This is a genomic window from Lottiidibacillus patelloidae (assembly GCF_002262935.1).
In the GTDB taxonomy this organism is placed as follows: Bacteria; Bacillota; Bacilli; order Bacillales; family SA5d-4; genus Lottiidibacillus; species Lottiidibacillus patelloidae.
This window is the reverse complement of the sequence record NZ_NPIA01000005.1, coordinates 173,014-230,684: the sequence shown is the minus strand read 5'-3', so window position 1 is coordinate 230,684 and position 57,671 is coordinate 173,014. Positions and strand designations below refer to the sequence as shown.

Annotated in this window: 51 protein-coding genes (2 of these 51 only partly in view); 23 read left to right on the top strand and 28 right to left on the bottom strand. The window is 35.9% G+C overall.

Features of this window, described 5'->3' with window-relative positions:
- Both CIB95_RS11045 and CIB95_RS11040 read right to left on the bottom strand, forming a co-directional pair.
- Positions 1-461 carry the start of an acetyl-CoA C-acetyltransferase gene (locus CIB95_RS11045; protein ID WP_094925122.1) on the bottom strand. Its footprint begins 718 nt before the window's first position, so only the first 461 of its 1,179 coding nucleotides appear in the window; the start codon lies at positions 459-461; its stop codon lies beyond the left edge, outside the window.
- A 109-nt stretch (positions 462-570) separates the two neighbouring features.
- Complete coding sequence (locus CIB95_RS11040; protein ID WP_094925120.1) at positions 571-2,691, bottom strand: heterodisulfide reductase-related iron-sulfur binding cluster; 2,121 nt, start codon at positions 2,689-2,691, stop codon at positions 571-573.
- 202 nt (positions 2,692-2,893) lie between these two features.
- Between CIB95_RS11040 and cls the strand changes: the two genes are divergently transcribed.
- The gene (gene cls, locus CIB95_RS11035; RefSeq protein ID WP_233144120.1) at positions 2,894-4,087 is read left to right on the top strand and encodes a cardiolipin synthase; all 1,194 of its coding nucleotides are present in this window, start codon (positions 2,894-2,896) and stop codon (positions 4,085-4,087) included.
- A gap of 24 nt (positions 4,088-4,111) precedes the next feature.
- Positions 4,112-5,065 (top strand): UV DNA damage repair endonuclease UvsE, encoded by a 954-nt coding sequence (uvsE, locus tag CIB95_RS11030; protein WP_094925119.1) that lies wholly within the window; start codon positions 4,112-4,114, stop codon positions 5,063-5,065.
- A gap of 42 nt (positions 5,066-5,107) precedes the next feature.
- On the opposite strand, the gene CIB95_RS11025 is transcribed toward uvsE, so the two are convergent.
- From CIB95_RS11025 to speE, 11 genes are all read right to left on the bottom strand, one after another.
- Positions 5,108-5,269 (bottom strand): XapX domain-containing protein, encoded by a 162-nt coding sequence (locus tag CIB95_RS11025; protein ID WP_094925117.1) that lies wholly within the window; start codon positions 5,267-5,269, stop codon positions 5,108-5,110.
- A gap of 37 nt (positions 5,270-5,306) precedes the next feature.
- Positions 5,307-6,977, bottom strand: a complete 1,671-nt coding sequence (gene argS, locus CIB95_RS11020; RefSeq protein WP_094925116.1) for an arginine--tRNA ligase — start codon at positions 6,975-6,977, stop codon at positions 5,307-5,309.
- 2 nt (positions 6,978-6,979) lie between these two features.
- Positions 6,980-7,417, bottom strand: coding sequence for a DUF1934 domain-containing protein (locus CIB95_RS11015; protein WP_094925114.1), 438 nt, complete (start codon positions 7,415-7,417; stop codon positions 6,980-6,982).
- A gap of 357 nt (positions 7,418-7,774) precedes the next feature.
- Complete coding sequence (locus tag CIB95_RS11010; protein WP_094925113.1) at positions 7,775-8,797, bottom strand: ABC transporter permease; 1,023 nt, start codon at positions 8,795-8,797, stop codon at positions 7,775-7,777.
- Entirely contained in the window at positions 8,794-9,693 is a 900-nt protein-coding gene (locus tag CIB95_RS11005; RefSeq protein WP_094925111.1) for an ABC transporter permease subunit, read from the bottom strand. The genes CIB95_RS11010 and CIB95_RS11005 overlap by 4 nt, the downstream gene beginning before the upstream one ends.
- 20 nt (positions 9,694-9,713) lie before the next feature.
- Entirely contained in the window at positions 9,714-10,382 is a 669-nt protein-coding gene (locus tag CIB95_RS11000; RefSeq protein WP_094925109.1) for a hypothetical protein, read from the bottom strand.
- The gene (locus CIB95_RS10995) at positions 10,375-10,929 is read right to left on the bottom strand and encodes a sigma-70 family RNA polymerase sigma factor (protein WP_158217610.1); all 555 of its coding nucleotides are present in this window, start codon (positions 10,927-10,929) and stop codon (positions 10,375-10,377) included. Before CIB95_RS10995 ends, CIB95_RS11000 begins: the two co-directional genes overlap by 8 nt.
- Before the next feature lie 154 nt (positions 10,930-11,083).
- Positions 11,084-12,118 (bottom strand): ABC transporter permease, encoded by a 1,035-nt coding sequence (locus CIB95_RS10990; protein WP_094925105.1) that lies wholly within the window; start codon positions 12,116-12,118, stop codon positions 11,084-11,086.
- A complete protein-coding gene (locus CIB95_RS10985; RefSeq protein ID WP_094925103.1) occupies positions 12,115-12,963 on the bottom strand; it encodes an ABC transporter permease subunit in 849 nt (282 codons plus the stop codon). Before CIB95_RS10985 ends, CIB95_RS10990 begins: the two co-directional genes overlap by 4 nt.
- 161 nt (positions 12,964-13,124) lie before the next feature.
- Positions 13,125-13,997 (bottom strand): agmatinase, encoded by an 873-nt coding sequence (speB, locus tag CIB95_RS10980; protein WP_094925100.1) that lies wholly within the window; start codon positions 13,995-13,997, stop codon positions 13,125-13,127.
- Positions 13,998-14,009: 12 nt separating this feature from the next.
- On the bottom strand, positions 14,010-14,840 hold the full coding sequence (speE, locus tag CIB95_RS10975; protein ID WP_094925098.1) for a polyamine aminopropyltransferase: 831 nt from the start codon (positions 14,838-14,840) through the stop codon (positions 14,010-14,012).
- A 202-nt stretch (positions 14,841-15,042) separates the two neighbouring features.
- Between speE and CIB95_RS10970 the strand changes: the two genes are divergently transcribed.
- Positions 15,043-17,112, top strand: coding sequence for a transglycosylase domain-containing protein (locus CIB95_RS10970; RefSeq protein WP_094925096.1), 2,070 nt, complete (start codon positions 15,043-15,045; stop codon positions 17,110-17,112).
- A 967-nt stretch (positions 17,113-18,079) separates the two neighbouring features.
- On the opposite strand, the gene CIB95_RS10965 is transcribed toward CIB95_RS10970, so the two are convergent.
- Entirely contained in the window at positions 18,080-18,619 is a 540-nt protein-coding gene (locus CIB95_RS10965; protein WP_094925094.1) for a YwhD family protein, read from the bottom strand.
- A gap of 181 nt (positions 18,620-18,800) precedes the next feature.
- Between CIB95_RS10965 and CIB95_RS10960 the strand changes: the two genes are divergently transcribed.
- Positions 18,801-20,099, top strand: a complete 1,299-nt coding sequence (locus tag CIB95_RS10960) for an NCS2 family permease (RefSeq protein WP_094925246.1) — start codon at positions 18,801-18,803, stop codon at positions 20,097-20,099.
- 58 nt (positions 20,100-20,157) lie between these two features.
- On the opposite strand, the gene CIB95_RS10955 is transcribed toward CIB95_RS10960, so the two are convergent.
- Together CIB95_RS10955 and CIB95_RS10950 are read right to left on the bottom strand one after the other, a co-directional pair.
- Positions 20,158-20,937 (bottom strand): CPBP family glutamic-type intramembrane protease, encoded by a 780-nt coding sequence (locus CIB95_RS10955; protein WP_094925092.1) that lies wholly within the window; start codon positions 20,935-20,937, stop codon positions 20,158-20,160.
- Positions 20,938-21,032: 95 nt separating this feature from the next.
- Positions 21,033-21,320: a hypothetical protein gene (locus CIB95_RS10950; protein WP_142296499.1), complete on the bottom strand. Its 288-nt coding sequence runs from the start codon at positions 21,318-21,320 to the stop codon at positions 21,033-21,035.
- Between the two features lie 161 nt (positions 21,321-21,481).
- On the opposite strand from CIB95_RS10950, the gene CIB95_RS10945 reads away from it, so the two are divergent.
- Positions 21,482-22,078: a hypothetical protein gene (locus tag CIB95_RS10945; protein WP_094925088.1), complete on the top strand. Its 597-nt coding sequence runs from the start codon at positions 21,482-21,484 to the stop codon at positions 22,076-22,078.
- A 47-nt stretch (positions 22,079-22,125) separates the two neighbouring features.
- Here CIB95_RS10945 and CIB95_RS10940 read toward each other — a convergent pair whose 3' ends face one another.
- Positions 22,126-22,641: a YwgA family protein gene (locus CIB95_RS10940; protein ID WP_094925086.1), complete on the bottom strand. Its 516-nt coding sequence runs from the start codon at positions 22,639-22,641 to the stop codon at positions 22,126-22,128.
- 14 nt (positions 22,642-22,655) lie between these two features.
- On the bottom strand, positions 22,656-23,960 hold the full coding sequence (locus CIB95_RS10935; RefSeq protein WP_094925084.1) for an HD domain-containing protein: 1,305 nt from the start codon (positions 23,958-23,960) through the stop codon (positions 22,656-22,658).
- A 126-nt stretch (positions 23,961-24,086) separates the two neighbouring features.
- Here CIB95_RS10935 and CIB95_RS10930 point away from each other — a divergent pair, with 126 nt between their 5' ends.
- Positions 24,087-24,926, top strand: a complete 840-nt coding sequence (locus tag CIB95_RS10930) for a lipoate--protein ligase family protein (RefSeq protein ID WP_094925082.1) — start codon at positions 24,087-24,089, stop codon at positions 24,924-24,926.
- Between the two features lie 25 nt (positions 24,927-24,951).
- Positions 24,952-25,200, top strand: coding sequence for a cytoplasmic protein (locus tag CIB95_RS10925; protein ID WP_094925080.1), 249 nt, complete (start codon positions 24,952-24,954; stop codon positions 25,198-25,200).
- A gap of 233 nt (positions 25,201-25,433) precedes the next feature.
- Here the strand turns inward: CIB95_RS10925 and pta are convergent, their stop codons facing one another.
- Positions 25,434-26,396, bottom strand: a complete 963-nt coding sequence (pta, locus tag CIB95_RS10920) for a phosphate acetyltransferase (protein WP_094925078.1) — start codon at positions 26,394-26,396, stop codon at positions 25,434-25,436.
- 203 nt (positions 26,397-26,599) lie between these two features.
- Between pta and hemQ the strand changes: the two genes are divergently transcribed.
- Complete coding sequence (hemQ, locus tag CIB95_RS10915) at positions 26,600-27,343, top strand: hydrogen peroxide-dependent heme synthase (RefSeq protein WP_094925076.1); 744 nt, start codon at positions 26,600-26,602, stop codon at positions 27,341-27,343.
- 238 nt (positions 27,344-27,581) lie between these two features.
- On the top strand, positions 27,582-28,004 hold the full coding sequence (gene gerQ / locus CIB95_RS10910; RefSeq protein ID WP_094925074.1) for a spore coat protein GerQ: 423 nt from the start codon (positions 27,582-27,584) through the stop codon (positions 28,002-28,004).
- Positions 28,005-28,104: 100 nt separating this feature from the next.
- On the opposite strand, the gene CIB95_RS10905 is transcribed toward gerQ, so the two are convergent.
- The gene (locus tag CIB95_RS10905) at positions 28,105-28,476 is read right to left on the bottom strand and encodes a DUF423 domain-containing protein (RefSeq protein ID WP_094925072.1); all 372 of its coding nucleotides are present in this window, start codon (positions 28,474-28,476) and stop codon (positions 28,105-28,107) included.
- A gap of 123 nt (positions 28,477-28,599) precedes the next feature.
- Between CIB95_RS10905 and CIB95_RS10900 the strand changes: the two genes are divergently transcribed.
- Together CIB95_RS10900 and CIB95_RS10895 are read left to right on the top strand one after the other, a co-directional pair.
- Positions 28,600-29,217: a flavin reductase family protein gene (locus CIB95_RS10900; protein ID WP_094925070.1), complete on the top strand. Its 618-nt coding sequence runs from the start codon at positions 28,600-28,602 to the stop codon at positions 29,215-29,217.
- Positions 29,218-29,277: 60 nt separating this feature from the next.
- Positions 29,278-30,081 (top strand): hypothetical protein, encoded by an 804-nt coding sequence (locus tag CIB95_RS10895; RefSeq protein ID WP_094925068.1) that lies wholly within the window; start codon positions 29,278-29,280, stop codon positions 30,079-30,081.
- 38 nt (positions 30,082-30,119) lie between these two features.
- Here CIB95_RS10895 and CIB95_RS10890 read toward each other — a convergent pair whose 3' ends face one another.
- Positions 30,120-30,383, bottom strand: a complete 264-nt coding sequence (locus tag CIB95_RS10890) for a YwdI family protein (RefSeq protein ID WP_094925066.1) — start codon at positions 30,381-30,383, stop codon at positions 30,120-30,122.
- A 144-nt stretch (positions 30,384-30,527) separates the two neighbouring features.
- Between CIB95_RS10890 and CIB95_RS10885 the strand changes: the two genes are divergently transcribed.
- The 7 genes from CIB95_RS10885 (at position 30,528) to CIB95_RS10855 (ending at position 36,767) form a co-directional block, all read left to right on the top strand.
- Positions 30,528-31,514: a M23 family metallopeptidase gene (locus tag CIB95_RS10885; protein WP_094925064.1), complete on the top strand. Its 987-nt coding sequence runs from the start codon at positions 30,528-30,530 to the stop codon at positions 31,512-31,514.
- Between the two features lie 28 nt (positions 31,515-31,542).
- On the top strand, positions 31,543-31,959 hold the full coding sequence (locus tag CIB95_RS10880; RefSeq protein ID WP_094925063.1) for a bactofilin family protein: 417 nt from the start codon (positions 31,543-31,545) through the stop codon (positions 31,957-31,959).
- A 70-nt stretch (positions 31,960-32,029) separates the two neighbouring features.
- A complete protein-coding gene (locus CIB95_RS10875; protein WP_233144119.1) occupies positions 32,030-32,956 on the top strand; it encodes an HD-GYP domain-containing protein in 927 nt (308 codons plus the stop codon).
- Between the two features lie 19 nt (positions 32,957-32,975).
- Positions 32,976-33,269, top strand: a complete 294-nt coding sequence (locus tag CIB95_RS10870; RefSeq protein ID WP_094925059.1) for a hypothetical protein — start codon at positions 32,976-32,978, stop codon at positions 33,267-33,269.
- A 544-nt stretch (positions 33,270-33,813) separates the two neighbouring features.
- The gene (locus CIB95_RS10865) at positions 33,814-34,992 is read left to right on the top strand and encodes a quaternary amine ABC transporter ATP-binding protein (RefSeq protein ID WP_094925057.1); all 1,179 of its coding nucleotides are present in this window, start codon (positions 33,814-33,816) and stop codon (positions 34,990-34,992) included.
- A gap of 58 nt (positions 34,993-35,050) precedes the next feature.
- Positions 35,051-35,884, top strand: a complete 834-nt coding sequence (locus CIB95_RS10860; RefSeq protein ID WP_094925245.1) for an ABC transporter permease — start codon at positions 35,051-35,053, stop codon at positions 35,882-35,884.
- A 22-nt stretch (positions 35,885-35,906) separates the two neighbouring features.
- The gene (locus CIB95_RS10855) at positions 35,907-36,767 is read left to right on the top strand and encodes a glycine betaine ABC transporter substrate-binding protein (RefSeq protein WP_094925055.1); all 861 of its coding nucleotides are present in this window, start codon (positions 35,907-35,909) and stop codon (positions 36,765-36,767) included.
- Between the two features lie 112 nt (positions 36,768-36,879).
- On the opposite strand, the gene CIB95_RS10850 is transcribed toward CIB95_RS10855, so the two are convergent.
- The 6 genes from CIB95_RS10850 to CIB95_RS10825 all read right to left on the bottom strand — a co-directional run bounded on the left by CIB95_RS10850 (position 36,880) and on the right by CIB95_RS10825 (position 43,148).
- Positions 36,880-37,659 (bottom strand): amino acid ABC transporter ATP-binding protein, encoded by a 780-nt coding sequence (locus tag CIB95_RS10850; RefSeq protein ID WP_094925053.1) that lies wholly within the window; start codon positions 37,657-37,659, stop codon positions 36,880-36,882.
- A 21-nt stretch (positions 37,660-37,680) separates the two neighbouring features.
- Complete coding sequence (locus CIB95_RS10845) at positions 37,681-38,892, bottom strand: amino acid ABC transporter permease (RefSeq protein ID WP_094925051.1); 1,212 nt, start codon at positions 38,890-38,892, stop codon at positions 37,681-37,683.
- A 6-nt stretch (positions 38,893-38,898) separates the two neighbouring features.
- A complete protein-coding gene (locus CIB95_RS10840; protein ID WP_094925049.1) occupies positions 38,899-40,083 on the bottom strand; it encodes an amino acid ABC transporter permease in 1,185 nt (394 codons plus the stop codon).
- A 101-nt stretch (positions 40,084-40,184) separates the two neighbouring features.
- On the bottom strand, positions 40,185-41,228 hold the full coding sequence (locus CIB95_RS10835) for an amino acid ABC transporter substrate-binding protein (protein WP_094925047.1): 1,044 nt from the start codon (positions 41,226-41,228) through the stop codon (positions 40,185-40,187).
- Between the two features lie 141 nt (positions 41,229-41,369).
- Positions 41,370-42,311, bottom strand: a complete 942-nt coding sequence (locus CIB95_RS10830; RefSeq protein WP_094925045.1) for an alpha/beta hydrolase — start codon at positions 42,309-42,311, stop codon at positions 41,370-41,372.
- A gap of 27 nt (positions 42,312-42,338) precedes the next feature.
- Positions 42,339-43,148, bottom strand: a complete 810-nt coding sequence (locus CIB95_RS10825) for a restriction endonuclease (protein WP_094925043.1) — start codon at positions 43,146-43,148, stop codon at positions 42,339-42,341.
- Positions 43,149-43,319: 171 nt separating this feature from the next.
- On the opposite strand from CIB95_RS10825, the gene trhA reads away from it, so the two are divergent.
- The 5 genes from trhA (at position 43,320) to CIB95_RS10800 (ending at position 55,157) form a co-directional block, all read left to right on the top strand.
- On the top strand, positions 43,320-43,964 hold the full coding sequence (gene trhA, locus CIB95_RS10820) for a PAQR family membrane homeostasis protein TrhA (RefSeq protein WP_094925041.1): 645 nt from the start codon (positions 43,320-43,322) through the stop codon (positions 43,962-43,964).
- A gap of 72 nt (positions 43,965-44,036) precedes the next feature.
- The gene (locus CIB95_RS10815; protein WP_094925039.1) at positions 44,037-45,269 is read left to right on the top strand and encodes an aminopeptidase; all 1,233 of its coding nucleotides are present in this window, start codon (positions 44,037-44,039) and stop codon (positions 45,267-45,269) included.
- A 127-nt stretch (positions 45,270-45,396) separates the two neighbouring features.
- Positions 45,397-48,561: an Ig-like domain-containing protein gene (locus CIB95_RS10810; RefSeq protein ID WP_094925037.1), complete on the top strand. Its 3,165-nt coding sequence runs from the start codon at positions 45,397-45,399 to the stop codon at positions 48,559-48,561.
- 135 nt (positions 48,562-48,696) lie between these two features.
- Complete coding sequence (locus CIB95_RS10805) at positions 48,697-53,805, top strand: Ig-like domain-containing protein (RefSeq protein ID WP_094925035.1); 5,109 nt, start codon at positions 48,697-48,699, stop codon at positions 53,803-53,805.
- A 119-nt stretch (positions 53,806-53,924) separates the two neighbouring features.
- Complete coding sequence (locus CIB95_RS10800) at positions 53,925-55,157, top strand: aminopeptidase (RefSeq protein ID WP_094925033.1); 1,233 nt, start codon at positions 53,925-53,927, stop codon at positions 55,155-55,157.
- A gap of 78 nt (positions 55,158-55,235) precedes the next feature.
- Here CIB95_RS10800 and CIB95_RS10795 read toward each other — a convergent pair whose 3' ends face one another.
- Positions 55,236-57,671: the 3' portion of a M36 family metallopeptidase gene (locus tag CIB95_RS10795; protein WP_233144118.1), read on the bottom strand. 849 nt of this gene lie beyond the right edge of the window; the window shows 2,436 of its 3,285 coding nt (coding positions 850-3,285); its start codon lies beyond the right edge, outside the window — the gene reads right to left on this strand; it ends in the stop codon at positions 55,236-55,238.

Here is a 57,671-nt window from a genome sequence, read left to right as displayed (position 1 = left end):
TCATTGAAGGCACACGTTAAGCCATCATGAACCATCATATCTACTGCACCTTTATCTCCCATACGCATGCCCCAGCGAGCATCAGGTAAGAAATATGGCGCATTACTCATTGATTCCATACCACCTGCAACTATAACTTCTTCTTCACCTGAGCGAATTAACACATCTCCTAGCGTTACTGCACGCATGCCAGAGGCACACACTTTATTAATTGTTTCTGTCTTAACATTCCAAGGTAATCCTGCATTGCGAGACGCTTGGCGTGAAGGTAATTGTCCTTGCCCACCTTGTAAGACTGTGCCCATGATAACTTCACCTACATCTTCACCGCTTACTCCAGCACGATTAACCGCTTCTTTAATTGCAATTCCACCTAGTTCTGCTGCTTTAAACGAACTTAATGCTCCTCCAAATTTTCCGAAAGGTGTACGTACTCCACTTAAAATAACTGTTTTACTCATAATAAAAAATCCCCCTATTAGTTGATAAAAACGTTTTCTTTGACTGAACGCTCAGTCACGGTTGATACAGAAAGGAGTTGTGCACATAGTTGTACACAACATCCCTTTATTAATGAACAACTTCTTCTGTTTTATCTCCGATGACGGACTTCTCTAAAATTTCGACGATATCTAAAGTTTGTACTTTATCTTCTACTTCTTTTGCTTTTGTACCATCACTGATCATTGTTAAGCAATATGGACAACCTGAACCAATCATTGTTGGTGCAACTTCTAATGCTTGTTCTGTTCGAGCAACATTAATACGAGTTCCAACTGTTTCTTCCGTCCACATTAAGCCACCACCAGCACCACAGCACATTCCTTTTTCACGGTTACGCTCCATCTCGACAACGTTAACTCCTGGAATAGCTTTTAAAATGTCACGAGGCGGTTCATATACTTCGTTATAGCGTCCTAAGTAACATGAATCATGGTACGTAATTGTTTCATTAACTTCCTCTGTTGGTTTAATACGGCCTTCTTTTATCCACTGCGCTAAAAGTTCGGTATGATGATAAACTTCCGCATTTAGACCAAATTCAGGGTACTCATTTTTAAATGTGTTGTACGCGTGTGGATCAATCGTAATAATTTTCTTAACATCGTACTTTTCAAAAGTAGAGATGTTTTTCGTTGCGATTTCTTGGAATAAAAATTCATTTCCAAGGCGGCGTGCTGTATCACCTGAGTTTTTCTCGTTATTTCCTAAAATCGCAAACTTAATTCCAGCATGGTTCATAATACGAGCTAAACTTGCAGCAATCTTTTGACTACGATTATCGTAAGATCCCATTGAACTTACCCAAAACAGGTATTCAAAATCTTCATCTGCTTTTTTCAGTTCTTTTGTTGTCGGAATTACAGCATCTTCGAATTGGTCTCTCCAGTTTTCACGCTCTTTTTTACTAATCCCCCAAGGGTTACCTTGACGTTCAATGTTTACCATAGCGCGTTGTGCATCTGTATCCATTTTCCCTTCATTTAGAACAAGGAAACGACGCATATCAATAATTTTATCAACGTGCTCATTCATTACTGGACATTGATCTTCACAGTTACGACAAGTCGTACAAGCCCAAATTTCCTCTTCTGTAATTACTTCTCCAATTAAGCTAACATCATAAGCAAGGCTTGCTGCAGATTCTTCATTCCCTTTACCTTGTGCTTGCAATGCTAATTGGTTACCAGTAGTGTTTGAAAAAGCAAATGTCGGTACCCAAGGCTGACGAGAAGTAATCGCCGCACCTTTTTCCGTTAAATGATCACGCAGACGGACAATTAAGTCCATTGGTGAAAGCATTTTTCCTGTACCTGTCGCCGGACAAACATTCGTACAACGACCACACTCAACACAAGCATATAAGTCAACAAGTTGTTTATGATTAAAGTCTTCAATTTTGCCAACACCATAAGACTCTTGCGTTTCATCTTCAAAGTCAATCGTTGAAAGCTTACCAACCTTGTCTGTACGTCCTAAGTAAACATTTAAAGGAGCTGCAATTAAATGGGCATGTTTCGATTGCGGAACGTAAACCATAAATGTTAATAAAATTAATAAATGTATCCACCAGAACACAAAGAATAAGGTAACGACAGCAGCCTTTGGTAAACCTGCAAATAGTACCGCAAATCCTGATGCAATTGGTTCTGACCAAGACCAAGCAACTTCTTGGCCGTTCCATAAAATATCCATTGCATTTCCAAGTAGTACAGTTAACATCAATCCACCGATGAATAGAAGGACAAGTCCAGCTTTAAAACCCCTCTTTAAGCGAACTAACTTCTCAACATAACGACGGTAAAATGCTGCAAATACTGCAACTAAAATTAAGAACGTTATAATTTCTTGGAAAAATGTAAAACCGTGGTACATCGGACCTAGTGGCAAATGACTTCCAGGTGCTAAACCTTTCCAAACGAAGTCGATCGCTCCGAATTGCACGAGTATAAATCCATAAAAGAAAATAACGTGAATAATTCCACTCTTTTTATCTTTCAAAAGTTTCTTTTGACCGAAGACATTAATAAGTACTGCTTTAATACGCTCTTTCATTGTGTTGTTAAACTCAACTTTTTTTCCGAGCTTAATGTACTCATAACGAGTCTTAATTACATACCCGAATAAGAAGAACGCGTAAGCGGTTACAAAAATGAATGCAAGCCAGTTAATAAGTTGTAAAGCTTCCATGTTTTTTGCCCCTTTCTCTTATTGCTAGAACATAGTTTGTATTTTGTTTCTCAATTCAGAAACGGTTTAATTTTCTGACTTTATTATAACACGGTGAGCGAGTGCTCAGTCAACTCTTGTTTTTCCACTTTCACCTGTTGAACAACGATAAGTTGGACATACTAAAAAACAGCGCACTTCACTTTGGAGGGAGGGTATTTCCTTGATAAACATAAGTATTTTAGCTATCGTTCTGTTCATTTTTCTCATTTGGTTGGATTTTGCTCTTGGAAAACGAACACATCAAAGGACAACTATAAAAAAAAGCTTCCCTCAAAGACAAAGTGATTGTGAACTTTTTAATACGGGGGAACGGTTATTTTCTGCCCTATTTAATGATATTAAAGAAGCCTCTCATCATATTCATATTCTTTTTTATATCGTTCGCGAAGACGATATAAGCAAACGCTTATTTCACCTTTTGAAAGAAAAGGCAAACCAAGGAGTAACTGTCCGATTATTAGTGGATAGAATCGGAAGCATGAATATTTCAAAAGCAACAAGGAAAGATCTGAAAGATCATGGCATTCACTTTAGCTTCGCAAAAACACCGACATTCCCTTATTTTTTATATAAATTAAACCGAAGAAATCATCGCAAAATATGTGTCATCGATGGCAAAATTGGCTTTTTAGGTGGCTTCAATGTTGGAAATGAATATTTAGGGCTTGATCCAAAACTTGGACATTGGCGCGATTTTCATTTAAAAATTACTGGAGAAGGCGTATGTGATTTACAGCAACAATTTCTTGAAGATTGGCACGACGCTACAAAAGTAAAGGTGAACGCTCCCTCATACTACCCAAAATTAGTGAGTGGGAAAATTCCAATTAAGCTACAACCAACAGATGGCGCGCATGTCGAAGAAATCTTTTTAGAGTTATTTGATAAGGCGAAATACTCGATAACGATTGGAACACCGTATTTTATTCCTGGAAAAAGAGTGCAACAAGCATTAATAAGCAAGGCGAAGGAAGGAGTTAAAGTAACCTTGCTTCTTCCCCAAAAATCTGACCACTTATTTGTGAAACAAGCAGCAATGCCTTATATAAAAGGACTTTTACATGCAGGTTGTTCTATCTATCAATTTACAGAAGGTTTTTATCACGCAAAGGTAGTCATTATTGATGATGAACTATGTGATATTGGGACAGCAAATTTCGATAGGCGCAGTTTTTACTTAAATCAGGAAATGAATTGTTTTATTTATGACAAAGTCTTTGTCGGCAAAGTACAACAAGCATTTTCCAATGATATTCAATTATCAGCGAAAGTAACGATGGAAACTGTCAACAATCGCTCTTTAAAAGAAAGAATTGAAGAGAAGTTTGGTACACTTTTTGCTAGGTTTTTATGACAGATAAGAAATGGAGGGAACAGGATGCGTATTCGCTTCGGTTATGTATCTCAGGCTTTATCGTTATGGGATTCGTCTGCTTCTAAAACAATGACCTTTACTAGTTGGGAAAAGCTAGATGAAACAGAACGGAAAGAAAAACTTTTGCGAATTACGAAAATTAATTTTGAAAACACAAAACGAATGGTACATTTCAACATTGCCCACGGTATCCCATTGTATCGGATGTCTTCTTCTGTAGTGCCATTAGCAACACACCCTGAGGCTGGTTGGGACTTTGTCAAACCATACAAAAAACTACTCAAAGAGATTGGTACCCTTGTAAAGAAACATGGCATACGGACGAGTTTACACCCGAATCAATTTACACTTTTTACGAGTGATCGCAAGAAAGTAACGGAAAATGCGATTAAAGATATGCAATATCATTACGACATCTTTAAAGCTATGGGATTAGAAGATGAAGCTGTCATTAACATTCATGTTGGCGGTGCTTATGGCGATAAAGAAAAAGCACTAAAACGTTTTGATCAAAATTTCCCGCTTATTCCTGAAGAAATCCGAAAGGTTACAACACTTGAAAATGATGATAAAACGTACACAACGGAGGAAACGTTGCGCGTCTGCCAACAACATAATGTCAAAATGGTCTTTGATTATCATCACCATTTAGCAAATCTATGCGAGACACCTTTAGAGCAATTGTTACCTGAAATATATGAGACATGGTCAGATTCGCCTTTAGTGCCGAAATTGCATATGTCATCACCAAAGTCCGAAAAGATGTATCGTGCACATTCAGATTATATTGATATAGATTACTTTGATCCCTTATTAAAGTTGTTAAAAGAAATTGGAGAAGATGTTGATATAATGATTGAAGCAAAGGCAAAGGATAAAGCCGTATTAAAATTGATGGATGAGCTGGAGAAAAAGCGCGGGATAAAGCGTGTTGCTGGCGGCGTAATTGAGTTATAAAAAAAGGTCTGAAACGCATTTGCGCTTCAGACCTTTTCTATTTTACGCACCGAAGAAGTGCATGAATATTTTATATCCACCGTAAACTCCAACAATACCGATTACACCTGATAGTACGGGTGGCGCTGGAATTGGTAATTTAAATAAAGCAAAAACAAAACCTACAATTCCACCTGTGATTAAAGATAATAATATCTCTCTCATGTTGTCACCTCATTTCTCATGCTGTTGCACTTTTTAATTACATACGTTCTGGAGCAGACACACCGATAAGCTTTAATGTATTTTGCAGTGTAATTTGTACACTTTTTACTAACGCTAAACGAGCTTGGCTCTTCTCTTTATTACTTTCATCTAATACTTTTTCCGCATTGTAGAAACTGTGAAGCGTTGCAGCTAACTCGAACGCATAGTTTGTAATGCGATGTGGCATTAACTTTTCTGCAGCTTCTGAAACAGCCTGAGGAAGCTCCCCAACTTTTTTCAATAATTCCATTTCCTTTTCAGAAGAAATTAACGAAAGGTCTATTTCGCCGTCATAAGATAAGCCCAACTCTTCTCCTTGACGAAGTATACTACAAATACGGGCGTGTGCATACTGCACATAGTAAACTGGATTTTCATTCGACTTTGATACGGCTAAGTCCATATCAAAATCAAGATGTGAATCAGAACTTCTCATTGCAAAGAAATAACGCATTGCATCGACGCCAACTTCTTCCATTAATTCACGAAGTGTAACAGCTTTCCCTGTACGTTTACTCATCTTCACTTTTTCGCCATTTTGGAACAAATTAACCATTTGGATAATTTGAACGTGAAGCTGTTTTTTATCATAGCCTAACGCTTGGATTGCTGCTTTCATACGTGGAATGTAGCCGTGATGGTCCGCTCCCCAAATGTTAATTAACTGTTCAAACCCTCGTTTTAGTTTATCATGGTGGTAAGCAATATCAGGCGTTAAATACGTATATGAACCGTCTGATTTAACGAGTACGCGATCTTTATCATCGCCATATGCCGTTGAACGGAACCAAAGTGCTCCATCTTGTTCATATGTTTCCCCTTTTTCTTGCAATGTTTCTAAAACTTCCTTCACTTTCCCAGTTTCATATAAAGATGTTTCAGAATACCAAACGTCGAAATGAACGCCAAAGTCACCTAAATCTTTTTTCAATTTATCTAACTCACGCTTTAAACCGTAAGCACGGAAAAACTCATAACGTTCTTCATCATCAGCATGAACAAATTTATCGCCGTGATTTTTTGCTAAGTCTTCACCAAAACCAATAATGTCTTGTCCGTGATAGCCGTCTTCTGGCATTTCTTTTTCTAAGCCTAATGATTGAAAATAACGAGCTTCAATTGAAGTAGCTAAATTATGAATTTGATTTCCAGCATCATTAATGTAGTATTCACGAGAGATGTCATAGCCTGCTTTCGCAAGAATATTACACATCGTGTCACCTACAGCCGCTCCACGAGCATGGCCTAAATGCAAACTACCAGTCGGATTCGCTGATACAAACTCATTTTGTACCTTTTTTCCGTTACCTGTGTTTGTTTTTCCGTATTCTTCTCCAGCTGATAACACCGCTGGAATAAGCTCTAGTAAATAGCTGTTATTCATGTGAAAATTAATGAACCCTGGTCCTGCAATTTCAATCTTTTCAATGGAACCACGTTCTTTATTTACATTAGCTACGATTTCATCGGCAATTGCACGTGGCGCTTTTTTTGCAATACGAGCTAACTGCATCGCCATGTTTGTTGCATAATCACCGTGTGCTTTATCTTTCGGTGTTTCTAAGATTACTTCTGGAATTTGCGCTTCTTCTGCTAATCCAGCAGCTAAGACAGCTTGTTTAATTTCTTCCTTTAAAAGAGCCTGCACTTTCTCTACCGTATTCATCTTTAAACCTCCTCAATTAGAAACGTTAATTTATGTCTTCCTACTTGTTCACCTTGCAACGTTAACATATATGATAAAGTCAATTTCCCTGATGCTTTTCGATCATTCCATTCGTATTTAAGCATGTCAGTTTTCGTTTCCATCTCCATTGGTCCGTGGACACTTCGATATGTAGAAGCCGTTACTTCATGCCTGCGAAAAAGTTGCTTCATCGTAACCGCACCTTTTCTAATTACTGTTACACTTTCACCTGACACTTTAACAGTAGTATCAACAGTCGCTTCTTCTGCTAACTTTTCTTCATAACGAAAATATGTAGTATCACCCTTTAAATAACGCATTCCTTTTGAGTTTTGCGTCATTGTCTCTTTTTGTGGACCATTACGCATTTCAGTTACTACTTTTACATTTACAGGTTGCCCAGTTGAAGCTTGTTTCATTTCATGCACGTCCTTAACTATATTAACTTCAATATTATAAAGACAAATTGGCAAAACTGCAAATAAAGAAAAGCTGAAGCAATCGTTTAACGGCGTAAAAGGTGGAACACTCTGATTGAGATAAAGGATACACGAATAGCAATGCTATTCGATGTAGACTTATCGAAATCAAGAGTGTGAAGCTTTCTAGACGTTGATTGCTGAAGCTGGATCAAATAAAGAAAAGCTGAGACGACTGGTTAGCGACGTATGAACTGGAATACTTTGAGTGAGATAAAAGAAAAAACTGAAAAGCAAAAGCCCCTCAGTTTTAAAAAACATTTACCAGTTTATAATGAAAACCGCAAATTATTACTCTTAATGTTTCGAACTACTTAACTCAAACATCTCACTTTGGATAACCACATTCTCGTTTTTGCTAGCTTTCTTTTTCTTTTTCACTTTTGTTAGTAGATAGCTCCTGTCAGTCATCACTCGTTTAAATCCTTCAATCATAAAGTTCATTGCTAATATGGATACGGCAAAAAATATTATTGGCGCAAGGAAAATCCATTTCGCGTTTGTTTGGAAAGACATATGAGAATTACCAAGCATTCCAGACCATTCATAGGTCATTGTTTTCGGTGGATCTCCCATGCAATTGTAACAAATATCAGTGCCTCCTAAAAACAGCGCAAACAAACCTAAATGAGCTAAAACAAGTAGCACTTGAACGACTTGCTGTCCATAAATGATTGCTACTCTGGCAAACAAATGGGGACGAACATGTTTCCATAAAATATGAAACTTTGAACCACCTAACGTTTTTGCTCCTAAAATAAATTCACGCTTTAAAATTTCATTTATTTCATTTCCGATTAGTACAGAAGTAACCGGTACTGCAAGTAATGTTAAAATGAGCGCTTGTAAAATTAACCGTTCAGCAAACGTGTACGTGAATCCCATCGGTGTCTCCCAAAGGATAGGGAAAAGAATAAAGATACTGATTAATGTTAACGGGATATAGTGAAACGCATCGACAAAACCGTCAATGTAGCGTTTATACTTCATAAAGAAAGTACCGTAAAGTATTCCGACACAGAGTGAAAAGAACACTCGCAAAAAACCTACTAAAAATGCAAATATCAATGTATATTTCGCTCCAGATAAAAGCATCATGAATAAATCATATCCATCTCGATCTGTACCTAACCATAAATCTTTTGAAGGTGGTAGAGGCGCTGCATCGAGTAAGTCATTATTTTCATCTAATAACCACATTACTTGTTTAATTTCACTATTAAAGACATGTTGATGAACGAAGCTGCCAACGAGCATTCCACTAATAATAAGAAAACCGAAAAGGAAGTAAGGATTTTTTAACAACCTAAATAAAATCATAAGTTAGTTGCCTCCCTTTTCGTCAACTTTTGAATTAGGAATTCTCCACTCGTATATACAATAAATAACGGAATGAAAATCATAAATAAGCCGACGGTAAAAATTTCTGAAGTAATGTAGTCTAGTAAAAATGCAGTAATTCCATAAAGGTTAAAAAAGTATTCTAAAATAACTAAGTTAGATAGCATGAACCACAGTATTGCTTTTGAATGGTAAAACATGCTGATACCTGCATTGCGAAGAACATGTACTAACAGAATCCAACTTTTCTTCATCCCTTTGCCTTTTGCTAACTCGACATAATGTTCTTCTAATTCTTCTTCAAATATTAATAGCAAGACTTTATAAAACTGGACAGCAGGTAATACAGCTAAACATATTATTGGCAATACATAAATATTCTCTCGATAAACCGCTATACTAAACAGGCGTACACCCGTCTTCTGGAAGATGTAAATAATAATTGCTTGTACACCAACTATGACTAAGATGTCGGGTAATGATTCAAGAACAAATGTGACGAATTTAAAACCAGAAATAATTTTTCTGTGCAAAAGCATTGTTATATATGTTAATACGATGGCTGAGACAATACCAATAAGCAGTGCACCTAGTAATATTTCAGCAGAATAGAGATATGGTTCAAATATTTTAGGGAAGATTGGACGAACGGTCCCATTAGCGTTATATGTTATTTCCGAGACATTCATTAATTTTCCAAATAAATCTTTTATCCCTTCAAAATAGCCTGAGAAATTGAATAATGGACCCGTTGCTGTTTCACCTTCCTCATCAAAAACCCGCTCTACTTCAAATAGTTTCGGTATTGCTCCAATAAAAATGATCCCGATGCATGCCACAATAAATTGCAATAAAACTCTTGTCGGTTTATTCATACATTCACCCCTGCTCCACTCTAATTATCTATTAAAGACCAATCAATCTCTTTACTTTTCTTTTCTTTCGAACCTTTTAAAACAATTTTTTCATTTGTATTTAATAGTTGATTTCCTGAACCGTAATTGACATTCCAGCTTGGGAGAGTTTTCATTTCAATTGTTAAACTATATGATTCCCACACATCGACTACCCCATCAAACACTGCTGCAGACGGTAAGTTTTCATAAATAATCGACCCTCTTTTTAAGAATTGCTCTGCCACTTCCGTAATTTGTTTTGAGCTTAATTCATTTGATACTGTGATGATTAAGTTAATATGGTGGTCAACTTTGTGGTACTCCGCTTTATAAATAATATTTTCACGGACTAGTAATTCTTCTATTCTTTTAATGAGCGCAATGCTCGCTACAGGTTCTTGAAAGCCTTGTAGCTCGATTTTTTCTTCATTTTTCTTAGTAGTTGATTTTTTTTCGATATAAACTAAGCTAAATACCGATACAAACAAGATACATACTGCGGCTATCGAAAGTGCTTGATGTAGACGGTATCTAAACGAACTATTTTTTCGTTCATTCTTCATGTTTATTTTTTGTAGGATATCTTGTTTCTGTTTATCATTGAATCTTTTTCTTTGGTAAACTGCTTCATCCATTACTTTATCTAGATCTTTAAGCATTTTATCCATTGCTGTCACGCTCCTCTGCAACCATTTCCTTCTTTAACATTTCTCTTGCTCGGTGCAGTCTCGTTTTAATTGTTGATTCTTTTTCCTGGAGCATTTGACTCATTTCAGCAATGGATAGTTCCTCTTGGTAGTAAAAAATAATACATTCTCTATATTTAATTGGTAGATTCATAATGTGCGTTGCTAATTGTTCATATTCATTCTTAGTAATCAACTTTAATTCTGGTGAAGTATTTGTCGTAGGTATCCACTTTTCTAAAATCGTACCGAAGATGAGGCGTTTGTACGCACTACTTTTCAAATAGTCTTTGCACCGGTTAATTGTTAATTTAAACAACCAGTTTTTCAATGAGCATTCGCCGCGAAACTGATGTTGTTTTTCATAAAAACTAATAAAGGTATCTTGGACGATATCTTCTGCTTTACCCCAATCCTTTACATATGTGTAAGCAAGTCTCGTTAGTTTTTCTCCATATTCATCAAGGAGCACAGTAAAGCGCTGTTCTTCGTACGCGCGTTCTAAATAAAGGGAATCCCTATTTTTCACTATTTTTCACCACCATTTGTTTTCATACTATTAGTAATGACGATCTACTAAGCAGTTGGTTTCATAAAATTAATACTATTCAGCATTTTGTATATTTTACCATATATTGGAGTCCTAAAGAAAAAACTCCGAAATTAATCGGAGTCTGCCAATGCTACTCTCGTATTGGTTTCTTTAATTCGAACATGTCACTCGAAATTTCAACGTTACTATTTTTTTTGTTATTAAATTTCTTAGCTTCTTTTCGGGCTTTTTTCTTTAAATGTGTTCGATCATTCGTCACACGTTTAAAGCCTTCCAACATAAAGTTCATTGCTAAAATGGAAACAGCGAAGAATAATATTGGGGCATAAAAAATATATTCTGCATCTGAATGGAACCACCTCATTGAACTCCCAATCATTCCAGACCATTCATAAGACAATGTCTTAGGTCTATCTCCCATTATCGTATAATCAACAATCGTTCCACCGAGAAATAATTTTAATAAGCCAAGATGAGCTAAAACTAGAAGCACTTGAACAACTTGTTGTCCATAAATAATTGCCATACGTCCGAGTAAATGGGGGCGAATATGCTTCCACATAATGTGAAATTTTGATCCACCAAGTGTTTTAGCGCTTAAAATAAATTCCTTCTTCAAGACAAGCTCTATTTCATTTGCAATTAAAACGGATGTGATTGGAATAGCTAAAACAATTAGCACGAGTCCTTCTAAAATAATTCTCTCTTGAAATGTAAAGCCAAAGCCCATTGTCGATTGATACAAAATCGGCTCTAAAATGTAATAGGCAATCAATGTTAATGGGATAAAATGAAAAGCATCGACGAAGCGATCAATATACTCTTTAAATTTCAATAAATAAGTACCATATAAAACTCCGAGGGCAATCGAAAATAACACTCGGAAAAACGCGACCGAAAAAGCAAATAACAATGTATATTTCGTTCCGGATATTAACATCATTAACATATCTCTACCGCCACTGTCTGTTCCTAGTGGAAATTCCTTCGAAGGATCAATCGGTGCAGCGTCAATTAAGTCACCATTATCATCTAGCAAAAACATTACTTGTTTAATTTCATTGTCGTACACAAATTTATGGACGAAACTAGCTGTAATTAAGCCAAAAATCACAATAAATCCAATGAGAAAGAGTGGGTTTTTAAACAACCGAAGTATTATCATATTTTTGCAGCCTCTCTTTCTTTCAATCTTAAAATCAATCTTTCTCCAACACTATAAATAATAAATAATGGGAAGAATATCATGAAAACGCCAATCGTAAAGATTGATGGTGTCATATATTCTCTTAAGAACGTTGTTATTCCAAACAGATTGAATAAGTATTCTAAAATTAACAGGTTGGAAAGCATAAACCATAAAATCGACTTCGAATGATAAAACATGCTAATGGCAGCATTACGAAGGACATGATTTAATAATATCCAACTTTTTTTCATTCCTTTTCCACGTGCTAATTCCACGTAAGGCTGCTCGAGTTCTTCTTCGAAGATTAAGATTAAAATTTTATAAAATTGTACTGCGGGTAAAACGGCCAGGCAAATTATAGGTAGAAAATAGATTTTCTCTTTATAGACAGCAATGCTGAACAATAGTGTATCTGTTTTATGATATATAAAAATAATAAATGCTTGGACAAGTAAAATTACAAATATATCTGGGAGAGACTCTAAAATAAATACGACAAACTTTATTCCATTTATTATTTTTCTATGAAGTAACATTGTTATGTACGTTAGGATGACCGCTGAAACAACGCCAATTATTAAAGCGACAAACAAAACCGTCATGGAATAAAGATAAGGTTCTATTATTGCTGGAAAAACTGGCCTAACTGTCCCCTTAACGGTATATGTTAAGTCTCCAAGGTTAAATAAGGTGATTAATATATCTTTTAAATCCTTAAATAACTTTACAATTGCATAAAAAATAACAGGAATTATCCCAATTAAGATGATGCCTAAACAAGCGACAATAAACTGAAAAATGTAGCGCATCGAGCCATTCAAATTGCTTCCCCCTCGATCAAATTAAATGTTATCTCTCTTTTGTGTCAGTTCCACCTGTCGTTATGACGAGGAAGGAGCACTTACGTTTCATAACATTCTTATTTTTCTGTTATTTTACCAGAAAAAAAGTCGCCTATATATGGCGACTTTTGAAAACTGTATTATTTTGTCCAACCTAATAGCATTTCACGAATAAACTTACTTGCAGCAATTGCTGTTTGTTCAGAGTGGTCATATACTGGAGCTACTTCTACTAAGTCAGCACCAATAACGTTTACTTCTGATTTTGCAATTAACATAATTGCTTCTAACAATTCTTTTGATGTAATTCCACCAGCCTCGGCTGTTCCTGTTCCAGGAGCATGAGCTGGGTCTAATACGTCAATATCAATCGTCACATAAACATTACGACCAGCAAGTGTCGGTAAAATTTCTTTTAATGGCTCAGCTACTTCAAATTTGGACATGTGCATTCCTGAAGTTTTTGCAAATTCAAATTCCTCTTGCATACCAGAGCGAATTCCGAATGAATAAACATTTTCAGGCCCTAAAAGTTCACACGCTTTACGTATTGGCGTTGAGTGCGATAATGGCTCACCTTCGTACTCTTCGCGCAAATCAGCATGAGCATCAATATGAATGACTACAAAGTCGTCATACTTCTTCTTGAACGCTTTGAAAATTGGCCATGATACTAAGTGCTCTCCACCAATTCCAAGCGGGAATTTTCCTGCCTCTAGTAATGTACCGACATACTCTTCAATCATGTCTATGCTTCGTTGCGGATTACCAAATGGTAATGGGATATCACCAGCATCAAAGTATTTCACTTGTTCTAAATGACGATCTAAATATGGGCTATACTCTTCAAGCCCTAACGATACTTCACGAATTTTTGCTGGACCGAAACGTGAACCAGGACGGAAACTTACTGTCCAATCCATCGGCATCCCGTAGATGACAACATCGCTTTCATCATAGTTTCCGTGGCTTTTAATAAATACATTTCCAGAATAAGCTTCATCAAAACGCATTTTTTTCTCCCCTTACTTCGTTAAATCTGCTACGAACTTTGGCAGAGCGAACGCTGCATTGTGTAGCTCTTTTGTATAATACTTCGTGTCAATCTCATGGAAACGCTCTTCGCTAATCGCAAGAGGATCGTGTTTTTTAGATCCGATTGTAAACGTCCATAAACCACTAGGATATGTTGGAATATGTGCAGTATAAAGGCGTGTAATTGGGAAAATTTCGCTAACATCTTTAAATACTGTTTGGATTAATTCAGCTTTAAACCAAGGATTATCTGTTTGCGCGACAAAAATTCCGTCATCTTTTAATGCCTTTGAGATACCAGCATAAAATCCTTTTGTAAATAAGTTAACAGCTGGGCCAACAGGCTCAGTAGAGTCAACCATAATCACGTCATACTCATTTTCACTTTTAGCAATGTGCATAAATCCATCATCAACTTGTACATCTACACGCGCGTCATCTAAAGCACCAGCAATCGAAGGTAAGTACTTTTTAGAATACTCGATAACTTTTCCGTCAATTTCAACTAAAACTGCTTTTTCCACACTTGGGTGTTTTAAGACTTCACGAATTACTCCGCCGTCTCCACCACCTACTACTAATACCTTCTTCGGGTTAGGGTGTGTAAACAACGGTACGTGAGCAACCATTTCATGGTAAACGAACTCATCTTTCTTTGTCGTCATGACCATGCCATCTAAAATAAGCATGTTCCCCCACTCTGCTGTTTCTACCATCTCTAACTTTTGAAAATCCGTTTGCTCTGTATGTAACGTACGGTTAATTTTCATTGTAATTCCGTAGTTGTCTGTTTGTTTTTCAGTAAACCAAGTTCCACCCATATTTATCATCCTTTCCATAAGTTAACCATCTTTATTAAATGTTCCCTAAATTGATAATTACAAACAAGCTAAGTATAGAGTAATGGAATAAAAAAGCAAGTATAATTTTTTTATTTTAAAATACTCCTATATACAAAAATGTTTAGATTTCGACAAACTATCCAATACTGTAACAAAGATTAAAGTATTGGGGTGGATTTCTATGAATATGAATCGCAAAGTGCGCAAGGTTTTCAAAGTCCTATTTGCTCTTGCTAGCACATTTACTTTTCTAATTATTCTTTCCATAATTGGACTACTTCTTTATGTGAAAGCTTTAGGTCCACCTCCTCTTGTCGTTTCCCAATCGTCGATATTTTATGCAAGTGACGGTACAATTATCGGTGAGACAAACAACGGACAGAAACGATATTGGGTTCCTTTAGAGCAAATTTCAGAACACCTAATACACGCAACTATTTCTATTGAAGACCGGAAGTTTTTTGACCATGATGGTTTTGACTATAAAAGAATTGTCGGTGCTGCAATTGCGGATTTAAAGTCAATGGCTAAAGTGCAAGGGGCTAGTACAATTACGCAGCAATATGCGCGGAACTTATTTTTAGAGCACGATAAAACTTGGAAACGAAAGTTACATGAAGCTTTGTATACGCTTCGTCTAGAGGCTCATTATGATAAACAACAAATTCTCGAAGGCTACTTAAATACGATCTATTACGGTCATGGTATGTACGGCATTGAAGCTGCTGCCAATTATTATTTTGATAAACCTGCAATGGAGTTAACATTAAGTGAGGCTACTATTCTTGCAGGTATCCCAAAAGGACCTACTTACTATTCACCTAAACTCCATGAAAAAAATGCTAAAGCAAGGCAAAAAACAATTTTAAAGGCAATGGTAAAACAAGATAAACTTACTGCTGAGGAAGCTAAATTAGCCTTGGACGAGCCTCTTCAATTTGTCTATAAATCAAAAACAGAAAAAATTGATCGGCTCGCTCCATATTTTCAAGATATCGTAAAAAATGAACTTCTTAACAAATTAGGAATTAGTGAACGCTTAATTAATAATGGCGGTTTAAAAGTGTATACAACATTACATCCACTTGTTCAAAAAACGGCTGAAAAAGCTATCGACGTTGAAATGTACCATGATTCAACTATTCAATCAGCACTCGTTGCGATTGACCCAAAATCAGGTGCTGTTATCGCGATGATTGGCGGTAATAGTTATGAGCAAAGCCCATTCAATCGAGCTGTCCAAGCAAAACGGCAGCCCGGGTCGACTTTTAAACCGCTCGTATATTATACTGCACTTGAAAATGGCTTTACGGCTTCCACACAATTACTTAGCCAGCCAACTTCATTTACGTTTGATGAAGGTCGTGAAGTATATGCGCCAGCAAATTATAATAATTACTACCAAAATGGTCCAATCACGCTCGCGCAAGCCATCGCCTTGTCTGACAATATTTACGCTGTAAAAACAAACTTGTTTTTAGGTATTGATAAAGTAGTTGAGAACATTAAAAAATTCGGTATAAAAAGTCATATTGCAAGTGTACCTTCATTGCCACTCGGAACTTCACTTATGTCTGTTTCGGAAATGACAAATGCTTACGCAATCATTGCTAACGGCGGAAAGAAAATTGAACCTCACGTTATTGAAAAAGTGATTGATCAGCAAGGTAATATTGTATTCGAACGTGATTATGAAAAGGAGCAAGTGCTAGATCCAACTACGACATTTCTGCTTTCTAATCTAATGGAAGGTATGTTTGACGAACGGCTCAATGGAGTTGAAATGCGAGTAACTGGTTCTTCAATTAATAATTTAATATCGCGTAGAGTGGCAGGGAAATCAGGTTCTACTCCGACGGACAGCTGGATGATTGGTTTTACTCCTCAATTAGCTGTTGGTGTATGGATAGGGTATGATGACAACCGAAAAATTGAAAAGGTGAAAGAGTTAATTTACGCAAAAAGAATATGGGCAAGAGTAATGGAAGAAACGCTAAAAAATAAACGAAGTGAAAGTTTAAAAACGCCAGATGATGTCATTGCTGTGTTAGTTAATCCACAAAACGGAAAAAGAGCAACAGAAGCATGCCCTATTCAAAAAATGACCTACTACGTAAAGGGCACAGAGCCAGTGGAATTTTGTACAGAGCACATTAAAGATCCACGGAAGACTAAAGAGCGTAAGAATCAAACAGAAAAAGAAGATGAAGATGACGGCTGGTTCCAAGGTATAATCGATCGCCTATTTTAATAGAAAAGCGAGGCGAACGCCTAGCGACGTATAAGCTGGAGCACTTTGTTTGAGATAAAGGAAACACAACGAGAAGTTCGAGTTGATGTTGACTTATCGTAAATAAAAAGTGTGAAGGTTACTAGTCGCTGTGAGCCGCAGCTGGACAATAGAAAAGCGAGGTGAACGCCTAGCGACGTATAAGCTGGAGCACTTTGTTTGAGATAAAGGATGCATCGAAAAGGAAAGGCGACTGTTCATCAACGATGGAACTGGAATACTGCGAATGAGATAAAGGAAACACAAAAAGCGTAGCGTTTTGATGTTGACTTATCGTAATTGAGTAGTATGAAGTTCTCTAGTTGATAGGAGCCTTTTCTAGAAACCACTTCACTGAATGATGTTGACTTATCGAAATGAAGAGTGTGAAGTTTTCTAGACGTTGATTGCTGAAGCTAGACAAATAAGAAAAGCTGAAGCAATCCCTAATTTCACTTCGAATCCAAATATATGCAAAATAACGGAAAGAACCCGAGGATATAAGTCCTCGGGTTCTTTCCTGTCCTAGTAATACGGTGTAAATCGTATCAACTAAATTTAGTTTACTTATTCTTTTTAAAAAGTACAAGTGTTTCCTAAAATGTTCATAAAACATTCAAAAATTAATAGAAAAGCTGAAGCAATCGGTTAACGGCGTAAAATACTGGAGCACTCTGATTAAGATAAAGGATACACGAATAGTGATAACTATTCGATGTAGACTTATCGAAATGAAGAGTGTGAAGTTTTCTAGACGTTGATTGCTGAAGCTGGATCAATAAAGAAAAGCGAGAACACCGGGTATTTTCGACAAGCTGAAGACGAGCACTGATTAAAGACGCTTTTTGTCTTTAGAAGTGATTGGCTTCAGACCTCGAGCCGAAGGTGCTCGCATCTGGACAATAGAAAAGCGAGGCGAACGCCTAGCGACGTATAACCTTAAATAATACTAACCAATTAAGTCAGCCTTCAATTGCTCACTTGAACGATCCCACATACTCTCATCATATCCCTTTAAGAAATCAGCTAAAATCTTTTTCGATTTCTCATCCATGTGATCAACAATAATCTTCCCTTTTAATGCTTTATCCATATTATTTACATGTTCAGGTAAACTTTTATAGCCACGACGAATGCTCTCATCAATTCGCATCTCACAGCTAGCAACTCCAGCATAATAAGGACCATCTTCTTTTCTTTCTACTTGTACCCACACAAGCCAATACAATTTCCCATTAGGTACTTCTTCACGATTAGGTAGGAATTTGATGCGTTTTTCAACAGCACTTCTTGCATGCATTGCACCCATATCGATGTATGCATCTCCATCTTCCGTATCGACGATTACAGGCGACATATTGCTTAAACTCAATACACCTGCAGAGCCAGAACCAAACCCTCCATGACCATCTGTCGGGTCATTTGTAATGATTGTAAAACCATTACCTTTTTTCTTTTTATTTTTATCATCATTATTAAGTAAGTCCATTTTTTGTCCTCCTTCAAGCGGTGCACAACGTATGACGTTATTTTATCATATCGGCACTCTGTCCTAAAATAATTGTTTCTGCTCAATTTGAAAAAACTATTGCTTTTTGCCACAAAAGCGAATAATATTTAGTTTGTTGTTTTAAATGTTCGTAATTATGGAGGTTATTATGTTAGATCGCATCTTTAAGTTAAAAGAAAATCGCACAAATACTAAAACAGAATTATTAGCAGGTTTTACTACCTTTTTAACGATGGTATATATAATCGTAGTTAACCCTTCAATATTAGAATTCGCTGGTGTCCCTTTCCAAACAGCATTTATGGCTACAATTATAGCAGCAGTATTAGGAACATTATGGATGGCACTTTTCGCTAACTACCCAATAGCAATCGCTCCTGGTATGGGGTTAAATGCATATTTTGCTTTTTATGTCGTTGGAAACTCTGAAACTATTACATATGAAACTGCTTTTAGTGCAGTTTTCGTTGCCGGTATTATATTTGTACTATTATCATTAACAAAATTTCGCGAAGTATTAATTAATGCGATTCCAGCAAACTTAAAGTATGCAATTACTGCTGGTATTGGTCTATTTATTGCGTTTATCGGTTTGCGTATGACAGGGCTAGTAGTCGCTAATGAGCAAACATTAGTTACACTAGGAAACTTACAATCTCCAACAGTCTTACTTTCATTATTCGGTTTATTTGTAACACTAGTTTTCATTGTTTTGCGAGTGCCTGGGGCATTGTTTGTCGGAATGATTGCAACTGCTATTGTCGCTTATTTTACTGATTATTTAGTAATAGCAACGGACATATTCGCAGTTCCAAGCATGCCAGATTTAGTTATCTCAAACCCGCTACTTTCCTTTGTTGATGTCTTTAATTATGGTTTATATGCCGTTGTATTTGCCTTTTTACTAGTAACACTATTTGATACGACTGGAACGATGATCGGTGTCGCTGAGCAAGCTGGTCTTACAAAAAATAATAAATTACCAAAAGCAAAACAAGCATTACTAGCTGACTCTGTCGCAACTTCTGTTGGAGCAATGTTCGGTACTAGCCCAACGACTGCTTATATTGAGTCTTCAAGTGGTGTAGCTGCAGGAGGTCGTACTGGCTTAACAACATTTACTGTTGCGATGTTATTTATTGTTGCTGCTTTCTTTAGCCCGTTAGTCGGTGCAGTATCAAACGTTGCTGCAATTACAGCCCCAGCATTAATTATTGTAGGTTCATACATGATGGTGGCAATTGGGAAAATTACTTGGAATGAATTTGATGAAGCGTTTCCTGCATTTTTAGTTATTTTAGCAATGCCACTTACTTCTAGTATTGCTACAGGTATTGCCTTCGGTTTCATCGCATACCCAATATTAAAAATCTTTAGTGGAAAATGGCGTCAAGTTCACTATTTACTTTATATTTTTGCACTGCTATTTATTTACTTACTTGCTTTTGTACAACATTAATCCAGCCAGGAAAAAAACACCCTACTACTCTTGTAGTGGGGTGTTTCCGTTTTAGTCATTATATAAGCGTAAAACTAAAGAAAGTCGGAAAGATATAGTGAATCCAAATGTCTGTTGTATAATGAGCAATAAAGGCAGCTTCGATTCCTTTTTTCCAATACAATACCCCAAAAACTATCGCAGCTAATCCATTCATTAATAATACATAACTAATCGAAATAGAGGTGAATCCTAAATCTGTCGTTGTTAAAAGTGGTAAATGCAAAACTCCAAACACTACTGCTGCTAGGATGATAGATAATACATATATAATAGGTTTTTTATTTTCCTTTTGTTTAAATAATTTACTCAATAATATTACAAGCAATGACACTAAAAATAAACGCATCATTATTTCTTCAGCAAACCCACCGTAAAAGCTTGCCAATATCGCTTCCCACCATAACATCGGTTCATTGGTTGACGACTTCTCAACGAAACTTAATTTTTCATATGTAAAACTAGTAAGAACAATTAATAAAGATGCAACAGTTCCCCATCCAATAGATATAAGAGTATATTTTTTTATATTAATCGTTATTTTCTGCTTTTGGAGCCACTTCTCAATTATGACTGACTGAAATCCAGCCTTCTTCCAAATAAGAAGTCCAACAAAGAGAAGTACAGCTGTAAGAACAATCATCTGCACTCCTTGAATTGCAGCAATTAAGGCTGGGTTTAGATCTAGCTCGGCAATTAATTCCTTGTTTGCCTTCATTGTGTAAGGAATAAGGCCTACTATTCCAATTGATGATAACCCAAGAAAAATTAAATATAATTTCATATTAAACGCTTTCATACTTAACCCCTCCAATCATAAAATACTAGTACTATTATACTATTACCTATAAGTATAATATCCTATTTTTACCATTTTGGTAAACAAAAATTGCATTAATGATGAGAATTTTTCTTCGAATAATTCGACCCAAATTCTACTTCATACTTAATTAGAGATGCCATGACTTCCTTAAAATCCTGACCATTTTTAAAAGTTAGCCACAGTTTACCTAAACGCCATTTCACATACCCTACTGGGATTGCCAGGATGACAATACCTATAACGAGCGCACCATACGAATACATATAGTTTATTTTCGAATTAAGCATGTTTAGTAAACCACATGAAGTAACAAAAACACCAAGTACAAATAGAGCAATTAATAATTTATTTTTCATCACGCTCACCCTTCCATCACTACTAATTAACTATAAGAACTAATAAATTACTATATTTTATTCGAGAACGTTGCATCTATTCGCATTCGACTGACAATGACAATTTCCCAGTATTTATCTATGGTATGATAATGCTAAATAATGATAGTAAGAGAGGTTTAATTATGAAAAAAAGATATTACATATTGGTTTTAATCGTATTATTTCCTCTTATATATAGTTTGTTTAGTGGCTTTGGCTTTACCGCAGCTAGTACCATTACTGGCAAACATGTACTTTCAAAAGACACGGTCTATGGTAAAGCAATTTTGTTTGAAGATCCCGACCTTGGGACATTTGGCGTTGCAAGAATAGAAAGCGTTTTTCATTTGTTGTATAAATATAGCGGGGAATCTACAGATCAATCTATTGAAAAAGATAAACCTTTCGCAGTTACCGGTTTTGGCACTTCCGAATTGGATGGCAAAGATGGATTTTTACTAGCAATAAAAACATCTGCTAATTCTAGCATTCAATATATAACAGTTGGTAACCACCTTGGAAGATTACATACTAGTTCTCCCTACAGTATGACGCTTGATGATGTAAGAGCTAATCAAGAATATTATGATGTTGAAGAAGTAACTAATAATTACACATTATTTGTTTTGGATAGTAATGATCACAATCGTGATAAATATATTATTCGAGGCTTTGATTCTAAAGGAAAATTAATTGCAGATAAGCTATGGGCAGCAAAAATTAGATATGTAAATAAATAATTGCAAAAAAAAAGGTTTGAGGAGTTATATTCCTCAAACCTTTTTCGTTAACAATGAAGTTCTGTTTGTAGTTGTGTTAGTAGATTAATATATTCGTAAGCTTCTTCAATCTCATCATCTGTATAGCGCTGTTTCGCTTTTAATGTAGTTATTTTTTCTTTCACTTCATCTTTCTCTAATTCATCAAAGTAAAGAACTGTTGAGACAAGCTCTAGAAAACGTGAGCTCTTTCCATTCATACTTGAAACAACATTTTCTAATGCGGGCATGTCCACATCATGATGACTTAAAAACGTTTCCCCTTCTGGTGTAAGCGTATAGCGATATTGGAAGTATCCGCCTTTTTTCTCTTTTACTTCTTCAATAAACTTAAAATTACATAATTCTTCTACTCGACAAGTGACCTCTTCAGAGTACGGTCCATAAAAGTGAAATTGGTATTTTTCATTAAAAGGGAAGTTTAATTTTTTTGCAATGTAAACAATTTTTTGTAGTTTTTTCCGCCCAACAACTTCCCCTGCACGTTGGAATAGGGCTAATAGTTTCGCGTGATCCTTGAGCAAAGCAGTATCCTCCCCTATTTATATAAAATTTCTCTAATGTTCCTTTTAATTTCCCCATTGTCTTTTTCATCCATCAATATATCTAATGGGAAGTATAATTTATGATCTGTTCTACGCTTACCTGCAATCGATTCAACCACTTCTGATTGGCGTGAAAGTTCGCGCAATTCACCATTTTTCATTAACAAGTTAATAGGTAAACGCTCCCCTTCTTCCCCTGGACGATAGTAGTCATAAGGAAGGTCAGAAGATGAGTCTACTACTAAATAGTACTCTGGGTCAATACCGGCTTCTTTAAATAAAGCCATCAATTTATACCATTCTTTCATGTGGTCATTCGGGTTAAATTCCACATACTTAAAGAAATTACGATTCATAAAGCGTCGACATAAGTCTTGCAAAATTTCATCGTTTTCCTCTTGCCAAATTTGGAAGTAGTACATGACCACGCCTTCATCTAACTTTAAGTAATCTTCAACTGATACATTGCCGTCAAAAGTAGAGTAAAAGTGGTGTGGAGGCAATTTAAATGTGAACCCTTCTTCATAAAGTTGCTTCGCTCGGTGTAATATTTTCGTTAAAATTACCTCAGCACTTCTTGAAACTGGGTGGAAGTAAATTTGCCAATACATTTGGTAACGGCTCATAATATAGTCCTCTACCGCATGCATACCACTATGCTTAATAACTGTTTGATCGCCATGTGGTCTCATAATTCGTAAAATACGCTCAATATCAAATTGACCATAACTTACCCCAGTGTAGTATGCATCTCGTAATAAATAATCCATACGATCGGCATCAATTTGACTAGAAATTAAGCTAACGACTAGTTTATTGTCTGACGTTTTCGCAATAACATCAGCCACTTCTTGAGGGAAATTCTCACTTACCTTTTTTAAGACTTCATTAATTTCAGTGTCGCCTAAAATTATTTTACGTGTGAAATCTTCGTGATCAAGTTGGAAAACTTTTTCAAAGGAATGCGAAAATGGTCCATGACCTAAATCATGTAACAATGCAGCACACATACAAAGCATTCGATCATGATCTGACCACTTCTCTACATCTTCAATATCTTCAAACGAATCAATGATGCGGCGTGCTATTTCGTAGACACCTAATGAGTGGTTAAAGCGGCTATGTTCCGCTCCGTGGAAAGTAAAGTATGCTGTTCCTAACTGCTTAATTCGACGTAATCGTTGGAATTCCTTCGTCCCGATTAGCTCCCATATTAAGCGAAATCGAACATGAATATAACGGTGAACTGGGTCTTTAAAAACTTTTTCTTCGTTTAATTTCTCGCTCAGAAATTTCAAGGCGAGCACCTACCCTTTCAAAAAACACATTATTTTCTATTTTGCGATTCTCCTCGACATTTGTCAATGACTGGTATAAAACATGCTATAATAAATAAAGCATTTTAGACATGAAGGTGATTTCTAGTGAGTAACAATGAAACATTATTAACCCAAAAGAAGTGGCGCTATATTGACCAAACGACACTTGGTGAAGCATTTGGTGCACTAAGGTCTTTTGCAATTGATGACACGCTATGCGCACAAGTAGGTAGCAAAAAATCTGACCCTTGCATTCGTTCATGGGTTCATCATAAAACCGTTGTTCTCGGAATAGCAGATACAAGGCTTCCTTATTTGCAAGAAGGAATCAATTTTTTAGAAGGGCATGGTTACAACGTTATCGTACGAAATTCTGGTGGGTTAGCTGTTGTATTAGATGAAGGTGTGTTAAACATCTCACTAGTAGTTCCCGATACAGAGCAAGGCATTGATATAGATCGTGGCTATGACGCGATGTTTCAATTAATAAAAGAAAGTTTAAAACAATATAATTTAACAATTGAAGCAAGAGAAATCATGGGTTCTTATTGCCCTGGTAGCTATGATTTAAGTGTTGGTGGAAAAAAGTTTGCCGGGATATCGCAACGCCGCCTAAGAAATGGTGTAGCTGTGCAAATTTACTTATGTATAACAGGTAGTGGCTCCGAGCGAGCAAAACTCATCCAACAATTTTATACTTTAGCTACAAAAGGAGAAAAAACAAAAACAGTTTTTCCAAAAGTAGAACCATCTACAATGGCTTCTCTTTCCGAAATTATCGGTAATGAAAAACATGTACATGAAATGATCCTTTTCCTTTTACAAGCAATGCAATTCCACACGGAAGAGATTGTTCAAAACCAATTATCAACAGATGAACTTGAACTGTACTATGAAAACTATGACAGAGTAGTCAAGCGAAACGAGAAAGCACTAGAAAAGTAAAATATTTTTATGGGGAGTGGTAGTGTTGCAAAAAAACGACTATAAACATGCACATCGTTTTAGTTCCTATCATCGACAAGAATTAGAAAACGATGATACATGTGGGTGTTTTTATTGCATTAAAATTTTCAGCCCACCTGACATTGAGCAGTGGATTGATAATGCCCAAACTGCTTTGTGTCCTTATTGTGGAATTGATTCTATCATTGGAGAAAGCTCAGGTTATCCTATTACCGAAACATTTTTAAAGGGTATGCATATGCAGTGGTTTTAAAGAAGAAGCTGGGACAAAAGAATGATGCTCTTATCAACATTTAGATCTTCCGTCAAAATTCTTCGCTTTCCACGGGCACTACCTCAACCTCACAATAAAGCGATAAAACGCTTTATTGTGGGGGCTTCACATACGTGCTTTTCCCATAGGAGTCTCCGAATTTTTGACGGAACTACAATTTTAATGTTCGGCTTTTTAATACACACTTTACTATTGTTCCAGCCTCTAACTTTTTATAATGACTGCGCCGCTGTAATTAGCGCCAGTTTATAAACATCTTCGACATTACACCCACGTGACAAATCATTCACTGGCTTATTTAAACCTTGAAGAATAGGTCCGATTGCTTCAAATCCACCTAATCGTTGTGCAATTTTATAGCCAATATTCCCTGCTTCTAAACTTGGGAATACGAACACATTAGCTTTTCCAGCGAGTGGCGAGTCTGGTGCTTTTTTTGCTGCAACTTCCGGGACAAACGCTGCATCAAATTGGAATTCACCATCAATAAATAATTGTGGGTCACGCTCTTTTGCTATTCTTGTCGCTTCTATTACTTTTTCTGTTTCAGGAGATTTAGCAGATCCTTTCGTTGAAAAACTTAACATTGCAACATTAGGATCAAGGTTAAATGCCTTAGCAGTTTCAGCTGTCGCAATTGCGATTTCTGCTAGATCATTGGCATCTGGAGAGATATTAATTGCACAGTCCGCAAACATGTATTTCTCTTCTTCTCGTACCATAATAAACGCGCCAGACGTGCGACGGAAACCTTCCTTTGTTTTAATAATTTGCAATGCTGGCCTTACCGTATCAGCGGTAGAATGTGCAGCTCCACTAACTAGACCATCTGCTTTATTTGTATATACAAGCATTGTTCCAAAGTAGTTCTCATCTAATAAAATTTTTCGCGCATCTTCTTCTGTTGCTTTGCCTTTCCTGCGCTCAACAAAGGCTACTACCAATTGTGAAAAGTCTTCGAAAAGGTCAGGTTGGATAACTTCAACATCTTTAAAAGAAATGTTATGCTGCTCAATCAATTTATTTATTTCTTGTTTGTCTCCAATTAAAATAGGTTTTATTATTTCATCCGTGGACAACCTACCTGCCGCTTCTAAAATTCTTACATCTGTTCCTTCTGGAAAAACAATTGTTGGATATGCTGCTTTAACCGTCTCTTTTAACTCTTTAAACATAGCTTTCCCCTCTTTCTTATGTAAATCATTCATTCATTGAATAGTATGTACTAACAATAACCTATCCTAATACATGTTCGCAATTTCATACGAGTGTTCGGCGTCTGTCTTTTCTCAGATTTGGACAAACTATGTTATATTATTATTGTCCCAAGTTTTACATATTGAAAACATCATTATTAATTTAAGGAGTGAATGAATATATGAACGAAGCAGCTAAAACGTTAGATGGATGGTACTGTCTTCATGATTTCCGTTCAATTGACTGGTCATCTTGGAAAAGATTATCGAGCGATGAGCGTTATGAAGCGATTGAAGAATTTTTAAGTTTAATGGAAAAATGGAATCACACGGAAGCTAACAATGAAGGTAGTCACGGATTGTATAGCATCGTTGGCCAAAAGGCAGACTTTATGATTATGTTATTGCGTCCGACAATGGAAGAATTAAACGAAATTGAAACAGCGTTTAACAAAACGAAACTAGCAGAATATACGATTCCTACTTATTCTTACGTTTCTGTTGTTGAATTAAGTAACTATATGGGAGCAGGAGCTAACCCTGATGCAGACCCACAAATCCAAGCTCGTCTAAAACCAATTTTACCAAAATGGAATCACGTTTGTTTCTATCCAATGGATAAGCGTCGCCAAGGTGACGATAATTGGTACTCTTTAGGGATGGATGAGCGTCGCGCAATGATGCGTAGTCATGGAATGATCGGTAGAAGTTACGCTGGAAAAGTGAAACAAATCATCGGTGGTTCTATCGGTTTTGATGATTGGGAATGGGGCGTTACATTATTCTCAAATGACGTACTCCAATTTAAAAAGTTGGTTTATGAAATGCGTTTCGATGAAGTTAGTGCTCGCTATGGAGAGTTCGGTTCTTTCCATGTTGGAAATATTTTACCTAAAGAAAAAGTAAAACAATTTTTACACGTTTAATATGTAAATTAAAACCTACGATTTTCGCTTACCTATAGTGAATTTTGTAGGTTTTTTCTTTTTTCATGGCATATTGCTCCAGCCCACTTCATACGATTAAGAATGTGTACAGCTTTTATGAAATCATAGCAACAAAACGGGGTAATTGAATTCAGGAAGATAAAAAGCACTTTGCTTTTATTGTCCACCAGCACTCGGAAATTCCGAATGTATGGGGAACACATTAAGGAGGGGTTAGATGAAACACAATCAATCTTACGGAGCAAATCCATACTACGGTCAACAAGGTGGTTATCCTAGTTCACCATCCTATGGAGGTTATCCATCATACGGGCAACCAATGCAATCTCCAAGCATTCAAGTTCCATTACCTACAACACCTGGTCCACAAGCACCACAAGTTCCAGGCATGTTACCTTTAGAACAATCATACATTGAAAACATTTTGCGCTTAAACAAAGGGAAAATTGCTACGGTATATATGACCTTTGAAAATAACAAAGAATGGAATGCCAAAGTATTTAAAGGTCGCGTTGAAGCAGCTGGCCGTGATCACATTATATTAAGTGACCCTCAAACCGGTATGCGCTATTTATTACTTATGGTTTATTTAGATTACGTTACATTTGATGAAGAGTTAGAATACGATTACCCATATTAAAAGGTAGTATAATCAGTAGCAGGCCGACTATGCGGTTTGCTATTTTTTTTGAAAAAAAGACACTCTAGCACTCGAGTGTCTTTAAAGGATAAATAATATCTTAGGCTTTTAAGACCGCAACAGCAAGTAGCACCCACCCTATAATAAATGCTGTTCCACCTAGTGGCGTTATAATTCCTAACTTTGAAATGCCTGTTACACTTAACGCATATAAACTTCCTGAGAATAGTACAATTCCGGCTACGATAAACCAACCTGCCCAGACAACAAGAGATTGCTGTCCTAATTTATCTAATAACATTGCAATAACGAAGAGGCCGAGTGCATGAATGATATGGTAATGCACTCCAGTGTTCCACGCATTTAACATTTTTTCTGTTAGCTTTCCTTGTAAACCATGTGAGCCGAAAGCACCTAACATAACTGCTAGCATCATAGAAATACTGCCGATAAATAAAAATACTTTAAACATTTTCTTCATCTCCTTTCACAATTAACATTAAAAGCTTACACTTTTTTTAAAGTAATAGAAAGGTTTTACACGGTCATATATCGTATTACACTATTATAACTTTTTTCATGAGAGGGACATGTTATGTATATTCCATTGCACGATAAATCAAAAGCAGAAGTTTATCAATTACTAATACACTCTGTACTTCCGAGACCAATTGCATATGTAACAACCACTAATGAAAATGGTGTTGTAAATGGTGCGCCATTTAGCTTTTTTAATGTTGTATGTTCCGAGCCTGCAATTATCTCTCTTGCAATTGGCAAAAAGAGAGATGGCTCACTTAAGGATACATCTAGAAATATTTTAGAAAGAAAAGAATTTGTCATACACACAGTTGATATGACTAATGTAGAGAAAATAAATGATAGTGCTGCACCTTTCCCAAGTGATATTAGCGAAATAGAAAAAGTAGGATTTACTTTAGCAGATTGCAAAAATGTAGCTGTCCCGCGTATAAATGAGACTAAATTAGCTTTAGAGTGCCGATTATATGAGCATATATTCGTTGGAAAGAATGAGGAAAGCGATGGCACAGATCTCATCTTAGGTGAAGTTGTCGGGATCCATGTGACAGAGGAACTATATAATGATGGAAAAATATCTACAGAACGATTAAAACCTGTAGGCCGATTAGGGGGCATTGACTATACAGAAGTAGCTACTACGTTTTCAATCCCACGTCCTAAAATAAAATAAAGCGACATTTTCACGAATAATTATGCCATTTTTCAATACGAATAATGATGGGGGACAAATATGATTTCCAATGGATTTAATCGATTATCTAACCATAAACTATTGATCGTATTTCCAATCGCTTACGACCTTTTAGCATTGATGTATGGGTTACTTTTCACTGGTTTCTATGGCGAGTCAAAAGTTTCTATTAAACTGGCTATTGAAGTTGGCTTACCTTCGATTGCCACTATCATTGATCAACAAGTAAACGTCATGGCTAATAGTCTAACTTTTTATCCAGGGATGGTTGAACCTTCCCTGCAAATGTTACTTCTTCTTGCCATCGGTCTATTGTTTACAGCATTTTTACAAGCAGGTTTTATTGGACTAGTAAATGATCTTACTCTAGATAAAAAGCTAACTTTCAATAATTTTATTAACTATGGAAAAAAGTTTTGGATCTCTTATTTAGTAGTCGAATTGGTTTGGATTGCCGCTTTAGTTCTTAGTTTTTTATTAATTGTTATACCACTACAATTATTTGGAATGCTTATCTTTATAATATTGTTATTTACTTTTCGCATATTATTTATATATTGGGAGTTTACGATTATTGTAGATGATGTTTCTGTGTTTGAGGGGTTGAGGAAAAGCAGGGTATATTTTGCAAATCGCACCGATAATTTATTTCCAATTATTTTTGCGATGCTAGCATTTAATATAGTCATAGGGTTAATTGTAAATGCCATATGGAACCCAATTATACTTATCCTCTTTATCTTCATTTATGGATATGCTTCATCCGGCTTTCAAGTTGCTTTAATGCTTTCTTTATATAAAGTGAAAAATAATAACACGGAAGACCCTGAATCTAATCAATAGAAGAAAGCTGCTGGCCCTTTCTCAGCAGCTTTCTTCATTTAAAAATCAAAAATTGAATCTCCATTGCCTTCACTTTTTGGCAAATTACTTTTAATATCTTTTTTATTATCTCCAACCATCATTTTCAGCATCGCCTCATCAGCAACTGTGCTTTTTTCAATACTTTCTTCTTCAAGAATGACATCACAAAGCGCTCTTATTGCAGCAATTCTCTCTTTTTTCTTATTTATTGAAATTTCTTTTTTAATCTTTGTTATTTCTTTGTCCATTTGGGAAACAATGACTTGTATAGGTATATTCATTTTGTACCTCCTTACCTTTATTTTTAATAAGTTTACTAAAATTATTGCTATTTTTATAATTTCTAAACAAAATAGAAGGATTTTCGCAAATTATGTCGAATAATATTTTTTATACTAAACTAGTTATGATTGGAGGTTTAAAGTATGCGGTTTAAAAGACGCTTTCGCTTTTGGTCCTTTATTATATTGTCCGATGCAAACAAACCGATAAAAAGAATACGATTCCCAAAATTTCTTTTTACCGCAATAATAAACTCAATTATAGCTATCATTACAATCTTATCATTGGCATTTGTATACTTCCAACATGAAAATGAAAAATTAGCTAACGCTAACTTATTACTTACAAAAGAGATTAATAAAAAAGATTCGATTATTGTAACACTTCGATCTGAACAGTCTTTTTTACAAGATCATGCCATTACAGTAGAAGAACAGCTAAATCAGCTTAAAGAATTGGAAATAAAAATAAGAAATATTAGTCAGTCGCTACAACCAAAGTCCAATTATTTTGGAAAGACTGACGAACCAATAGGCGGGAGAGACATACATATACCTGTTTTTAATAGTACATATGAGAGTTATCAATTCAACAAAGATTACGATCTATTTGAAACTACTCAAACTGCCTCAGATAAGTATGAGAGTATCACAGTTCAATTGCCTAAATTAATTACTCAATATGAACAAACAATATCAACAATTGAAAAATTAAAAATAGAATTACAATATACGCCAACCATTTGGCCAACGAATGTGTTCAGAGTAACATCTGCCTATGGGTATCGAATTCATCCTATCACAAGGCAACATGCCTTACATACAGGCATTGATATTGCAGGGCCTTGGGGCAGCCCAATTTACGCAACTGCTGACGGTGTAGTTTCTGTTTCTGGCTGGGAAGGTAGTTATGGCTATTCCGTAGTAATCAAGCATTCTAGTGAATATGAAACTAGATATGGTCATTTATCCAGATACATTGTGAGATCTGGAGATAAAGTGAAAAAAGGTGACATTATCGGTTACATGGGTACTAGTGGGAGAAGTACAGGTGTTCACCTTCATTATGAAGTAATCCGAAATGGTCAGTCCGTTAATCCTGACCCGTATTTAACATTTATAATTCAATAAAAATATAAATTGAGAGGTTGTGTGATTTATGAAAAAGAAGAATAAAAAGTTACAAAATTTAGATACTATTATTGGACCAGAAACTGTAGTAAATGGGAACATAAACATTAAAACTAGTTTACGGGTAGACGGGAAAGTATTTGGTGAAGTAATATGTGATGGAGACGTAACTATTGGAGAAACTGGTTATATCGAATCTTCCATTATCGCAAGGAACATTACTATCGCTGGATCTGTAAGCGGCAAAGTTCAAGCAACTGAAAAACTACATATATTGTCAACAGGCTCATTTAACGGTTCTACTGTACTAAATGCAATTGTCATTGAAGAAGGCGGTGTTTTTCAAGGAGATAGCACGATGCAAAACAAAAAAAATGATAAAGATTTCGAAGATTTGACTGATGTTAAACTTGCTGAAGAAAACGTTGAGGATATTGCCAATTAATACTAAAGTACTGTGTCCTTCTTATAGGATATAATCTATAATAGACTTAATGGCCTTGGAGGTTATAACATTGCAACAAGACATATTAAACACATTTAGGGTTTCTATTTCAACTGAAAATGCTATAGAGAAAATCACCTATAAAAATACGGTACTTTCTTTACTTGCTTCTGGGGACGGTACAGAAGTGATTCATCATAAACTGCCAGCTGGGCATCGTTGGGCACTAAATCCTGAAGATGGATGGAATGCTTTAGAATTCTTTTATATTCTATCAGGTTCTCTTATTTGGAAACATGAAGATGGCGAGCGAAAACTAGTGACAGGTTCTTCCGTGTCAGCACAACCGGTAAAAGAGCCTGCTATTTTTTTCGCAGAGGAAGATACAGAATTTATTTATGTGTCCTCCCAGCCTGTTTTTCATTATTATAGTAAAGCAGTTCGCGATACGATGGAGCTAGCAGTTTCAGTTGAAAAGAAAGATGGCTATACTTCAGATCATTGTCAACGAATCATGAAATTCTCTATGCTCGTTGGCGAAAAGTTAAACCTCCCTTCTCATGAACTAGTAGTGCTCAATTTAGCTGCTTTTCTTCATGATGTTGGGAAAGTTAATATATCTGATAGTATACTTCGGAAACCTAGTAAATTAACCGATGAAGAATGGCTTGAAATGAAGAAACACCCTTTATATGGCTACGACCTTTTAATGGAGACCAAGTTTCCTTTACTAGAAGAAGCTGCAAAAATTGTGGTACAACACCATGAACGGTATGATGGAAAAGGCTATCCTTATGGACTAGACGGAGAGAAAATTCATCTTGCTGCAGCAATAATATCTGTTGTCGACTCTTATGACGCGATGACTACTGACCGTGTCTATCGTAAAAGGTTGTCAAAAGAGGAAGCTCTTCAAGAAATCGTTGCAAATAAAGGTAAAATGTATCATCCAATTGTCGTAGATACATTTTTATCTCTTTCCGACAAACTAAATTAAACCTTATGGAGGTAGTACTTTGAAAAAACTTTTAGTTCTAACACTAGCTATGGCACTAATTTTCCCACTATTCACTTCAAACGCTGATGCAGCATATATCGCAGAAAAGGATATCATTATCTCCATTGAAACGGATAAATCTATCCCTTTATTCTTAAATGAGGACTTTGCATGGATGATGTTCGAAGCACAAGAGCAATTAATTCAATTATTAGAAGAGAATTCTGGTATGGAAATAGACCACTATTACATTTGGATTGAAGTAAATGGTGTGAAAGTTTTAGCAATTGATCCACCAGTATTATTATTTTAATAGTTTACTAGATGAAAGAGTACTGCACCTGCAGTACTCTTTTTTTCTGATTTTTTGCAAATCTCGAGCATTTGCCATCAAATTAGACTATTTCCTACTATTTTTACGCTTCGTCTCAATAAACCACTCTCTTCCATATTTTTTGGAACTCTTATCCAAATATAGAGTTAGAGCGCTTTTGTCAATTTATTTCGAATGCCGTAAAATTGTTTCTGTTAGCTTTTTTCGAACGCTAAACCACTTATTTTTCTACTTTTTGCACTTTCACACATTTCCACAGCAACCACGAATAGTAGGTAATTACCTACAATAAACAAAAGAAGGATGGCCTATCTTATTATATATACCCATAAAAATTGAAAGATAATAGTTTTAGAATACTAATTACATGCGCTTTTATTTTTTTATTTTATATGACGTGTTTTTAACTATTCACGGATGCTATTTAGGTTGCTTCAAAAACACTTAACTTATGGTGTGATTCTAAGACAGGTATGCCAAATACTTTTTTAAAGAAACATTTAAAATCTAAAGGAGTTTATACATGAGTAAAATTGAAGTGAAAAATCTTACGAAGATTTTCGGTTCGAATCCTAAAGAAGGCATGAAACGACTTCAAAAGGGCGAATCAAAAGAAACAATACTAGAAAAGACAGGTATGACTGTCGGCGTTAATAAAGCTTCGTTTTCCGTAGAAGCTGGTGAGTTTTTCGTCATTATGGGCCTATCTGGTAGTGGTAAATCCACACTTATCCGCCTTGTTAACCGACTCATCGAACCTACTGGTGGAGAGGTTTATATTGATGGAGAAGATATAACAAAAATGGACAAGGAACAACTACGAAATACGCGTCGTAAAAAGTTAGCGATGGTTTTCCAAAAGTTTGCTTTATTCCCTCACCGTACGATTCTCTCTAACGTCGAGTACGGATTAGAAGTTCAAGGGATTGCAAAAGAAGAACGTGAAGAAAAAGCACGCAAAGCTATTATTGACGTTGGTTTAAAAGGCTATGAAGACAGCTATCCAGACCAATTAAGTGGTGGAATGCAGCAACGTGTTGGGCTAGCTCGAGCTTTAGCTAACGATTCCGATATTCTATTAATGGATGAAGCATTTTCAGCATTAGACCCATTAATTCGTAAAGAAATGCAAGACGAGCTACTAAATTTACAAAACAAATTAGGTAAAACGATTATCTTTATAACACATGATTTAGATGAAGCATTAAAGCTAGGTGATCGCATTGCCATAATGAAAAATGGTGCAATCGTCCAAATAGGTACATCAGAAGAGATATTAGAAAATCCAGCAAATGAATATGTTTACAACTTTGTAGAAGACGTAGACCGTTCGAAAGTTCTTGTCGCTGGAAATGTAATGAAAAAGCCTGATGTTATTACAACCTGGAAAGATGGTCCTAGAGTTGCTGTTCGCAAAATGGAAGATGCCGGCGTTTCTAGTATCTTCGTAGTAGATAAGCAAAAGAATTTAAAAGGCCTACTTACAATTGATGATGCGATAAAAGCGTATAAAGAAAATAAGTGGGTTGAAGAAGTGTTAATACAAGACTACTTTACTACTTCTACAGAAACACCTTTAAACGACTTGTTAGGAATTGCAGCAGAAACGAAATATCCGATTGCAGTCGTAGAAGAAAATCAACTTAAAGGTATAATAGTGCGTGTTTCCATCCTTTCAGGTCTCGTACTAGGAAGGGAATAGAGGTGTAAAACTAATGAACAATATTATTGAAATGATTACTAAATTCTTTGATAAAAAAATGCAATACTTTGAATTACCTTTAGAAGAATGGACAAATAATTTTATATATGAATGGTTACTGCCTAACTTAGGTGATTTTTTCGACTCAGTTTCTAAAGCAATTGAATCTGTTGTAAATGGAGTGACATGGAGTTTCACTGTTCTTCCGGCTGAAGTGATGACTTTGTTATTTATTGCATTGGCATGGCGCTTAGCAGGAAAAGGGACTGCATTGTTTACATTGATAGGTGCTTTATATCTTGGTACTACAGGGTTATGGGAAGCATCAATGCAAACGTTAGCAATCGTAATTGTTGCTACTGTATTTTCGATGTTGCTCGGTATACCAATTGGTATTTTAAGTGCAAAATCCGCAAATATAGATAAAATAACCCGTCCGATTTTGGACTTTATGCAAACGTTACCAAGCTTCGTATATTTAATTCCAGCAATATTGCTGTTTGACTTAGGTGGTGTTCCAGCAGTAATTGCAACGTTTGTATTTGCTACACCTCCTGCAGTTCGGATGACAAATCTCGGAATAAGACAAGTTCCAACAGATGTCGTTGAAGCTGCACGTGCCTTCGGGTCTACATCATGGCAAATGTTAGTGAAAGTTCAATTACCGATGGCTGTCCCGACAATTATGGCAGGGATTAACCAAACAATTATGTTAGCTTTATCAATGGCTGTTATTGCATCAATGATTGGTGCACCAGGTTTAGGTTCTGAAGTACTAGCTGGTATTTCTAGTGTGAATGTGGGTAAAGGACTAACTGGTGGATTAGGAATTGTTGTGTTAGCAATTGTGCTAGACCGTATTACACAAGGTTTAGGACAAAAAAATAAATAATAAAAATTAGAGGAGTGTCAAAATGTTAAAAACAACTAAACTATTCGCTATTTTTATGTTAGCGATCGGAATGCTTATCGGATGTTCATCTACTGAGGAAGAAACTGATAGTAAAGGGACTATTACTTTCGGAGTAACACCATGGTCAAGTACTGTACCACCTACAAAAGTTGCAAAATTAATTCTTGAAGATATGGGTTATACAGTTGAAGAAGTAAGTGCTGATGCTGGTGGGGTTTATACTTCATTATCAAAAGGTGGCGTTGATGTATTTATGGACGCTTGGTTACCTGATATGCACAAAAACTACATGGACAAGTATGGTGACAAGTTAACGGATACAGCTGTTAGTTACCCTGATGGGGAATTAGGTTGGGTAGTACCTGCTTATATGACTGATATTAATTCAATTGAAGATATTGTTGGAAACGAAGATTTATTTGAAGGTAAAATTTACGGTATCGAAGAAGGTGCTGGAATGACAATGACTTCTCGTGAAATGTTAGAAGCTTACGGTTTAGATTTACAATATGTAGCTTCAAGTGAAGCGGGAATGATGGCACAAGCTACAAAGCTTCTTAAGAAAGAAGAACCAGTATTATTCTTAGGTTGGAGACCACACCCAATGTTCGCTAACTATGACTTAAAAGTAATTGAAGATCCAAAAGGATTCTTTAAAACTTCTGAAGTACACGTAATCACAAACAAAGGTTTAGAAGATCGTTTACCAGAAGCTTATGAGTTCTTAAGCAACTGGAGCATTGATGTAAACGACATTGAGCAAATGATTGTTAAAATCGATGGCGGTATGGACGCTGAAGAAGTAGCACAAGAGTGGATTGATAACAACCAAGATAAAGTAAATGCAATGCTTGGTAACTAATTCTTTAAGAGCCTGTACTTTTCCTAGTACAGGCTCTTTTTTAGGTTTATGCATATCTATAATTATAAAGAAGACCATAAAAAAACTCGCCATAAGGCGAGTTTTATTTCTATTATAAAATCTGTGATAAGAAAAGCTTCGTACGTTCGTGCTTAGGGTTATCGAATAACTCTGTCGGTGATCCTTGCTCAATAATTTTTCCTTCATCAAATAAAATGATGCGATCTGCTACTTCTCGAGCAAAGTTCATTTCATGTGTAACTACAAGCATCGTCATCCCTGACTTAGCTAGCGTCTTCATAACATCTAATACTTCCTTGATCATTTCTGGATCTAGTGCTGATGTCGGCTCATCGAACAACATAATTTTCGGTTGCATCGCAAGTGCTCTTGCAATAGCCACTCGCTGTTGTTGTCCACCTGATAATTGCCCAGGATATTTATGAGCCTGCTCAGGAATTCCAACTCTTTCTAGTAATTGCATCGCTACTTCTTCTGCTTTTTTCTTTTTCCATTTACGAACCCAAATCGGTGCTAACGTAATGTTTTTTAATACTGACATGTGCGGGAATAAATTAAAAGATTGGAAAACCATTCCTGTCTCTTTACGAATTGCTTCTATGTTCGCTACATCGTTAGACAGGTCAATCCCATCTACTTTAATCTCACCTTGTTGTATTTCTTCTAATGCATTAATAGTACGAATAAAAGTCGATTTACCCGAACCAGAAGGTCCTAAAATTACTACTACTTCACCATGTTTGACTGTTACATCAACGTCTTTTAACACATGGAGATCTCCGTACCATTTATTTATGCCTTTACAAACGATTATATCGTCTCTTTCTTCTAGTGGTGTATTCGCATCAAAGTCAAATTCTTCGTTTTTCATTTTAGAATACCTTCCTTTCCATTATCTTTCCCCTACGCCTAATGATTTTTCCAATCTGCGACTCGTGTAAGACATTAAATAACAGAAGAGAAAAAATACAAAGGCAATAAATACGTATACTTCCATGTGTAAACCTAAATATTTAATGTTTGCAACAATACTTTTACCGCTATTTAATATATCTGATAAACCTACCATTGTAACTAGTGAAGTATCTTTAAAGATTCCAATAAATTGTCCAACCATTGCTGGTATTACAGCTCTTAGTGCTTGCGGCATTACGACAAATGCCATCACTTTTGCTTTGTTTAACCCAACAGCTTGTGCAGCTTCATACTGCCCGTTAGGAATTGATTGTAATCCTCCACGAATATTTTCCGCTAAGTATGCTGCACTAAACATCGTAAAACCGATCATTGCTCGTAATACGTTATCTAAATCAATCGATGCCCCTAAAAATAGTGGTAAAACGAATTGCGCAACGAATAATAATGTAATTAGTGGTACACCACGGATAAATTCGATGTATATAATACAACCCCACTTAACTACTGGTAGATTACTTTTTCTTCCTAACGCAAGTAGAATTCCAAATGGAAATGAAACTACGATTGAAATTAATGCAATTAATAGAGTTAATAAGAATCCACCCCACAATGATGTTGGTACTGGCTTCATAAACCCAAGACCATTAAGTAATAATACAAATAACGGAACTAGAATAGTCCAGCCTATAATAGTCCACATTTTAGCTTTTTTAAATGTCGTTAATTTTCTTCCTACTAAGAAAGTTGCTAAAATTAATAAGATATTTCCCCACAACCACATTTTTGATGAATTCGCGATAAATGGCATCATGGAAGATACAAAATAAACACCCGCGAAAAACAATGCAATAACAGTTGCAGAGCCTCTCCATAAGCCCCAAGCTAAACCTAGTAGTACACTAGAGAAAGTAATTCCAGCCCATATGCGCCATATTTCATCTACTGGATATCTTCCTACCATTAATACTCGGAAATTCTCTGTTACGACACGCCATTCCGCCTCAAAAAATATCCATTTTATTGATCCCGTCGCTATATAATAAACAAGCATAGCACTGATGATTGTTAATATCGTGTTAAACCATGAACTAAATAAGTTTTGTTTCATCCAACCAATAAATCCGACTGCAGTTTTTGGAGGCGCGACGACTTCTTCTATTTCTTTATTTAATTCTAAATTACTCATTTATCGTCACCTCTCTACCAACTGTGTATATTTGTTGAAAATGTTCATTAATATTGACGTCGATAAACTAAAGAATAAATACACTGAAATCATGACAAAGATTACTTCTACATCTCGTCCAGTTTGATTTAATGTAATATAACCAATATTAACAATTTCCGGGAATGCTACTGCCGCTGCTAAACTTGAGTTTTTAATTAAGTTTAAATATTGACTCGTTAGCGGAGGAATAATGATTCGAATTGCTTGTGGTAAAGTAACTAATCGCAATGTTGTTGTATTTTTTAGCCCTAACGCTTTTGCAGCCTCTATTTGTCCTTTGGAAACTGCCATAATACCAGCACGTACAATCTCTGCGATGTAAGTAGCCGTGTACATAACTAAACCAATTAATACAGCTAAGAAACCAGGAGACAGCTCTACTCCACCGACATAGCTATTATCAACAATAGATGGTAATGAAATATGCACCGGACCTTGTCCTGTAATGATTAATGCAACAAGTAAACTAGTGACTAGCGCACCAAATGCCCACAGTAATGGTCGCTTATTTTTACCTGTTTCCACTTGTTGTTTTACGCGCACCTTCCAAAGGAAAAATGCAGAAATTATTCCGATAATAAATAATGATACCCAAATTAAAGTTCCTTCATTTGATACATACCATGGAATTGCCGCTCCACGATTACTTAAATACATAATGCCAATATTAACACTATCTTTAATTAAAGGTAACGGTAAGATAACAGCAAAATACCAAATAAATAGTTGAACTAATAGTGGAGTATTTCTAAATGTTTCGATATATATACTAGACACTTTATTTGTTAACCAGTTAGGTGATAGTCTAGCAATACCAACAATAAACCCTAAGATTGTCGCTAAGATTAGCCCAAAGAATGAAACTTTTATTGTGTTTACTATACCTACAAATAGCGCTCTTCCATAACTGTCCGATGGAACATACTTAATAATTGTATCCGTTATTGCAAAACCTGCTCGGGAATCTAAAAATTGATAGCCAAATGCCCTGCCGATTTGAGCCATTCCATTAAAGTAGTTAATTGCGAAAAATATTAATAAACTTGCAACAAATACTACAAAAAGAGCTTGGGCAATGATTGGTATATATCGCTTATCTCGCCAAAAAGGTATTGCTACTGTTGCTGCCTCTTGTTTCTTCAATGACATTCACCTCTCTTAAACAATGATAGGCCTGCACCTAACAATGAGGGATACAGGCCTATAAATTAGGTTAATAATTCTCGTTGCAAAATTGTATTATTTACTTTTTAACGGAATGGAGGAGAGTAAATTAATCCACCATCTGTATGAAGTGCGTTAATACCACGATCTAATTTAAATTGGCTATCTTTACCTAAGTTGCGGTCAAAGATTTCACCATAGTTACCTACTTGTTTAATAATTTGTACTGCAAAGTCATCTGGAAGTCCTAAGAAACCACCAAGGCCATCTTGCTCTCCAAGGAAACGGCTAACTACAGGATCATCACTTCCTAAGAAGCTATCAATGTTTTTAGAAGTAATACCTAATTCTTCTGCTTCAATTGTTGCATATGTTACCCATTTAACAACGTCAAACCATTTGTCATCACCTTGAATAACTGCTGGTCCAAGTGGCTCTTTTGACATTGTATCGTTTAAGATTTTGTGATCATTAGGATTAGAAAGTGTAGATTGACGTGAAATTAATCCTGATTTATCCGTTGTCCAAGCATCAATACTTCCTGCTTCATAAGCAGCTACTACTGCATCAGCATTATCAAATGTTTGGATTTTGTAACCTTTAATTCCTAAAGCTTCTAATTGATCCGTTAAGTTTAATTCTGTAGTAGTACCAGACTCAACACCAATTGTCATACCATCTAAGTCTTTTAGTGATTTTACACCACTATTTTTACGTACCATCATTCCTTGACCATCATAGAAAGTTGTTGGAGCAAAGTTTAAACCAACATCTGTATCACGAGAAGTTGTCCATGTTGTATTACGAATTAAAACATCAACATCCCCCGAAGCTACTGCTGAGAAACGCTCAGAAGCTGATAAAGGACGGAATTCAACTTTACTTGCATCTCCGAAAATTGCTGCTGCTAAAGCATGTGCAAAGTCGATATCAAACCCTTTAAAAGTTCCATCTGAATCTGTGTAACCAAAACCAGGAAGTTTATCGTTTACACCAACGACAACATACCCTCTTTCTTTTACTCTATCTAAAATAGAGTCACCTTCGTTTGAAGCTGTGCTGCTACAACCTACTAAAGCAGCAGACAAAATCATGATCATACTTAAAAATGCTACTAATGATTTTCTCATTATGTATTTCCCCCTTTTTTTTGTTAAATATATTAATAGCTTACTCTCATAGTCTATTAATATACTTTTAAAAATATTCTAAATAATTTGACTAATATAATCATACTGTAAATTTTTTTTGTTTTCAATAGTTTATTACCTTTAATGTGTTATTTTGGTTACATTAACTTCAATTTCATGTACCCATTTAGCAATAGATTCAAACACTTCATAGCGGTTACTTTCATTTAACATTTCGTGTCTACCGCCTTCGTAAAGCTTGTACTTAACATCAGCAACGTTAGCCTTCTTATACTTATTATAGAGATCTACTATTACCTTTCCTTTTTTACTCATTGGGTCATTAGTTCCCGAAAAAATATAGATTGGTACCGATGTTGGTATATACCCTATTCGTTCTCTTTTAAACAACTGATTAATGCCACTAAACATGTCATAATAAAAGCTAGTTGTGCACACTTGCCCACATAATGGGTCGTGTATATACTCATCTACTTTATTTTCGTCAGAACATAACCATTCAAAATTTGTTCGAGGGTTTTTAAACGGTTTATTAAAACTGCCAAATGTCATATTCGTTAACAATTGACTTTGTGCTTTCTTTCCTTTCGTTTGCATCTCAAGCTTTGCAAGTTGAATACCTATCTTTCCAAGAAACCCAGGATCTCCTCCAGTACCAGAAATAATGAGGCCATTTATTTTTTCAAAATGATCTAACAAATACGTTCGAGCTAAAAATGATCCCATACTATGCCCTAACAAGATAATTGGAATAGCTGGATGCCTATTTGAGATAGTATTAGTAATGACTTCCATATCACTTAAAACAAGGTCCCATCCATTCTCCTCGCCAAAAAAGCCCAATTCACCTTTTTGTCCTGCTTCTTCCCCATGGCCTCGGTGATCATTAGCGTAGACTGCAATACCCTTTTTTAGCATATAATTTGCAAATTCATCGTAGCGCTTGCTATGCTCGGTCATTCCATGAGCAATTTGAATAATAGCAGTTGGTGTTTTTTCCGTTATCCAGCAATATCCATTGATAATAGTGCCATCTTTTGCAGCTAGTTGAAATTTTTCCATCTGTTTTGTCCTTTCTTTTAATGTCCTTTATGCGCAAAGTTGCTTACCTTGAAGCACTCGCTTAAGCCACAGTTCATTAATTTTATTTTCGCGTGCTAAATTTAGCTCTTTAAATAAATGAACTAATTGTTTGCCATCGATAATTTTTAAAGAGTTCCTTTCTTTAAGAACTTCAATTTGCGCACTCTCAGTGTAAAAAGAAGTTGTAATATAAAATCCGTACTCTCCACCATTTAGCATTGATAGAACACGACATACATGTTTTGCATCAATCGGTTCATCTACCTTCGCCTGCCTAGCTTCCCCAACAAAGTTGATAGCATACGAAAGTTGACTACCTACTTCAAGTGAACCATAAAATGAAAAACCATTTGCACCTGCTGGTCCTATTTTATTTATTGCATATTTTGTCTCTTTCATCTCATAAAATAATGCTGTAACAACTTGTTGAAAGTCGACCTTCTTTAATTGTAATAGCTCGTTTAATATTGTTTCCTCATTTGAGTCTACTTCTGGTAACTGTGCACATTTGCTCTTAAGACGGTATTGAAACACGTCTGTATAAGTATCAACATTTTCACTATTACTTGTATTATTGATGATTACTCTATCAATTAATTCCGTTTCACTAAGGTTACTTCCTTCTTTTTCTATCTTATTTTCATTAGGAACTTCTTTTTTATTATGCTCATCCAGCGCATAATAAGTATTAAAATGCTTATACATATGCTTGTATCCGTTTACCGTTGAATCTACTATAATTAATAATCTATTTATGAAGTTTCTCCATGTCTTTTTTAACGTTTTACTTAAAAACCCTTGTATAATATTGGTCATCTTAACCCCTCCAATAGTAGCTTTATTGAACTATATGAGCTAGCATTGGGAAGTATGACTATATTATTTTGTATTTACTAGATTTAACAATTTGTTTTATCAGTTCATTTGCTTCGTATATAAAAGTGCATTAAGGTATAATATATTTATTTAGTAAAAGGGGGTAACACTATGGCAAATACACACGTATATACTAGAAGAGAAGAACTTGTCAATGCAATAACCCATGGGTTAGGCGCAGTCTTAAGTATCGCTGCACTTGTTCTCTTAATTGTCTTCTCATCTTTAAAAGGAAATGTTTGGCATATCGTTAGCTTTACTATTTTTGGCAGTACGATGGTAATACTCTATGTTTCATCTACATTAGTTCATAGTTTTCCAGAAGGAAAAGTTAAAGATCTTTTTGATATATTTGACCACTCTTCCATTTATTTATTTATCGCAGGAACATATACTCCATATTTATTAGTAGTTATAAAAGGCGCGTTAGGGTGGACATTATTTGGAGTAGTTTGGGGAATTGCGGTTTTCGGCGTAGTTTTTAAAGCGTATTTTGTAAAGAAGTTTTTATTCTTATCTACTTTTATATATATACTTATGGGGTGGCTTATTGTTTTTGCTTGGAAGCCACTTTCTTCTACGTTACCTTATAATGGTCTAGTACTTTTAGTAATGGGTGGCGTTCTTTATACAATTGGAACTGTCTTTTATGTATGGCGTGGTTTTCCTTATCACCATGCGGTTTGGCATCTATTTGTCATTGCCGGAAGTGTCACTCACTTTTTCTCAGTAATCCTTTATGTCATCCTAGTATAAACGCTCATATTATTTCCATTTCTTAATATATATTGTTAAAATAACAATACTTAATAATAAAGGAGACTCCCAATGAATTCATTCCAACAAAATTTAGAGAAGTACGCTGCGTTAGCTGTAGAAGTCGGCGTTAATGTTCAAAAGGATCAAACATTAGTTATTAATGCACCGATTGGCTCTGTTGATTTTGTCAGACTAATCACAAAAAAAGCTTATGAAGTTGGTGCTAAACATGTTTATGTTGAGTGGAACGATGAAGAACTTACTCGCATGAAATTTGATTTAGCTCCAGACGAAGCCTTTAATGAATTTCCAACTTGGAAAGCAAAAGGTATGGAAACACTTGCGGAAAACGGTGCAGCATTTATGTCCATCGTTTCACAAAATCCAGATCTACTAAAAGGGGTAAATCCATTAAGAATTCAAGCAGCACAAAAAGCTGGTGGCCAAGCAATGGCAAAATATCGTAATTATGTGCAAGCTGATAAAGTTAGCTGGTGTGTCATTGCAGCTCCTAATGAAGCTTGGGCTGCAAAAGTGTTCCCTGATGCACCTAAAGAGAAACAAGTTGACATGCTGTGGGAAGCAATTTTTAGTGCTACTCGCGCTGATTTAGAAGATCCAGTTCAAGCTTGGCAAGAGCATAAGGCTAACTTAGATAACAAAGCAGAATTCTTAAATAAGAAGAAATATAAAAAGCTTCATTATAAAGCACCAGGAACAGACTTAACTATTGAATTAGACCCGAAACATATTTGGGCTGGGGGAAGAAGTGCAAATGAAGTTGGAACTGAATTCGTTGCGAATATTCCTACAGAAGAAGTGTTTACAACACCACATAAAGATGGTGTTAATGGTGTAGTATCAAGTACAAAACCGTTAAACTATGGTGGGAATTTAATCGATAAGTTTAGCTTAACTTTCAAAGATGGCAAAGTGGTCGATTTTACTGCTGAGACAGGATATGAATCATTAAAGAGTTTACTTGATACGGACGAAGGAGCAAAGCGTTTAGGTGAAGTTGCCCTTGTCCCTCATGACTCTCCTATCTCAAATGCTAATATCATTTTCTTCAATACATTATTTGATGAAAACGCATCAAACCATGTTGCTTTAGGAAATGCATATTCCTTCTGTTTAGAAGGCGGAAAAACGATGTCACGTGAAGAACTAGATAAGGCAGGAGCAAACGAAAGTTTAACTCATGTTGACTTTATGATTGGTTCTGCTGAAATGGATATCGATGGGGAAACTGCAGACGGAGAAGTGGAACCACTATTCCGTAATGGAAACTGGGCAATATAATATATTATCTATACTATGAAGAAGAAATGCATTGGCATTTCTTCTTTTTTTTTCCAAACATTGTCGATTTACTGTTATAATATATATTAATTGTATTTTTTTGTCACACTTCTCTTGGGGGATCCTTATGAAAAAGAAAATTGTATTTATCCTTATTCTTCTATCTATTTTATTTTTTATAATTTATAAAACTACTATTAGCGATGAAAAGCCAAATATACCCACTACATCACCTAGTAAAAGCGAACCTAATACTCCTAAATCAGAATCAGAAACAACTAACAAATCAAGTGAAGGAACAGTTACAGTTTCTATTACTAACCTGAGTAAAGGGAGTGTAGTAACTGATAGATCGCCAACGGTTTCTGGAACATTCACAAGTGAGACAACTCCAACTATCACTATTGAATTTTACAGTGAAGATAATAAAGTTACGAACACTGGTATAGCGAATGTTTCAAATGGTTCTTGGACATATACACCATCTACTGCACTACCATATGGTAATTACTTTATTAAAGCAATTATTACAAATGACACTGGGACAGCTACATATTTAGTTAATAACTTAACTATTTCTGAAACAAAAGAATTAACTATTTCCATTAATAAAGATGAAAAGTTAACATTAAACAAATATAACCCTATCATCTCTGGAACTTCTAACGCTTTAGATGGCGTGACAGCTTTTGTTACGATAGAAGACACGACTGCTCTCGCTACTGTTGAGAGCGGTGTATGGTCTATCCAATGGCCAGAGACTTTACTCGAAGGCGACTACAATGTTTATGTATCAATTACTGAACAAAATCAAAGTGCAGAAGCTTCTCAAAAGATATCTATTGATATGACATTACCTAAAATTAGCATTACAAAAGATACTCCTACTATTTCTAATGATTCCACACCGACTATTTCTGGTAAGACGGATGAGATAAGTGGTGCGAATGTTTTTGTAACTATAAATAATAAAAGTTATTCAGCTATTGTAAATGAAAGCGGTTTTTGGTCATTGGATATCGATCATTTAGAAGACGGCGAATACGAAGTAAGCGCTTCTATTTCTGACAAAGCAAGAAATTCTTCTACTGATAAGAAGACAATAACTATTGATACGACTGGTCCAATCATTTTTATAACTTCTCCAAGTGTTTCGGCTGTAAATAAGAAAACATTAATTGTGAGCGGAACAATTGATGAAGGCGATAAAGTAACCGTTCAATTTGCCGACGAAAACAATAATATCGTCTTCTCTGAAAATGTTCCTGTAGTTAATAAAGAGTGGTCAATTTCTCCGAATATAGTTATCCCAGATGGGTCTTACACGATCACTGCTTTTGCAAAGGATTCATTAAAAAATCTTGGAAGTGACTCACTTGAGCTTACAATAGATGTTACAAGTCCAACGTTAAACTTCGAATCTAGTATTGCTTACATTACGAATGATATAACACCTACAATTAGTGGTACAACAGGTGAAGGTGACGGCACTTTAGTTACTTTAGTTGTTGATGGGACAAGCTATAACACCAAAGTCCAAAATGGCACTTGGTCTATTGATTTGAATGAATTACAAGAAAATGAGTATGAAATGGAAGCAACTATTGCCGATGAAGCTGGCAATACAACCGTGGAAACAAAAATGTTAACAATTGATTTGACACCCCCTTCTTTAGTTATTGATGGCGGCGAAAATAAAACTACCAATGAAACGACTCCTATTTTGAAGGGTATAACCGATGCCCGAAATGGCGCTACCGCTTTAATAACTATAGGAAATAAAACTTTTGAGACTATAGTTTCAAATGGTCAATGGCAAGTGGAACTATCCAAATTACAAGATGGGCAATATGTCGTTAATGTTAGTCTTACTGATGTTGCAGGTAATAGAGCAACTGCTAAACAATCTTTAACAATAGATACTACGGGTCCAGTAATATCTATTACTAGTCCAACTTTAAATTTCATCACAAAAAACAATATGCCCGTAATTACAGGTACTATAGATGTTGACGGAGATTCTCTTTCTATTTTACTTTTTGACAAAGATAATAAGCTAGTAGCTGAAAAGAAATTAGGAACGCTTGATAAGAATTGGAAAATAGAAATAGAAAAGCCATTAATAGATGGTACGTATCGAGTAGTAGTTAACGCTTATGATCAAATAGGCAATGAACAAAGTGTAGAAACTACGTTTACTATTGATTCGATAGCGCCAGAAATTAAGTTATCAAATTTAATACATGAATCTACTATTACGAACGCAACACCAATAATAGAAGGAACTACTTCTCCTCGCATAGATGTTTCATTAATCATTCTGCAAGGTGATAAAGTAATTATAGAGCAAACGATTGCCTCTGATGAAAATGGAAGTTGGAAGTTTGAAGTACAAGAGCCGTTAAAAGATAATGACTACCGTTTATTGGTGACAGTTGAGGATAATGCAACGAACAAAAGAGAATTATCATCTTTGTTTTCCATTGATACAACACCTCCAGAAATTTCTATTGTCAGTCCTAAAAACGGCAGTATTCTCTCTAGTAATGACATAACTTTAACTGGTAATTCTAATGCTGGGAGTATTATAAAGATAAATCTTAATAATGAAGAAACCGTTCAGGTCAAGGCCAATCAACTTGGCATTTGGAGCTATGAGTTAGGGAATACCTTAGCATTAGGAAATTACGAAGTATCTGTAGTTGCTGAAGATTTACACGGAAATGGTAGCACCCCTATTTATACATCATTTCAATTAGCCAAAGAAGATTCTAGTGCTAGTCGCCTATTTTTAACAACAGAGTCACCTTCACTTATAGCAAACGGAACTGATTTTACTTTTTTAACTGCTAAATTGCTAGACGAAGATGGAAAGCCAGTAGGAAATGCTGAAGTGTTCTTTTCCGCACCTCTTGGCTCGTTTCCAGAAGGGAATAAAGCTGTTACTAATGCCGATGGATATGCAACTGTAAAATATGTGTCAGCTAAAACTGAAAGCGAAAAGTCACAAAATTATACAGTAAGTGCTTATGCAAATGATCCTTCCGATGCTTTTATAGGCGAACAACAACTGAAGGTATTGTACGAACCATATGTGATGGTGAATGTAGAAACTGACCAGGAAGGTAGCGAAACTAAAAGTAGTGATAATGAAGGTACATCTCAAAACAAGAGAAATACTACTCCCTACTATATAGCGATTATTTTAACGAGCATTTTAGTAGCTGGAATATCTTTGAATGTATTTATCACTAGAAGAAAAAAATTACTTAACGAAACCTCAAAAATGTAATCATTTTTGAGGTTTTTTTATTGTTAATAAATAGCTTCTTTTACTAAAAAATTGCATTTTTTATAATAATACGACAAATTTCGCCACTCCAATGGTATACTTATATGTATTGTCAAATATTATTCGGAGGTATTTATGAAAAGGAAACTCGCTTTATTTTTAACTTTTATTCTATTATTCTCACAATCGGTCTTCCCTCTTAATAGGGCCTTTTCTGAGTATGGTAGTAATCAAATTTTTAGCAACGTGGATTGGTTACCATACGCTGTCGGAGAAGGAAATGACCCTTTAGATCAAAACCCTAACTCAACAGACATAGCTGGTAATAGTGAATTACCCGCAGTCTCTTACTCCTATGATTCTACATACTTATATTTCAAAATGCGCCTTGATGCAAACCCTTTAAACAATAAAAATGATAACTTTGACCAATATGCTTGGACTGTTTTGTTTAATACTGACGGGAATGAACATGATTGGGAATACATGGTTTCTCTAAACGGTTTAGCAGAAACTGTTCAAATTGGTAAAAATACGGATAAAGAGCTAGATAGTTGGGGAGATCAAGCCGAAGATTGGCTTTGGACAGGTCCAGCAATAGATTATGCTGACGCACTTCCCATTGATGTTTCTCTTAGTAACTTTAATAATGACCAAGATTTCTTCGCTTATTGGGCTGTTCCATGGACAGATTTTGCGGCCGTTACAGGCTTAACACCAACTAGCATGATCCAACTTTTCTATGCGACATCTGCAAATGCTAGTAACTATAACAAGGATAGAATGGGTGGGCATCCGACATCTTTTGCTGATGCATGGGGTGAACCTATTTTAATTAATGGTACAACACCAAATCCACCAACTATTGAAATCGCTGGTGGCGATACAAAAACAACAAATGACAACACACCTTTAATTTCTGGATCTTCATCTGCAGCTGACGGTAGCTTTGTTGATGTTACTTTATATTTAAAATCAGATCCAACAAAAACATATACTTATCAAACTACTGTCGAGAACGGGCAGTGGCAAACACTTGTTACTACCGCTTTAAATAATGGTGTATATAATGTTTCGGCTATTGTTGAGGAAGATGGGCAATTTGGTATCGACGAACAAGAATTAACTGTTGATCCTTCTCAAATTATTGCTCCTGAAATAACCATTACAACGCCGAGTACTGGCAGTGCAGTTACAGATAGCACACCAACAATCTCAGGTTCCTATACTAGTGGAACTTCTACTAATAACATCGTAGTCGAATTTATTAACGGAAACAATGTTGTTGCTACTGGAAGTGCATCTCTTGCAAACGGTGTATGGGAATTTACCCCAAACAGTAATTTACCTTTAGGGACGTATCAAGTAAAAGCAACAATAACCGATGAAATAAACCAAACTTCAACTTCATCGATTGAATTATCTGTTGCTGAAGCAAAAGTATTAAATATAAATATTGATACGATTAACCCACTAGTCACTAATATTGTTACTCCTGTTTTCACAGGTTCATCCAACGCAATGGACGGTGTTACTATTTTTGTAACGATTAATAACACGTCATATACTACAACTGTTTCTAATAGTTCATGGTCAGTGCAATGGCCAGAAGCTTTAGCTGAGGGAACATACGTTGTAAGTGCTTCTGTAGAGGAGCAAGGACAAACAGCAAGTGATTCTATAAACTTAATTGTTGATACGACAAAGCCTACATTATCTATTAATGGCGGAACCGAGCGTACGACTAATGAATCTACTCCTACGATTAGCGGGACAACCGATGCTCCTGATAACTCAGTAGTTACTATTACTTTAAATGGTAAGAGTTACACGACTACTGTTACTGATGGCACTTGGACAGTCGATGTTGGTGAACTAACTGATGGTCAGTATGAAGTGACTGCGACGATTACTGACGAAGCTGGAAATACTACGACTGCTAAGCAGTCATTAACAATCGATACGACTGGACCGGCTATTGTCATTACTTCTCCTGAAAATGGAGCTATTTTAAATAATCATACTCCTACAGTTACAGGTACTGTCGAAGCTGGTAGTACTGTGCTTGTTGAATTTATTGATGTGAACAATAGTGTTGTCCACTCTGGACATGCTACTGTGACAAACGAAAATTGGACATACACGCCAACAGGAAATTTAAACGAAGGAACTTATTCTGTAAAAGCTACTGGTACTGATGCATTAGGTAATCCGAAGAGTACATCTATTACAATTACAATCGATGTTACTGCACCAACTCTTACAATTAATGGCGGAACCGAGCGTACGACTAATGATTCAACTCCTACTGTCAGCGGGACAACTGATGCTCCTAATGGTGCAATCGTTACTGTTACTGTAAACGGGCAAAGTTATACGGCTACTGTTACTGATGGCACTTGGACAGTCACTGTTGATGAATTAATTGATGGTACGTATGAAGTGACAGCTACGATTACTGACGAAGCTGGAAATGTTTCTACAAAAACACAAACGTTAATTTTATCTACAATAGGACCAGAATTAAAAATTGATTCACCTGAAGAAGGTGCATTACTAAGCAATTATCATCCAATAATATCAGGTACAACAAATGGTGATAAAGTTACAATAACGATTTATGATATGTTAGAAAAGATTATTGAAACTGGCGTTGCCGAGCTAGATGAAGATGGAAACTGGACATACAATACTGTTAGTAGTCTTTCTGATGGAACATATTTAGCAAAAGCAATTTCTACCTTTAATAACGGAAATGATACAGAAGCTTCAGTGAGCTTTATCATAGATGTTACTGCACCAACTCTTACAATTGATGGTGGAACTGAGCGTACGACAAATGATTCAACTCCTACTATTAGTGGGACAACTGATGCTCCTGATAATTCAGTAGTTACTATTACTTTAAATGGTAAGAGCTACACGACTACTGTTACTGATGGGACATGGACAATCGATACTGATGAACTAACGGATGGTACGTATGAAGTGACAGCTACGATTACTGATGAAGCTGGAAATAGCGCGACTGCTAAGCAGTCATTAACAATTGATACGACTGGACCAACTATTGCCATTACTTCTCCTGAAAATGGAGCTGTTTTAAACGACCAAACTCCTACAGTTACTGGTACTGTTGAGGCAGGTAGTACCGTCATTGTTGAATTTATTGATGAAAACAATAGTGTTGTTCACTCTGGACATGCTACTGTGGCAAACGAAAACTGGACATACACGCCAACGGAAAACTTATTGGAAGGTACTTATACTGTAAAAGCTACCGGTACTGATGCTTTAGGTAATCCGAAGAGTACATCTATTACAATTACAATCGATGTTACTGCACCAACTCTTACAATTGATGGTGGAGCTGAGCGTACGACAAATGATTCAACTCCTACTGTTAGTGGGACGACTGATGCTCCTGATAACTCAGTAGTTACTATTACTTTAAATGGTAAGAGTTACACGACTACTGTTACTAATGGGACATGGACAATCGATGTTGATGAATTAACTGATGGTACGTATGAAGTGACAGCTACGATTACTGACGAAGCTGGAAATAGTACGACTGCTACACAATCATTAACGATTGATACTTTAGCTCCAGAAGTAAGTATTGATAATCCTCTAGATAATAGTGTTTTAGAGTTAGGAGATATACCTATTACTGGAACTGCCGATGTTGGAAGTAAGGTCACGTTAGTTTTAGATGACAACGAACCTATTACACTAACAGCTAATGAAAATGGTGAATGGATATATCATCCAACACCTATTCTCTCGGAAGGGATTCATATAGTGACTGTAACTGCAGAAGATGACCAAGGAAATGTCAGTGAACCAGTTAGCATTTCCTTCAAGGTTGTTGATCCAAATGTAATTGATGAAACTGAGATAAACATTACTATTGATTTATCAGCACAACCACAGAATATCTTAGGAAATGGAATAGACCATACAATTTTAACAGCAAAGTTAACTGATACTAATGGTGAACCTCTAGTAAACTATGAAGTGAAGTTTTCTGCACCTGTAGGCTCATTCCCTGAAGGTTTCATTGCATTTACAGACCAGACTGGGATTGCAACTGTAAAATATGTCTCTGCTAAAACTGAAAGTGATGAAACTCTTTCATACCTTGTTAGCGCAAAGGCCTATAATCTCGATGGTAACTTTGTAGAACAAGAACAAATATCTATTTCTTTTAACCCTGCTATCATTTCAGGTGTTGTCATTGATAATGAAACAAATGAACCAATTCATAACGCAAAGGTCGTATTATCTTCTGACTTTAATCAAGATGGTACGATTGACTTTACAACAACTGTACTTAGCGATGTAGAAGGAAAGTATGTCATTACAATACCTAACGGAAATGTTAGCTATTTATTAGAAATTACAAAACCAGTATTAATTGGGAATACAATGCAAGATGTTACCTTTAAACAAAGTGTAACTGCCGGTTCTGTAAGTGGTTCTGGCACAGACGAATTCTATTCTACTGAATCTGCTACCGGTATTATTCTCTTGAGTGATGGTAGTAATGGTACGTTAAGTTTAGAAAACTACGATAGCATTATTGTTGAAGTTGAGGATGAAAGTGGGGACATTACTAGTCTAAATGGCTCTGTTGATGCACGTACTGGAGTGTTTCTCATAGATGGCTTGGATGTTAATAAAGCTTACACTTTAAAGTTTTATTATGTATTTGAAGATGGTTCAAAAATTCAAGTGTCAAGTTTAGCTGTCGTTATTTCAAATGATGGTGAATTAAATATCTCCTCTTGTTTAATTGATCCATACGGTACTATTACAAATAAAGAAACTGGTGAGGTTATTGAAGGTGCTGTAGTTGAGTTATATTATGCTGACACAGTTCGAAATCAAGAAAATGGAAGAGTGAAGGATACTTTAGTAGAACTTCCAATTCTTACTTTCCCACCAAATGATAATCACAATCCGCAAAACAGTAGTGTTGAAGGTAAATATGCGTACATGGTATATCCTGAAGCGGATTACTACATTTTAGTTAAGAAGAATGGTTATGAACTTTATGAAAGTCCTGTTATTGAAGTAAACCAAGAAATAGTTAGGCATGATATTGAATTAACGCCAATTCCTCAAGAGTTGCCTGCAACGGCAACATCTTATTACAATTATTTAGTAACTGGGGTACTTCTCCTATTTATAGGAGTATTAACAATTTTCCTTTATAGAAGAAATCGTTACAGTAACTAAATTATTTAAAAAACGAAGTGAGATAAATCAATCTCTCTTCGTTTTTTCTATTTCTTTGTAACATATCCTCTACCCTTCTCGTCTATAATTTTAAGAGACAGTTAAGGGAGAGTATTTGCATGGATAATTTCAATAAATTATTAAAGAAATACGCAGAAGTAACAATTCACATTGGACTTAATATTCAAAAAGGGCAGAAGCTTGTTATTCAAGCACCCATTGAAGCCGCACAGTACGTTAGGTATGTCACAAAAGCTGCATACGAAGCTGGTGCATATCTCGTATACGTTGAGTATCACGATGAAGAGATAAATTTACTTAAAGCAACTCATGCACCTTTTAAAGCTCTAGAAGAAGTTCCACAATGGAAAGTAGATGGTATGACCCAATTAGCGAAAGATAACTGCGCATTTCTAAACATTTATGCCCCTAATCCCGATTTATTAAAAGATGTAGCTCCAGAAAGAGTGGCAGCTTCCAAAAAAGCTATGGGATCAGCTATGAAAGAAATGAGTGAAATGATCGGGAGCGGTAAAATTAGTTGGTCACTTGTATCCATTCCAACCGAAGCTTGGGCGAAAGCTGTTTTTCCTGGCGAGCCACTTGCGTCAGCATTGGAAAAGCTTTGGGAAATGATTTTCTTCGTGACAAGAGTAGACCAAGAAAATCCTGTTATGGCTTGGGAACAACATATTGAACGATTAAATTTGAAAGCAAGCTTATTAAATAACAAGCGCTATAAATATTTACATTATAGCGGTCCTGGGACAAACTTAACGATTGAACTTCCTAAGAAACAACATTGGATATGCGCAGAGTTTACGAATGAAAAAGGGATAGATTTTGTACCAAACTTACCAACTGAAGAAGTGTTTACTGTACCTTTAAAAAATGGAGTTAATGGTACCGTCTCAAGTTCAAAGCCATTAAACTTATCTGGTACCTTAATAGAGAATTTTAGTTTTACTTTTAAAGATGGAAAAGTCATAGAATTTAATGCCGAGAAAGGCTATGATGCATTAAAACATTTATTAGAAACAGATGAAGGTGCTTCTTACCTTGGAGAAATCGCTATAGTACCACATGACTCACCAATTTCAAATTCAAATCTCGTCTTTTATAATACGTTATATGATGAAAATGCTTCGTGTCATTTAGCGCTCGGAAACTGCATCCCTATAGCATATAAAGGTGGAAATAAAATGACAAAAGCTGACCTTATAGCTGATGGTTTAAATGATAGTATCACTCATGTTGATTTCATGATAGGTTCTGGCGAGTTAAATATAGATGGTGAAACAGAGGACGGAAAAATTGAAGCAGTATTTAGAAATGGAAACTGGGTAATTTAATCATTTTCATACGCTGTTGCAAATACCAAAATTTACTTTACTAGAAAGGGATGCCAATTAATTTGGCATCCCTTTTTTCTAGTATGGACTTATTGCTTTTACGTTTACTGTAACATTAGCTCCTGTGTATAATGCTACAAAAATATAGCGTGTTCCACCAGGGATTACTCCAGATTCATTCGCGCCCGAAGTTGCGATGGAACCAATGAGACTAAAGTTTTTATCGTAGAAGTATACATCTAAATCTAGTGCCGTTGAGTTATCTCCAATGACACTTACATTATAACCTCCGTAATTATAACGGTCTCCATCATTTGATGGGAGTGTAATGACATAACCATCCACACCTTGTGAAACAGGGTTAGGATTTTGAGTAGTTATAAACTCATTTTCTGTTACTCCACCAGTAGCATCTACACCAGCTAATTGACCAATTCCATTTGCAGCATTACCACCTAGAATTGTGAATGGTCCTGATTCGAAGTCTGGTAGCGGTGCAATTTCAATTTGTTCAACATCATTACTCTTTGATGAAAATGCTTGAATTTCTCCAACCTGGATATATCCTTTTCCATTATATTGTGAGCTTTTAGCAACTAATTTTAAATATTTTGCTGTAACAGGATTAATATCAAATCCTCTATAATGTAAATCTGGAGTAGCTGGTCTTGGTAAACCGTAAGTAAATGTATCATCCACAACTGTTTGCCAATTCAAGCCATCTTCAGATACTTGAACTTCGAAATCCTTTAAAGTAGCATAACGAGATTTAGCAATGTCCTTAAATGCACTTACTTGAATGTGTGAAATGGTTACTGGCTCATCACCTGCCAAGTCGACAATAAACTCAGTTCCCATAAATCCATTTTCTTGTACGGAAGAAGCGTAAACACTTCCTTCTGTATCGTCTATTGCATTCTTTAATGGATTACTTTCTTGTTCATCTGTACTGTTAGGAGAAATTGTTGCTCCGTTAAACATTGATGCCAAGTTAGGTGATAGCTGTTTGTTAAGTTTAGTTGTTTTCCCTTTAGTAATTATCACATTTTTAAATGTATGAGAGCCAAATCCTTGTGCTTGAACAGTGATATCATACGTGCCATCTACTATATCAAAAGCAAAGTTTCCGTTTTCATCTGTTTTTACAACTTCACTAGTACGAGCTTCAAACTGCCCGACAATTACTCTAATTCCTTCTAAAGGCTCTTTTGTATCTTTATTAATAAATGTACCAACAAGCTTTCCATTTTCTGTTGCATCAGGATGCTTGAATGTTGTAGTAACATCTGTATCATTTCCATCAGAGATTGCACCTTCTCCTAAACCTCGTTGGGCAAATGCCTTCCAAATTGTGTTGCTATACTTTCCACCATAACGATCGTATTCTGCTGCAATAATTGCAGTACGCATTTCATCAAAAGATGGATCTGGAGTCGAGATTGGCATTGCATCCATGACAAGATGTTCGATTACTTTTTCACCTTCTGCTTTCCCATACTCATCGATTAGCGCTGTTCTAACATGCCATAAGATTGAAGACCAAATCTCTCCATCAGCATGTACTTGTGGTCCAAGAATGTCATAACCAATATCACCGAAGTTATACGGTGATTCAGATAACGAATAATTACGAATTCCTCTTTCGTTGTTATTTGTTACATAAGCACCTACCACTGGTTCCTTTTGTAATCCTTCTTTCATTAAGTAATGCATTGCGAAGAAGTCTCCCCAAGCTTCTCCCATTGAGCCAGCTTGATGACTCCCTAATGCTTCTCCACCTGCTACGTAACGATTAGAAAGTGCATGAGAGTATTCATGATAAATAATCCCTGCATCAAAATCACCATCTGCATATGCGCCTTCAAAAGCACCTGCAATTGGCTCCCATAAAAACATTCCACTCCATGCTGCTGTTCCATCTGGAAGTGTTAACATGTACGCATTGTCTCGACCAGTATACGTCGGTGCCCCTCCAGATAAAGCTCCAGCTTGAACAAGGCCTAAAATTGGATCTCCGTCTAAACCTCCACGACCCATGTTGGTTGCTTGCATGTTACCAGCAGGCTCTGTCCAACCTAGATTGTATAAATAGTCATGAAAAAGATTATGATGATAGAAAAGGTTTGTCGTAGCACTATACACGTCTTCTGAATAGGACGTTGCTACTGTCCCTTCTGGATTAGCATTGTTTGTTGTTGCCCAAGCATCTTTAAATGTATATTTAAACTTACCATTTACTGCATAAGGACGAACGACACCAGGTGCTTCAGGAGCTAAAAAGTTACTCCAGTTCGCGAATGTATCAGCATTGTTACCTAGTGTCGTAACACTTGTCGCACCTGTATTTGAGAATATCCAACCTAAAGGAGAGGCTATAGGATCACCTGCAAACGACTTAACTGTTTGATAACCACCACCATCTTTTGAACCTGGGAAGTTTTCAAAAATTAATCCTTCAGCAGCCCCTGTTAAATGATCAACTAATGAACGTTGATACAGTTTCTTTCCTGTTTC

What these genes read in the sequence shown, in the direction of transcription:
- CIB95_RS10840 (WP_094925049.1), bottom strand. Translation starts at nt 40,083, where the DNA reads ATGTCATTGAAGAAACAAGAGGCAGCAACAGTAGCAATACCTTTTTGG.
- gerQ (WP_094925074.1), top strand. Translation starts at nt 27,582, where the DNA reads ATGAAACACAATCAATCTTACGGAGCAAATCCATACTACGGTCAACAA.
- speB (WP_094925100.1), bottom strand. Translation starts at nt 13,997, where the DNA reads ATGCGTTTTGATGAAGCTTATTCTGGAAATGTATTTATTAAAAGCCAC.
- CIB95_RS10855 (WP_094925055.1), top strand. Translation starts at nt 35,907, where the DNA reads ATGTTAAAAACAACTAAACTATTCGCTATTTTTATGTTAGCGATCGGA.
- CIB95_RS10970 (WP_094925096.1), top strand. Translation starts at nt 15,043, where the DNA reads ATGAATATGAATCGCAAAGTGCGCAAGGTTTTCAAAGTCCTATTTGCT.
- CIB95_RS10865 (WP_094925057.1), top strand. Translation starts at nt 33,814, where the DNA reads ATGAGTAAAATTGAAGTGAAAAATCTTACGAAGATTTTCGGTTCGAAT.
- CIB95_RS11010 (WP_094925113.1), bottom strand. Translation starts at nt 8,797, where the DNA reads ATGATTTTATTTAGGTTGTTAAAAAATCCTTACTTCCTTTTCGGTTTT.
- CIB95_RS10945 (WP_094925088.1), top strand. Translation starts at nt 21,482, where the DNA reads ATGAAAAAAAGATATTACATATTGGTTTTAATCGTATTATTTCCTCTT.
- CIB95_RS10845 (WP_094925051.1), bottom strand. Translation starts at nt 38,892, where the DNA reads ATGAGTAATTTAGAATTAAATAAAGAAATAGAAGAAGTCGTCGCGCCT.
- CIB95_RS11040 (WP_094925120.1), bottom strand. Translation starts at nt 2,691, where the DNA reads ATGGAAGCTTTACAACTTATTAACTGGCTTGCATTCATTTTTGTAACC.
- CIB95_RS10890 (WP_094925066.1), bottom strand. Translation starts at nt 30,383, where the DNA reads ATGAATATACCTATACAAGTCATTGTTTCCCAAATGGACAAAGAAATA.
- CIB95_RS10880 (WP_094925063.1), top strand. Translation starts at nt 31,543, where the DNA reads ATGAAAAAGAAGAATAAAAAGTTACAAAATTTAGATACTATTATTGGA.
- CIB95_RS11015 (WP_094925114.1), bottom strand. Translation starts at nt 7,417, where the DNA reads ATGAAACAAGCTTCAACTGGGCAACCTGTAAATGTAAAAGTAGTAACT.
- CIB95_RS11005 (WP_094925111.1), bottom strand. Translation starts at nt 9,693, where the DNA reads ATGAATAAACCGACAAGAGTTTTATTGCAATTTATTGTGGCATGCATC.
- CIB95_RS10895 (WP_094925068.1), top strand. Translation starts at nt 29,278, where the DNA reads ATGATTTCCAATGGATTTAATCGATTATCTAACCATAAACTATTGATC.
- CIB95_RS10990 (WP_094925105.1), bottom strand. Translation starts at nt 12,118, where the DNA reads ATGATAATACTTCGGTTGTTTAAAAACCCACTCTTTCTCATTGGATTT.
- CIB95_RS10885 (WP_094925064.1), top strand. Translation starts at nt 30,528, where the DNA reads ATGCGGTTTAAAAGACGCTTTCGCTTTTGGTCCTTTATTATATTGTCC.
- trhA (WP_094925041.1), top strand. Translation starts at nt 43,320, where the DNA reads ATGGCAAATACACACGTATATACTAGAAGAGAAGAACTTGTCAATGCA.
- argS (WP_094925116.1), bottom strand. Translation starts at nt 6,977, where the DNA reads ATGAATACGGTAGAGAAAGTGCAGGCTCTTTTAAAGGAAGAAATTAAA.
- CIB95_RS11025 (WP_094925117.1), bottom strand. Translation starts at nt 5,269, where the DNA reads ATGAGAGAGATATTATTATCTTTAATCACAGGTGGAATTGTAGGTTTT.
- CIB95_RS10905 (WP_094925072.1), bottom strand. Translation starts at nt 28,476, where the DNA reads ATGTTTAAAGTATTTTTATTTATCGGCAGTATTTCTATGATGCTAGCA.
- uvsE (WP_094925119.1), top strand. Translation starts at nt 4,112, where the DNA reads ATGCGTATTCGCTTCGGTTATGTATCTCAGGCTTTATCGTTATGGGAT.
- CIB95_RS10810 (WP_094925037.1), top strand. Translation starts at nt 45,397, where the DNA reads ATGAAAAAGAAAATTGTATTTATCCTTATTCTTCTATCTATTTTATTT.
- speE (WP_094925098.1), bottom strand. Translation starts at nt 14,840, where the DNA reads ATGGGTGGAACTTGGTTTACTGAAAAACAAACAGACAACTACGGAATT.
- CIB95_RS10835 (WP_094925047.1), bottom strand. Translation starts at nt 41,228, where the DNA reads ATGAGAAAATCATTAGTAGCATTTTTAAGTATGATCATGATTTTGTCT.
- hemQ (WP_094925076.1), top strand. Translation starts at nt 26,600, where the DNA reads ATGAACGAAGCAGCTAAAACGTTAGATGGATGGTACTGTCTTCATGAT.
- CIB95_RS10800 (WP_094925033.1), top strand. Translation starts at nt 53,925, where the DNA reads ATGGATAATTTCAATAAATTATTAAAGAAATACGCAGAAGTAACAATT.
- CIB95_RS10955 (WP_094925092.1), bottom strand. Translation starts at nt 20,937, where the DNA reads ATGAAAGCGTTTAATATGAAATTATATTTAATTTTTCTTGGGTTATCA.
- CIB95_RS10860 (WP_094925245.1), top strand. Translation starts at nt 35,051, where the DNA reads ATGCAATACTTTGAATTACCTTTAGAAGAATGGACAAATAATTTTATA.
- CIB95_RS10965 (WP_094925094.1), bottom strand. Translation starts at nt 18,619, where the DNA reads ATGGACTTACTTAATAATGATGATAAAAATAAAAAGAAAAAAGGTAAT.
- CIB95_RS10900 (WP_094925070.1), top strand. Translation starts at nt 28,600, where the DNA reads ATGTATATTCCATTGCACGATAAATCAAAAGCAGAAGTTTATCAATTA.
- CIB95_RS10805 (WP_094925035.1), top strand. Translation starts at nt 48,697, where the DNA reads ATGAAAAGGAAACTCGCTTTATTTTTAACTTTTATTCTATTATTCTCA.
- CIB95_RS10850 (WP_094925053.1), bottom strand. Translation starts at nt 37,659, where the DNA reads ATGAAAAACGAAGAATTTGACTTTGATGCGAATACACCACTAGAAGAA.
- CIB95_RS11000 (WP_094925109.1), bottom strand. Translation starts at nt 10,382, where the DNA reads ATGGATAAAATGCTTAAAGATCTAGATAAAGTAATGGATGAAGCAGTT.
- CIB95_RS10815 (WP_094925039.1), top strand. Translation starts at nt 44,037, where the DNA reads ATGAATTCATTCCAACAAAATTTAGAGAAGTACGCTGCGTTAGCTGTA.
- CIB95_RS10825 (WP_094925043.1), bottom strand. Translation starts at nt 43,148, where the DNA reads ATGACCAATATTATACAAGGGTTTTTAAGTAAAACGTTAAAAAAGACA.
- pta (WP_094925078.1), bottom strand. Translation starts at nt 26,396, where the DNA reads ATGTTTAAAGAGTTAAAAGAGACGGTTAAAGCAGCATATCCAACAATT.
- CIB95_RS10830 (WP_094925045.1), bottom strand. Translation starts at nt 42,311, where the DNA reads ATGGAAAAATTTCAACTAGCTGCAAAAGATGGCACTATTATCAATGGA.